A 50,434-nucleotide genomic window follows, 5' to 3' on the forward strand; every position below is an offset into this window, starting at 1 on the left:
CGCGGGCGCCGTCAGTTGGAGCTCACGGACGCGACCGATCCAGTCCGGCAGGTCCACATACTGGCCGCCCGCGACTGCCACCGCGATAAGCGCGGCCAGACCAGCCGCCCAGGCCGGAGACAGGCGCCCGTGTGGCGGCTGCGCGGCGATAGAGGCCTGAATTCGGGCGACCAGCGCGGGATCGGGCGCAATGGCTTCGGGCGTGACGCGCAATGCGCGTTCGAGGGCTTCGAGCGAACGCGCATGGGCCGCACAGGCGCGGCACGACAAAAGGTGCTGGCGCACGGAGACCGGCGGGGGCACGCCGCCGTCAAAGGCCGCGTCCAGCGCGTCTCGCGCCGTCTTACAATCCATCGTCCGCCTCCTGAAGCATCATTTCGCGCAACTGGCGCCGCGCCCGGCACAGCGCGACCTTGGCGGCGCCTTCGCCAATGCCCAGCACGGCGCCCGCCTCCGCCAGTGTGAAGCCTTCGTGGTAGTGGAGCGTCACAAGCTGCCGCGCGCGCGGCGCAAGCCCCGCCAGCGCCGCTTCCAGCCGTTCCTTCTCGGCGGACGGCGCCACCGGCCCGCGTTCCGGCAGCGCATCCAGCTCCAGATCGACCGCCACCCCCCGTCGCTGGCGGCTTCGCAGGGCGTTCAGCCCGGTGTTGGTGGCAATCGTGTAGAGCCAGCGGCGAAACGAACGGCCGGCGTCGAAGCGCCCCAGCGACCGGTAGGCCTTCAGGAACGTCTCCTGCGTCAGATCTTCCGCCTCCTGCCGGTGGCGCACCATGCGGTGAAGGTAGGCCCGGATCCGTGGCGCGTAATAGGCCACCAGGGGATTGAAGGCCTCGGGGCGACCGCGCCGCACTTCGCGCACGCAGGCGGTCTCCCACGCCGCGATCGCGGCCGGGTCATCATCGGGCGGGGGATCGAGGCGCACGGCCAGGACCGCCGGAAACCAGCAGCGCACCGCGAACCGCGAACGGCCTGGCCACCGCTGTTCAAGGACCCAGCTACTCACGCATGCAAACTCCCGGATTCATTGGGGCGATATCCCGGACACCGCCATCACATGATGTCCAGCGGGGCCAGTGTATACCCCGGAAAAACCCGGTTCAACGCGAGATCCGGCGCGTGCCGCTGGAAAATCGGCGCGATCACGTCCCGGAAATTGTAGGTTACGGGCAGGTCGCCCGGGCCTTCCAGGGCGTCGGCCTCCAGGCTGTTCCAGCCCTTCAGTACGCGTCCGCCCCGCACCCCGCCGCCCAGCACCATCATCAGGCCGCCGCGCCCGTGGTCGGTTCCCAGCGAGGCGTTTTCGCGCACGCGCCGCCCGAATTCGCTGATCACCACCACGGTTGCGCGCTCCCGATCGGTTCCGAGGTCGTCATAGAAGGCGATTAATCCCGCCGCGAGCCGGGCCATCAGCGGCGTAATCAGGGGCGAAGACGCCACGTGGCTGTCCCACCCGTCGAGATCCAGCGTCACCGCTTCGACCCCGGCCCCGGCCTTGATGAGTTGGGCGGCCTGACGCAGTTGCTGCGCGAACGGATCCTGGGGGTAGTCCGTGTCCGTGCCGCCCGCAAGCCGCGCCTGGATGGTTTCGATGCGGCGAATCGCGCGCACCACGGATTCGCCGGCACCGCCCCAGGGCAGGCGTGTTGCGGCGTAGGCCGCCCCCAGATCGTCTACAAACGTCCCGGCATCGGGCCCGAGCGCAATATCCGCGAGCGAACTGACGACAACCGCGGCGGGCGCGGCGCGCAACGATTCCGGATAGCGCGTGCCGAAGGCCACCGAGGCCAGTGGGTTTCCCGACGCGCGCGTGTTTTCGCGGAGATACCGTCCGATCCAGCCGCCCGCGCCGGTTCCGCCGTGTTCCAGGTAGTCCTGGGCGGCGAAATGGGAGCGGCTGTCCTCCTCCGAACCCGCGCCGTGCACGATTAGCAGGTCGCCGGCGTCGTAGGCGCGCCGGAGCGGGGCCAGCGCCGGATGCAGCCCGAAGTGGCCGTCCAGCGGCGCGGTGTCGCGCGCGGCAACCCCGATCAGGGGTCGCGCGCGGTAGTACGCATCGTCTTCCGCCGGGGGAACCATGCTCAGCCCGTCGGCCCCACCTCGGAGGAATACCACGACGAGGGTATGGGCGGACTCGGGCCGAATTTTCAACGCCATGTTCGATTGAGCCATTGTTAATATCCTTGAAAATCGGGTCCGGCCAGCAGCAGCGCCAAGCGTCCCACCTCGCCCGCGTTTTCCGCCGCGATCCCGATCCAGTCCCGCGTGATCGCCGCGCGCCCGCCGGCGTTTCGCGCGATGCCGTCCCAGTCGACGGAAACCCCTTCCACGGCCCCGCGATCCAGCGATTCAAGAAGGCGCCAGCGCCAGAAAAGCGTGCCGTGCCACGCTTCGCCGCTCTCGGGGTACCCATCGGGCGTCGGGTATTGGAATGGCGCGTGGCCCATACGCCCGAGGTACTCCAGCAACGGCTCCGTGTGCTGGACGTCCGCCAAGGTCGCGCGCATGACCGAGGCCACGTAGTGGAAGGGGCGCTTGAACTGCGGGCTCCCGGGCTTGCGAAAGGCCGGTGTCGCGAATATCACGCGCAGCATCGCCTTTATGTCGCCGCCGGTGTCCGCGTAGCGCGCGGCCACGGCCGACACCGCCTCTTCGGGGGCCTCCGGACCGATAAAGCGCGCGCAGAGTTTCCGGGCCAGAAAACGCCCGGTCGAAGGGTGTGCGCACGCGATGGCCAGGAGGCGATCCACATCGCCCGCGTCCAGCCCGGCGGGTATGGATTCCCCGAGCACCGTTTTCGGGCCGCCGTCGTGGCGGGCCGGATCGAATTCCACCCGCCCCTTGCCAAACCATGTGTCGCTCCGAACGGTCCACCCCGTCAGGCACCGCGCCGCCTCCATCACATCCGCCTGGGTGTAGCCGCCGTCGATTCCGAGGGTGTGTAATTCGAGCAATTCCCGTGCGTAGTTCTCGTTCGGCTGCTCGTTTGGCGTGCGGCGGTGGTTCATGCGCCCGTCGAGATACCAGAGCATCGCCGGACCCAGCGCGGAAGCCCGCAGCAGATCGGGAAAATGGCCGAGCGCGTGCGCGCGGATAACTTCGCGGTCGTCCGCAGTCTTCAACCACGCGCAGTCCCCTTTGGAGTGGTCGATGTTGAAGTGGTCGCTCCAGAAATCGACCATCACCTCGAAGAGCTGCCGCTCGCTGTAGCACGCGCGGAGCAGTTTGCCCGACGCCAATTCGCTCCAGAGCACCTCCGGCTTGTATTCGAACAGCTCGCCGGTCGGACAGGATAGCGTCTCGAGCCGCCGCGTCCGCTTGTCGCACGCGCGATCGTCGATCCGGGCAGGGTTAAGCTGCGACCCCAGCCACGCGTCCACCCCCATCGCCGCCACCCGCGCCACGTCACCCGGGCGCGGTCCGAAGCTGCACCGGTTCAGGACGTGGCGCGCGAGCGCCGGAGCCAGGTCCGGCGCGAAGTGCGTGGGGCGGGACGCGGCGGGCAACCCCAGCCCCAGCGCGAGGCCGCAGCCGCCGGCCTTTCCCAGAAATCCGCGGCGGGACAGCATCATGACGCCACCGGCGCGGGCGCGGCGGCGGAGCGAGACCACCACGCCATCAGCGCGGCGCCAAGCCCCACGATCAGTATGGCGGGCAGCAACACAAACCACCCGGCCACCGGCAGCACGCATGCGGTCGACACCACGGCGCCCCCGCGCAACACCACCGCCCCGCTGGCACGGGCCGGCCCGCCTTCCGACAGCCCCTGTCCGACCCGCCGGACGATGCCCGTGGCCCCGAACAGGGCGAGCAGGACCAGCCCGGAGAGAATGAGTACGCCGGCGAGTTTCAGCGGGCCCGCGCCCTGCGCCGCCAGCCCCAGCCCCAGCAGCAGCGCCGGTACGCCCGCCAGGGCGCCTGTCAGGAGGGCTCTTACCGGACGCGTGACAGCCATGCCCTGCACCCGGGCGACGGCGCCGGGAAACAGCGCCCCAAAGAGCAGCCAGTGACAGGTCGTGCAGAGCAACATGCCGAGAATCAGAAACAGGATTTTGAACACATCCGCCATGATCATGAGACGCTCCTTTTCGGCCCGCGCGCACCCGGCGCGGCGCCATCCTGCCCCCCTCTACCCCGGCGCGGCCGGAATGGTTACACCGCCGTGGAGAAAATGTGGCGCGGGGAGCGTCAGAACCCGCGCAGAGATTCAAAGATCACCCTCACCAGGAACGTGTCGTCGAAGGGCTCCGGCAACGTGTTTTTGCGCCTTCGGCGCCATGCCGGCGGGCCGCTGGCGCTCCATAGACACCGGCTCCACTCGTACGAACACCTGCTGTTCCGCACTTCAGACCGCTAAGGTGTTACGACCATTTCAAACACATAACAACGCAAACCGATCCAATTATCGTCTAGGCTTTCACCGGAAAGTGCCGTTATTTGTGTGAATTAGCGCTTATTCGTGGTTCGTTCTTTCCCGATTTCGGCCAAGAGCTGCCCTGTGCTCGCCGCGTACGGATCGCGCCTGAATATCGCGCCCGGATCGGCGTCTGGTGAACAGGCGTACAAACAACAGGAGGGTTCGCCATGAAGACAGAACGGATTCTGATCCCGATCGCGTGTATTGCCCTGGCTTTCAGTGGATGGGCCAGCGCCCAGAGCACGGCGCGCCCCGGGGCGCCGATCAAGACCCCGCGCATTGACATCGGGACGCGGGTCAGCCCGCAGGCCAACATTGGCCGCGCGACGCGTAACAGCAGCGCCATCCGCGGCATTACGCATGGACGGCGACCCACGGCGGGCGGGCGTGTTCCGAGTGGACGCCTGCCGGGCGGGGACGTGGGCCGCCTTCCCGGGCACGCCCCGCTGGACGGCCTTTCGGGCCTGGACGGCAACCCGTTGAATGGATTGCTCGGGCAGTTTCTGCTCAATGAATACGGTTACGGCCGCCATTTCGACCCCTATGAGGGGCAAAAGGCCCTGGCCAAAGCCCACCGCGACGCGGCGATCGCCAATGCCATCGTGAATGTAGTGGGCATACTGGCCACCGCCAACCAGCCGGTGGTTACACCGGCCTGCCCGCCGGCCCAGCCCGCGTTGCGCGGCCATATCGAGCGGCAGCGCATTCTCGTACAGGAGGCGCGCGTGGAGGAATACCGGGTCTGGATTCCGGAATACACCATCCCGGAGACCGGTGAGGTGGTGGTGGGGCACCACGAAACGCGCCGGCGTGAGATACCCGCCGTGTACAAAGATCGAGATGTCTGGGTACCCGCCCCGTAGAGAACAATTTGCGGCGTCCGCGGCGCGTTCGCGCCCGGGCGCCGCCACACCGCTCTGCGGCGGCCGATTCCGAGAAAGCCCCAAATCCGGGATCGTTTCCCTTCTTACGCGTGGGCCTGCCTGATAGCCGCAGGGCAATCGCATTTAAACTTCCAACCCGAGCCGAGCGCCACATGAACCACCTTCAATGTTAAAAAGGGCGCGTGTTGGAGCGCTGGCATTTCGCCTTCGGCGAATCCCCGACCTTGCCGGCACGGATGCCGGCGCTCCAAAACGCTCACTATCGTTGATTCAAGGTTCCAAATCGACTCAAGTTTACGCCCATATACCGAGATCGAGTCTAAATGCGATTGCCCTGCCTGATGGCCGTTTTCCCCCTTGTCGTACGGCAGATTTCGTACTATAATGGCGTCAGGTTTTTGCGGGCGGGTGGAGAGGCGGTAGATACAAGGGGTTATTGTGTGTGAAGAGCGGGGTTGTAATGTGATAGCGCGCGGGCGCGAATTCGCGATCCCGGCGCGGCGCTGTGCGCCGTTTCCCTCCGCGCGAGGCGAGCGACGCCGCGCCCGGCAAGCGGGAGGCGCGGCATGATCTGGCACCTCACCGCCAAGTCCGGCCCGCGCCGGGGCGAAAGCTGGGCGATTGGCGAACGCCCCGTCACGCTCGGTCGGGGTCTGAACTGCGATATCCACATTCAAGATCCCACGGTCTCCCGGCAACATTGCCAGGTGTATCTGGAGGGGAACGAGGTCGTGTTTCGCGATCTCGGAAGCCGCAATGTTTCGCTGGTGAACGGCACGGTCGTCACCGAGGGGCGGCTGGCCCTGGGCGACGAGCTTTCCGTCGGATCCTCGGCCTTTATCCTCACGCGCACCGTTTCTTCGGAAAACACCGCACAGAACGGCGACGAGCCGCCGCCCTCCACGGTATCCCTGCGCAAGACCATGCTACCGCCCGACGCCATGGACCAGACGCCGGCGTACCGCTCTTTTCCGAGCACCGCGCACGATGTCTTCCGCATGTTTCAGTTCGGGCGTCGCCTGAGCCGCGCCTCGTGCGAGGAGGCCTTTGCGTCCGCCTGCGTTCGGGAAATGGAGGGGCTCTTCCCCGAGGGCGTCACCGTGGCGCTCTGGTGCGGGAACGAAAGCGACTACCAGTGGTACCCCGCCACGTTCGAGGCCAGCGACGAACTCGTGGCGCAGGTGAACGCCGCCATGGCCACCGGTCGTCCCTCGCTCGAACGGCACCGCAGGAAAGGCCGCCTGTTTCAGGATCAGCTTTTAGCGTGCGCCGCCCCGCTGATGGTCTCGGGCCATTGCCGGGGGGCCGTCCTGGCCACCTCGGCCGCGCGCCGCTATGTACTCAAGGACAGCGATCTGGAGCGCCTGGACGGCATCGCGCAGGCGGCGGCGCCCTTCCAGGTCTGGCGGTATGCCCCGGCCCGCGACCTCGATCACGAAAAAGCCCTCGATCACCTCGAATTGATCGGGGAGGGCTCCTCGGGCAATCTGCGGCGCGAGATTCTTACGGTTTCCAACTCGGGCCATTACGCGCTGATCACGGGCGAAAACAACGCGGCGGTGGCGCTGGCCGCGCGGCTGATCCACGATCGTTCGCAGGCGCCCCGGAAAGCGTATGTATGGGCCGACTGCAACAGCCTGGCGGGGCCGGACTTCTTCGAGGAGCTTGCCGGATGCGACGCGACGCACCCGGGCCTGCTGGAACAGGCGGAAGGCGGCACGCTCGTCCTGGCGAATATCGAGGCGCTTACGGATCAAAACCAGGCCGATTTGCTGGATGTCGCGATGCGCGGCGCCTACCGGCGCGCGGGAGAGCAGAATAAGCGCGCCTTCAGCGGGCGAATTGTCGCCACCAGCAGCCACGACCCGGACGCCCTTCGGCGGGATGGGCGTCTCCGGGGGGATCTTCTCGCGCTCCTGGGCCGCCAGCATGTGCGGATTTCGCCGCTCGCCTACAATCAATACGCCATGGCTGCGGGAGAATCGGTGGACTCGCCCGATGGCGACACGCCGTCGCAGGACGGTTTCCCCTCCGCGGGCAATGATGGGCGTATAGGCGGCTCCACCCTGGAAACCCGAGAGAAGATCGCCCGGGCCCTGTACCGCAGGGGCGTGAAACCGCCCAGCACGGACAGCCCCGCTCCGCGGCCGCGCGAGTATCACGATTCTTCGTTCGACGCGCTGGCCCAGGCGGAGGAAACTCTCATTCGCGCGGTGCTGTCGCAATGCAACGGCGATCTGGAGCGCGCCGCCAAGGTCTTCGGCATCCCGCTTTCCGAGTTGCGACCCCTCGTCGAACAGTTGAATGAGGCCCCCGGTCCCAACAGCTAGACGGGGCCGATTGCGGGGAGGCTTCGATTACGGATCGAGCGGATACAGCGGGTGCGGTCGCTTTGTGTACACAAACGCTTCCGGGCCGGCGCGCGTCACACCGGGGGTGTCCACGCAGATCGTTCGCGCCGCGATCGGGTCGTAGGCCGCGCGGGGCGCGGTAACTCCCTTGACGATAATCGCGCGATGGATCCCGGGGTCAATCCCCAGGCTCAACAGCTGTTCCAGGCTCGTCGGCATGACGCGGAGGCTGTTCAGCACCACGGTATGTCCATCGTCGGTCGCGAGCACCGCCGTCTGTCCCTGGTCGTACTCCCGCGTGCCGCCGTGGCGCGGGCTTTCTTCAATGAAGCGTCCGGAATGCACCCGCGTCACGGTCCCGCGCACCGAAACGGGCGCGCCGTGGAGCGCGTCCGTCTTTGCGCCGACTTCCAGCGCTACGCCGGCACCCTCCCCCGCCGCGGTGCACGCGCGCGCGGCATCGGGATCGTAGAATACGGCGCAGATCCGCGGCACGCCCGCCGCGCGCAAGGCCGCGAAGAGTATCGTCGAATCCCCCGGTCCGCCGCCGCCGATGTTGTCGCCGCTGTCCATGAGGCAGACGGCGCCCTCGGTGGCCAGCGTCTGTTGGACCGCCTCGTCCACGTCCGGCAGCCCCGCGTTCAGCGCCGCACGCCGTTCGTACACGCGGTCGGCGAACTGTCGCGCTTTTTCCTCAGCGAGCGCGGCGTCGCCGTTTGCCGTCACCAGCACGGACACGCCCATGAACGGCACATCGGCGTAAATATAGCCCGGCAGGAGAGACACGGTGACGATGCCCGGCTCGGCCTCCAGCGCCTCAAGTTCGGCGTAGAGTTCGGCCATGGGGCCGTCGCCGGTAAACTGCTGCACAATGTGAATCAGCAAGGGCAGCTTCACGTGCGCCATCCGCGGCGCTATCTTCCCGCGAAGGATACCCGCCAGGATCCGCGCGCAATCCACGCCGCGCTGGCGCTGGTCGGTGTGCGGGTAGGCCCGGTAGGCCACCAGGGTATCGGGGATGGACGCGATCCGCGGCGAGACATTGCCGTGCATGTCGAGCGACAGCACGATAGGGATGTCCGATCCGGCCCGGGCGCGGATGCGTTCGAGGGTCTCGCCGTCGGCGTCGTCGAAATCGGGGCACACCATGGCCCCGTGCAGCGCCACCAGCAGCCCATCGAGCGGGCCCGCCGCATCCAGCGCCGCGAGGATCTCCGTGACGATGCTTTCGTAGGCCGCGCGCGTCACCGGGCCGCCGGGCGTTGCCCACGCGGCCACGAGGGGCACGGCGTCCAGACCGAAGTTGGCGCACCCTTCGAGAAAGCCGCCGAGTTCGTGGTGTGCGTCCTTCCAGACGGGGACGATGGCGGGGCCGGCATGCAGAAAGGCCTCCTCGAAGTGCCGCCGCTCCGTTACCGTGCTCGCGAAGGTGTTGGATTCGTGCATGAACCCGATGATGCCAACACGCGGCTTCATCCGGCGCGCCCGGCGATCTCCGCCATGGCTTTCCCGGCGGCGGTGGCGGTCTCGTCGATGTCCGCGTCGCTGAGGACCGTGGAAACGAACCAGATCCCGAAGGAGGTCACCAGAACGCCATGGTCTTGCAATGCGCGCACAAAGCGCCGCCCGAGTTCGGCATCGGCCTGGCGCGCGGAACGCAGATCGGTCACCGGCGGCGCGCCCGGGGGCACGAACGACGTGCTGAACACCGAATTCACCCCGCGCATTTCGAGCGGCAACCCGTAGCGCTCCGCCAGCGCTTCCAGCTCCTCGCAGAGCCGCCGCCCGCTCGCGTGGGCCCGCTGCAACACCGCGCCGTTGTCCGTATAGAGGTGCTCCAGGGCCGCGCGCGTGCCCGCCATGACGAGCGCCATCGCGTTGTAGGTCCCGGAGTGCACCGTGCCCGACGTGTACAGGGACATCAGGTCGGCGCGCCCGGCGACCGCGGCCACCGGGAGGCCGCCGCCCATGGCCTTGGCGAAGGTCGCCAGGTCGGGCGTGACGCCGTAATACGCCTGGGCGCCGCCTGGATCCACGCGGAACCCGGTAATCACCTCGTCGAAAATCAGCACGGCGCCGTGCCGCGTGCACAATTCCCGCAGGCGCTGGAGGAAGGACTTTTCGGCGGGTATCAGCCCCGCCGCACAGGCGAAGGGATCGCAGATGACCGCCGCCAGCGCGTCCCCGTGTTCGGCGAAGGTCGCTTCCAGGAGCGCCAGGTCGTTCCACGGCCGCACCACGAGCGAATCGCCGTAGGACGCCAGCTGGCCCTTCGACGACGGCCGCATCGTCGGGTTCTCGCGCGGGCCCAGGTCCGCGTCGGGCGAAGGCGGGTTCCACGCGATGGTGTCGAGCCAGCCGTGGTAATGGCCCTCGAAGCGCAGGATCTTCTCGCGCCCCGTCGCGCTGCGGGCCAGCCGCAGGGCGGCGTGCACCGCCTCGGAACCCGTGCAGTTGAAGCGGACCATCTCCGCGCACGGGATATGCTGCGCCATCAGTTCCGCCGCGACGACCTCGTCCTCGCACTGTCCGGCGTAGAGGATGCCCTTCTCCAGCTGCCGCCGCACCGCCTCCGCCACGCAGGCCGGCGTGTGACCGAACAGCATCGGGCCCTGGCCGAGGATATAGTCGATGAATTCGTTGCCATCCACATCCCAGATCCGCGCGTCGCGGGCGTGGGAGTAGTGGTGCGGGAAGGGCTGCGCCAGCGCGCGCACGGCGCTGTTCACGCCGCCGGGAATTACCTGGCGCGCGCGCTCGTGCCAGGACTTGGAAATGCTGAAATCCACCGAATGACTTTCTATGCGGTCGGGACAACCGGAACAAGAACCTATGGTCCTCGTATTTAACCGCAAAGGCCGCCAGCGGCGCAATCGGGGGAGCTACCCGGTGTTTTCTCGGAGCCTGTCGCACTCGGGTTCTGTAACCGCAAAGAACGCAGAGAACGCAAAGAATGGGCGTGGCGCAAGGCTGCTGGCGAGTAAACCAGGCGGCTCCGTCTGTTCAAACACCCCTCCTCCTATCGGGAACACCGCAGACGAACACAATGCCCTTTTTGCGCTCTTTGCGTTCTTTGCGGTTCCTCCCCATGAAGCCTTATCCAAGAAGCCATGCTATCACAACGCTGAATAGGGTGGAGGAAGCGGGGCACATACCTGAAGCGCCTCCGCGTTGCCTCGCCGGGTCCCAGGCAAACTTCCGGACTTGAAACCGATACGACCCGAAATTGATCAGTAGCCCGTGTTCGATCCGTGCCGATTTCAGGTATCCCAGAATTTGCGCCTCATGCTCCGGGGCGAGGGCCTTGACCGCCTTGAGCTCAACGATAAGCCGCCCATTGACCAACAGGTCGCACACATACTCCCCGATCACCGTGCCGTCTTCATCGAATATCGTGATTGGGAACTGTTGTTCAACCACGAAGCCCGCCTTTCGAAGCCGGTGCGCCAGGGCATTCTCGTACGGCTTCTCCAGGAGCCCATGGCCATGGTACGCATGAATGGCGTAGGCCGTCTGCCGAACTTGGTCACAAAGCAATTTGATTTCCATAGAGCGCCCTCCTTTGATCTACATATCGATATGGCCTCACTTAACTATCGTCGCAAAAAAGCGGAATGACAGGACGTGCCGGCATCCAAGTCCGCTGGCAGACCTTTTCTTAGCCGCAAAGAACACATAGAACGCAAAGCGTCTCAGCAGAATACGACCGCTGTAGGACCGACTAGACACCGCGTCTTGATCGAGCGACCCACACGCTTTTCTTGAGTGCGCCGACCTTTTACAAAGCCCTTTTGCGTTCTTTGCGTTCTTTGCGGTTCCTGATAAGGGGCCAGCCCGCGCTGTCGTCCAGCGAAGCGATCATCCCTCCACCAGCGCGTACTCCCAGGCAATCAGGACGACGATACAAATTGAATCAGGGGAGTCCGAAGCCACGACCGGCACGCTCTCTTCCGGGCCGATCATCGCGACGCGCTCCCTGTCTCCTGATCCGGCGATTTTGTAGTGACCCACGCTGAGCAGGTGTCCCGTGCGTACACCGGCCTCGGCCAGCTGCTCGCGCATAGAATCCCGCGCCGTGATCGCATCGTGGACCGCCAGTGCCCGCAACGCGCTGTAGTCGGCGAGTACGAATTCCACCGGCTTCTTCTTCGGTGGCCCGAAGGGATCGTCCGATGCCGCCGGACGGCTTCCCAAATTCACGCCGTTTCTTGCGGCCACGTCGAACACGGCTGAGATTTGCGTTGCGAGCGCGAGCTTATCCGCCGGCTGCGCCAGGGGAGCTTCCACCCGCATGACCTGGCATACCCGGGCGCCTGCGGGCGCGGCGGCCTGGTTCGAATAGGAATACGAATCGCCCGATGCCGGGCTGGAGAACTGGAACATCTCGCGGGTCACCGTGGCCCCCGCAATGCCGAGCCCGGCGATGCCGTCCACGGTAGTTGCGGCCTTTTCGTTACACTGGCGCAGCGCGTCGGTTGCGACGCCGGCCGTCGCTTCCGCCTGGAGGTATATTCGCATGGAGTCTGGCGCGCCGGTGGCCTCTCCCCGGGTCTTCAGCGAAATGGCAGGCATGACTCTCACGGTGCTTCCTCCTTGCCGCTTTGACGCCGGACACCCCTGGCGGGGCGCTTGCGCCTTCATTGTGATTATATAAACGCCAACGAGACCCGCTCGTTTTATCCTGAAAGAGAGCATACCGCATTACAGCAGGAGACGGAACGGGGGCGCGTAAAGGATCACACTGCCGTTTCGTTGCGCCCGCATACAAGTCCAGTTCAGTTATTGAAATACCTGCCGCCCCAGTATACGTGAATGCGCCCGGCAAATTTCCAGCGGCGCACCCAGACCCGCGGGAGCGAGCCTGGGTGGCGCGCTGGAGATATTCATGACTTCACGCCTCGAGCCGCTTGCGCAGCGACTCCTCCTGCTCCGCCAACTCCGGCGGCATCACCTCGCCGAAATCGGCAGCCTCGTAGATTGGGCGAATTTCGATTTCGCTGGGGCCGGGCATGGGATTGGGACAGCGCTTGACCCATTCCACCGCCTCGTCCATGTCCTTAACCTCCCAGATCCAATAGCCCGCCACGAGCTCCTTGGTCTCGATGAAGGGGCCGTCCGTCACCGCGCGGCGGGCTCCGTCGAAGGCCACGCGCTTGCCCTTCGAGGACGGCTTGAGCCCTTCGCCACTTCGCAATATACCCGCGCTGTGCAGCGCTTCGTTGAACTGCATCATGGCTTCCATCAACTCGGTCGAGGGCATTTTTCCCGCTTCGCTGTCCGCCGTTGCTTTCACAAACACCATAACACGCATTTTTCTCGCTCCTTTGCCTGATTGTGGCCGCGTTGGCCTGTTATGAGAAATCAACGAATGGGGGCGGCAAATATGGACATTCGCGTGAACGGGAAGCTGGTTAGTGGAGAATGGGGCGGCTGCGGACGCTGATGGCGCCGCGGTGGGACATCCGCCGAGCGGCACACCACCGATATCACTGTCGTATGGATGAATGCGCGATGTCGCTGTGCGGGGTATCGTCTTGTTCAGTCTTCCGACCCGACCGGAAACCAGGATTGCAGGGTGGTTTTAAACTTATTGAACGCCGGATCCTCGCATCGCGACAAGCTCACGCTGCACGCAATTTGATGATAGATCGATGCGGAACGTGGGATCTTGACCCGCTTAAGCGCAAATTCCAACGCGCGCTTCGGGTCAACGGGCTTCAAGTGATTGGGTTCAAGAAGTCCCTGCGCGATAAGCTGGTCGCGCAGTTGTGGCTGGACGCCTGCCCAGCCAAGCACACGCGGCACTTCGGACGAGTCGCTCCAAACCCAGGCCTCCAGTTCGGGAACAAGCGCTATCGCTGCGCAACGGCCATCCCAACCGGTATTTCGAAGCCGCTCCTCGATTCCAGACTCTATTGCTGATGCGCCCGAACTCTCTTTTCCGCACCCGTCGCGATCCAACATGATGATCGCTCTCCGATACCGGCCCGAGTGGTCCCGCAAAAACTCATGCGCCTCGAGCAGGCAACCCGGATCACGGTTGGGATGGACAAAGATATCCCACGTAAGCTCCCGGATCTGCAAAGACTTCCAGCGCCCCAGGATGCCTTTCACTGCGTGTTCCATGTCCTTGTCCGCGGCCAGCACCACCAGATCCTTCGAATCCTCGACGGCGCTCATCCAAGCACTCCGCCAGCGAACAGCACCCCTAAGTTGGTTTCTCCATGCCAGCTTCGCAATGCGGGGTGATCTCCTCCCAATACGATATCAGCCGCACCCTCAACGGTCTTCGCGAAGCAAAGGATCGTGTCCGCTTCGGCCATACTGATGATAACCGGTGAATGGGTGGCCATCAGGATTTGGGCGTCGTAGACCGACGACAAAGACTGAAACATTGTCTCCACGGCCCGGGGATGGATTCCGTTCTCCGGCTCTTCAATGAGATAGACTCCGCTGATGTCCGGCAGATAGGCCGGAAGAGTCAGCGCGAGAAGGCGCAGTGTGCCATCTGACGCCATCCATGAAGGCACACGTAAGCCGCCTTGATAACACAAGACGAGATAGCGGTGCTTATCGTCCTCACGCTCAATGGTATCGATGTCTTCCAAGTCTGGAAGCGCCGTTCTCAAATGTTCTATCCACCGTCTAAACGAATCCCCGGACTTCCTGCGCAGGGCATCTATGACCCAGGGAAGGTTGGAACCGTCGGGCTTGAAGCCGCGCGTCTGGCCCGGGGGGCAGGCCTTGCGAATTACGATGCTGTTCAACACGAATTGCTGAACCCCATCGGTCAAGAGGCGCTTCAGCCACGTCGTTACTGGAAACTTGGATTCATCCTCGGGCAGATTGCCGAGGGCGGACTTTCTTGGGCCAAGCTTAAAGGCTGGCGCCCACCCTTTGCCGGACTCTTTGTAGACTTCCGAGTAGAAATTGTCGTTTCCGCCTTCGACCTTGTTGACGACCGTCTTGGCGTTGCGAGCCCCCTTTATGGAGAGTATTGTCTCGGGCGCCGCGCGCAAATCGGGAAAGCGAAATACCTGCTGGGGGCTCTCTGTATGACGTTCCGCCTTCAGCAGCAGGACCTTCTCGCTACGTATGACATACTCCCCGGAATACTGCTCTTCGCCGAGTGAGACCTCATAGCGGACCGTGTCAAAACTCTGGTCGGAAAGTAGCGCTCGAAAGTGGTCAGGGATCAAGACCTCGATCGCAAGCTCAAACCCGTCAGACTCGCGTCCCCAGCAGAGGTCTTGAAAGTTCTGTGACCTGTCTCTCACTGCTTTTTCAAGACCGCCGGACACAAGGTCACCCAAGAAGGCCACGACGTCCAGAAAGGTTGTCTTACCGCTCGCGTTGGGCCCCACAAGCACGTGAAACGCCTGCATCGGCTGGCGAACATAATGGAGGCAGCGATAATTCCTCGCTTCAATCAGCGTTATCACTACGCTGGCCTTCTGGTTGCACCGCATTCATCCGTTCGTATCCTTCTTTTCTCGCTCCCGGGCTTCCGCCAACTCCTCCCGAAGTTCCCGCATCCGCTCCCTGACGGTATCGAGTCTCAATGGCCCCATGGAAACGCGATCAGGGCCATTCTCGATTTCCCGCCGGAGCTCCTTGAGGAGTTCCAGTTCCTGCTCGATCTCGGCGGCCAGCCAGGGCCCGCCCCAACGGCTATGTTTTTCGACCATTCCCACATCTCCAAGTTGCTTGTCGTATCCTTTATTGGGATGTAAACCCACTTCACCGCCGATTTCGCCGGTCCGGGTATGGCTCTCCGCGGAACGCCTGTCCCTCGTCGGGGAGGCAGGATGCCTGGCCTGGCCAAGATCAGTTTTGCCATTTCAGGGTACCGGATCGGCGGGAGGCGGCTCAATGCCTTCGCCGAGACGTTGCATGCCGAGTTTTCCGCGCCAGGCGGCGAGCGCGCCGCCGGCGCCGAGGAGAAGGCCGACGAGGAGGGTGAGCCAGGCGTCTGCGAGGGGGGCGGTGGCGAGCACGGCGGCCGCCATGAGCCCGCCGAGCAGGGCGCAGGTCATGCCGATGATGTAGAGGGCGTAGAGGCCGTCTCGCGGGCGGCCCTGCCCCGCGCCGGGCGTTTCGGCGGCGGTGAGGCCGTCGAGGAAGGCGTCGACCTCGGCGCGGCGGGCGGGAGAATCGGGCCAGATCCGGCTGCCGATCGCCAGGCCGGCGGCGGTGGGCAGAATGGTGATCCAGGTGAGCCACTGCACGCCGCGCAGCCAGGCGAGGGAGGCGTCTTCGCCGGGGGCGAGCCAGGCGAGGCCGGGCAGCGCCGCGAAGGCGGACTGGACGGCGGGATAGCTGATGGCGTAGGCGCCAATTCCGAGGAGGGCGCCGGCCGCGAAGCCGGCGATGGCGCCGCGCCCGGAGACGCGGTTGCTCAGGAGCCCGGCGGCCATCGGCAGCGCGACAGGCGGCAGGAGCACGGCGAAGAGCTGCGCCATGATGTTCACGAGCTCGTCCAGTTCCTGCGCGTAGACGAGCGCCACGGCGAGGATCATGGCCAGGCCGCCGACGAGCACGGTGGAGAGGCGCCCGATCAGCAGGAGCGCGCGGTCGGAGGCGTTCCGCGCGAAGAGCCGCTTGATGATGTCGTTGGTAATGACCGAGGCCACGGCGTTGTAATCACTCGACAGCATGGACATGGTGGCGGAGAACATGGCGGCGAGCACGACGCCCATGAGGCCGACGGGCAAGAGCATCCGGCAGATCATGGGGTAGATTTCGTTGGCGTCCGCGACATCCGGCAGGAACTGCGTCGCCGCAATGGCGGGCCAGAAAAGCAGGGGCGGCGCGATGACGGTGAGCACGGCCACGGTATAGCCCACCTTGCGGGCTTCCGCGTCGCTGCGCGCGGCGTAGTAGCGCTGGACGTAGGGCCATTTCGTGGCGAAGGTGAGCGCGAGGATCACCGAAAAGGACAGGAGCCACGGCCAGGTGTACGTGGCGTTGGTCACGTTGCCGTAGCCTTCGGGCAGGCGCTCCAGTACGCTGAGCACGCCGCCCGCCGCGGCCGCAGCCAGCGGCACGAGCACCAGCACCGCCACCGCCATGACAATGAACTGGATGAAGTCGGTGATCATGACCGCCCAGAGGCCGCCGAGGAGCGTGTACACCAGCATGATTGCGCCGCACCCGATAATCGCCCAGGTCTTCGCTTCGTTGCTGGTCATGCCGGCGCTCGCGGTGATCATGGTACCGATGACGAAGAGCTTCAGGGCGTCGTCGGCCACGATCAGGGGCACGCCGAACCAGCTGAAACCCTGGCGGATGGTGGCGTTGTAGCGCGTCTCCAGATATTCCACCGGGCTCGTGGTCGCCGCGCGCCGCCAGCGGGCCGCCAGGAACCACGCGCTGAGCAGGCAGCCGGGAATGGAGAACCACCAGATGGACACCGCGACAAAGCCGTACTGGTAGGCCAGGGCGGAGTAGGAAACGAAGGTGAAGGCGCTGAAGGTCGTCATGTAGAGCGAGATACCCGCGAGCCACCAGGGCACCTGTCCCCCGCCGCTGAAGAAATCGCTGAGATTCTTCATCCGCCGCGCGTAGGCGATGCCGATGCCCAGCATCACGGCGAAAAAACCGGCCAGAATGATGTAATCGGTCAGGGCGAGTCCGTTATTCATGCGGGATTGGAACTCCGGAAGTTCAAGCGGTAGTCGGTTCAATATGCCCGCCTACCTTAGATGATTCCGGGATCCGGTACAAGTCGCCGCCGCGCGCTACTTGATCTTTACGCCGCCAGCAACCCGAATCCGGCTCGTCGCGGTGCGGTCGCGCTTGTCGGCGACATCGCTCATGAGGCTGACCGCGCTGGAGACCGGTGGCGCCGGGGGCGCGGGCGGCGTTCGGAAGACCTCCTCGGCCGCTTCGCCGAGCGCCGCGATGAGCTCGAGGTGACAGCCGAGGCAAAACTCGGAATCGTCGATCGCCGCGTGGCGCCGGCAACGCACGCAGAGCAACTCCCGTTCTTCGGGCGGCGATTCGGCGGCAGGTTCGCTGGGCGGCGGCGGCGCGGCGGGTTGTTCCGCGGCCTGTTTCGCCAGGCGGCAGGCGCGGCAGAGCACTTCCCCCGTCCCGGAGGCGATGAGCTTTCCGCAAGCCTGGCAACTGGTCATACTTCCTGCTCCGCGCCGCCTTGCAACAGCGCCCGGGCCACCGCGTCCACCTGCGTGTGCAGGCCCTCGAGGGTCCCGCCGTTTTCAATCACCCAGCGCGCCAGGGGGCGCTTCTCTTCCGGGTCCATCTGCGCGGCGATGCGCTGGCGAGCGCGGGCCTCATCCAGGCCGCGCCCGGCGACCAGCCGCCGCACCCGAACCGCCTCCGGGCACGAAACGAGAATCAGACAATCCAGCCACGGCTCCAGCGCGGCGCCTTCGCCAAGAAGGGCGGCGTCCACGATGCACGCGGTGTGCCCGCCGCGCGCGTACTCCGCGCATTGCGACGCGATTGCGCTGGCCATTTTCGGATGCACGATCCGGTTGAGGCGTTCGCGCTCGCCGGGATTGGCGAACACCAGCGCGCCGAGCTTTTCTCTATCGATCCTACCACAAGTGAGAATGCCATCGCCGAACGCCGCGATCACCTCCGTCTCCGCCGGCCCGCCGGGCGCGATCATCGCGTGGCCCGTGGCGTCCGCGTCAATCACGGGTATTCCGTGCGTTTCGAAGCGGCGCGCCGCGGTGGATTTTCCGCTGCCCGTGCCGCCGGTGAGCCCTGCGATAGTCATTCGCCCGATCCGCGCCTCCATTTCGAATGGTTTCCCGATATCCGCACAGACATTACGAGCGAAACCATGGCAGGGTCCACTTGCGCGCGCCCATCTCGGAGCCGGAGGCCTCGGGGCCCTCACCGATCCGCAGCTGCAGCGCGCTGGTAGACAACTTCACGCGCGGCGTCACGATAAGGCGGTTCCCGGCGTCGCGCCGCGTGTCCGCCGGGATCGTCTCGTCGCCCGCGTAGAGACGGCAGCGGGCGGAGGCGACATCCGCCGGAAGTGAAATCGAAATCGAGGCCAGTTCCTGCGGGATGTCCATTTCATACGCCATCCGGCACGTGTAGGCCGCATCGGCGCCGCCCACCTCCACGGTGACCTTACCGAACCCGTTGGGTGTGTAGAGGGTGAGCGCCCGGCGCTCACCGCGCGCGAAACGCTCCAGGTTGAGCTGCAACTGCTTCTCGGAAAGCACGAGCGCCGCGCCATCGGGAACCACGGCGTACCAGAGCACGAGCGCGCCAAGCGCCCGCGCCGGTTCCATCGACTCTCGCTCGCCGGGTGGGCCCGGCATCAGGGCATGCGGGAGCTGCGCGCAAAGTGCCGAATCCGGCGCATGCTTGCGCGCCAAGGCGTGCGCGGCGACACCAGTGTAGATCTCGGCGAGCGCTGGGGCGCCGGTTCCCGCCGCGGATGTATCGGGCGTCTCTCCGGCGGCGTCCGGCAGGAAGAGCATCCGAATCCGTCCGTGATCGAGTCCCCGGCTGGCGGCGGCCTCCAGGATCCGCGCGATCCGCGCCGGTGAAAACACATCCGGCAGATCGAGAAAGTCCGCGATCCAGATGGGGAAGAGCTGACCGAGGTGGCAGGCGGGCGCCAGGGCGGTCTCGGAGATCAGGCCGAGCGCGGGCTTGGGATAAAGCTGGAAATAGCCGTGCTCCCGGTTCCAGAAATAGCGCTCAAACGCCCGCGACGCGCGCTCGGAGGCCTTCTGATAGAGCGCCGCTTCCGCGCGCTTCTCTCGGCGCGCCAACCGCGCCGCCGCGTGAAGCGCCACGAGCCAGAGTCCGGCGGTGATCACATTCAGGCCCCGCGCGGACGCGCCATCGAGGCCCGGTTCCTCGTCCAGGATATCCGGGAAGCCGTCCAGATCCTTGTCGGTCGCCAGCAACGCCGCCATGGCTTCCTGGATGGGCGTCAGCAGCCTGGCGCTGGCCGCCAGGTTGCCGCCGTAGCGAAAATTGCGGCATGCGAGCAACACAAACTGCGCGCACGCTTCGACGCGCGCCGCGCCCCCCGCCGCGAATTCCGGGGCGTTGAAGCCTTCGAGTCCATCGCTGATGCGCAGCGCCCGGGTTTCCGGCTGGAGCAGGCGCCCGCTCGCGCGCTCGAGCATTTCCGTTTCGAGGCGCGGGAAAAACAGCATCAGGCCGAAGGACCAGAACCAGCGATCGCGCAGGTAATTGACGCGCGGGTCGTGCGGGCCCGCCATCAGGCCGAAAGCCCCGTCGCGCGCGTGCAGCGAGTTGGTGCTCAGGACCTCGCACGCGGCGAGGAGCCGGCGGGCCAGGCCCGGCGGCAGATCCGCGCCGTGCAATCGCTGCTGCCAGGCCGAAACCGCGCTGTGGAGGTACGCGCTGTCGGCCAGGCCGGCCAGGGCCACCGCCCGCGCACCGGAATAGTTGTTGGTGTAGTAATTGCCCTCGTCCACACCGTTTACGACGTATCGCGGGCAATACCAGGCCGCCACGAAGGTCACCCGGCGCGATTCGCCCGGGCCGAGCGTGAAGCGATTGCACACCGCGCCCGCCCGCGCCACCGCTGGCGCACCCAGGCCGCTCACCTCGCCATCCGCCTCGAATTGCCGCCAGAATCGGCCCGCGGCCTCCGCATCCTCCGGGTCCCAGATCGCCAGCGAGGTACGGTATGCCCGGCTCCAGGGTGTGGCGATGCAGTACTGGCCGTCCTCGTTCGCCTGGATCGTGTCCAGCCCGCCGTAGACCAGCGCGTTCGGCGCCACGTCGCCCGGCCGGATATCGCGCGGGGCCGCGTCGTCGATGCGCCCCGACGAGACGCGTAACCGGCGCTCGTGGTCCTCCGCGCCCCCCTGCTTCATCTGGTCCCAGTCCGCCTGGGTCACAAGCGTATCGGGCGTGATCGGCGGGATGGCGTCGGGCTGCCGGATAGCGCTGGCGCCGCACGTGTTTTCCCAGTTGAACAGCACCGAAACCTCGCATGGGCTCGGCGAGCGGTTGGTCACCTGTACGGCCAGGACCAGCAGGGGAAGTGCGGACGCCTCGTAGTCGTAGGGCACCACGGGGGCGAACGCGCTCCAGACGGCGGTGACGGGCGCGGCGGGATCCTCAACCTGATAGTCGGCCTGGGGATACTGCCCGCGAAACTTCAGGGCGCCCGCCGGCAGCAGGTGCGGCGCATCTTCCCCGGCGCACGGCGTCTGAAGTCGGCGCATCCATGTGCGCCCGTCACCCGACGCGCGAATGGCGAGAAAACTGTGCCGCGCGAGGGGAATGCGCGCGGCCAGCGTCCGGTTGTTGTTGATCGTGAGATTCCGGAAGCGGCCGTCGGCGCAGAGCTCCACCGCGCCCGTCCCCAATCCCCCGAGCGGGACGGACTTCGGGGCCTCATGCGCTGGCTGGTTCAAGGCGGAGCTCCTGTGGTGGCGGCCGTCCCAGTTGAGGCGGCGTGCAGGCGGCCATTATAGGCGCAAAGACGCAAAACCGCAATTCAGGTAACACCTTAGCGGTCTGAAGTGCGGAACAGTATGTGTTTTTACTAATGGAGCCGGTGTGCATGGAGCGCCGGCGGCGCAATCTGCCAGCGGGCCGCCGGCGCTCCATAGTTGCACGTAGCCTTTATTCAGCAAGTCGCTCTGGTTTGGCCACTGTATTTCGTTCGGCTAAAGTGATACCAATTCAGCAAATGGACGGAAAGCGGCGACTGTCCATTCAGGTTGCGAGTTCCTTGACCATCACAATCGCGTCTTCGCCGGTGGCCGCGTAGTAGTTCCGGCGAACGCCGGCTTCCTGATAACCGGCGCCCCGGTACAGGGCGCGCGCGGCGGCATTGCTCTCGCGCACCTCCAGCCGGATGATGCGGCCGCCCGCCGCCGCCCCGCGCGCTTCGAGGTAGTCCATCAGATGCCGCCCGAGCCCTTGCATGCGGTATTCCGGGGCGACGGTCAGGCGTGTGATGTGCACTTCCTCCAGGATCATCCAGAATCCGCCGTAGGCCACGAGGGTATCGTCGAGAAAGGCGAGGTAGAAGTGGGACGCCGCGTTCTGGATTTCCTGATGAAACATGCCCTGGGTCCAGGGATCGGGGTAGGCTTCGTGCTCGATCGGGAGCACGGCGGGCAGGTGATGCTTCTGTATGCGCTCGAAGCGCAGCGCCGACGCGTCGATGCCGGGAGCGGACGGCGTAGCCATCTACCGGGCCCGTTTCAGCACGGCGCGGCGGAAAGCCGCTTGTCGCGGTTGACTTCCGCCTGGGACTTGCGGAGGTACACCGGGTTGACGAGGCCGGCATCGCCCGACGCCCCCCGGGCGTGCAGGTCCAGCGCTTCGAGGGCCACGGCGCTCGCGCGCGGGGCGCCCTGCGCGGGGGCGGCGAACACCGCCTCGGGCCAGCGGGCGGCCAGGGCCTCGCGGTAAAGCTGCGCGCCATCGCCCAGCAGCGAAACCTCCGCGGGATCGAAACCGGGCGCCGCTTCCAGCGCATCCAGGAAGGCCGGCACGCCGCAAACACGATCCGCCAGCACCTTGACGCGCTCCGGGCCGTCGAAGCGGTAGGCCGCGCAGAAAACCTCCTTCATGCGGGCATCGAGCAGGACGGCCTGGCAGCCTCGGGGCGGGGCGGGCGACAGGCGGGCCATCGCGTCGAGCGTGGGCACGCCGACGAGGGGGAGATCGTTGGCCAGCGCAAGACCCTTCCAGGTGGCGGCGCCGATGCGCAGGCCTGTGAAGGAGCCGGGGCCGATGGCGATGGCGAGCAATTCAACGTCGGCGAGGGTGAGCCCCGCTTCGCCCAGCAGCCACTGAAGCGACGGGAGCAGGCGCTCGGAGTGCAGGCGCCGCCCATCGATTACGGCCTCCGCCAGGAGGGCGTCATCACGGCAGAGCGCGATGGAATAAATGGCGGTGCTGGTATCTGCGGCGAGAATAAGCGGCATTAATCGGGCTAAAAGGGCTCCCGCGCGGGGGCCTCCTCTTCCTGGGGGAAATGCTCCGGCTGGATCGGCCGCCGCTCGACGCCGTCCCCCCCGATTTCCTCTTCAACGTCCCCGGCCACCAGCTCCTTCATGCGCTTTCCAGGGCGGAACGTCACCACACGCCGCTCCGGCACCGGAACCTGATCCCCTGTGCGGGGATTGCGGCCAATCCGGGATGCGCGCGTTTTCACTTCGAAGACGCCAAAATCGCGCAATTCCCACCGCTGTCCACTCGCCAGGGACTGGGAAATCGTGTCAAAGGCGCCTTCGATAATCTTTGACACATCGCTCTGGGTCATGCCCAGTTTATTGGCCACCCGAATGACAAGTTCACGCTTGGTCATCGTCACAGCGGTGAACCCTCCTTCCTGCGATTGGACTGCTCCGAAGAAGTGCTGAAGAAAAAGGTATAAACGTATGATACAACGTGCATTATACGGCCCGTCGAGGGGGTTGACAACTCTTCGGAGACCGGAACAGTGCGGTGCGGCGCCCAAGACCGGCTTCGCGCACCCACACCACGACACCCGCATGCGCGGCCGTCCTAACTGATTATACATCATATAATTATGTCCGTTAAACCCACCGCGTGCAACATTTTTGCGGCGCAACCACGCCGCAGGCTTGCAACGCCACGCGCGGGCGCCCGACAATAGCGCGCCGGGGCGAGCACGAACCCAGCACCTTGGAGATCTCACAATGAAATTGTATGGAAAAGAGTATTCAGTCAAGGATTTACGCCGCCGCGTCGGCAACATGGACCAGATCGCCGGCGTGCGCCTGGTGCAGCTGGACGATGGCAACGAGCGCCCCACGCGCGCGGCCATCCTGCAAACCGGCACGGGCCTTGAAGTTACCGTGCTGCTGGACCGCTGCCTCGACATCGCCGCCGCGTCGTATCAGGGCCAGGCCATGGGCTGGCGCTCGACGACGGGCGACGTGGCCCCGCAGTACTACGAGGCGGAGGGTATCCGCTGGCTCCGCAACTACTTCGGCGGCCTGGTGACCACCTGCGGGCTCAACAACGTCGGCGCGCCGGAAGACCGCAGCGAACTGACGGGGAACGGGCTCCACGGGCGCATCGGCAATACGCCCGCGCGCAACCTGAAGGTGGTGCAGGAGTGGCGCGGCGAGGACTACGTCATCTCGGTGACGGGGACCATGCGGCAGACCGCGCTCTTCCACGAGAACCTCACGCTCACGCGCACGGTGCACACGAAGCTGGGCGAGAACCGCTTCTGGATCGAGGACGTCATCGAAAACGAAGGCTTCAACGACGCGCCGTACATGCTGCTGTACCACTGCAACGTCGGCTGGCCCGCCGTGGATGAGGGCTCCGAGCTCATTGCGCCGAGCCGCCTGGTGGCCCCGCGCGACGCGGAAGCCGAGGACGGCAAGGAGGCCTGGGCCCAATTCCACGGTCCGGCGCACGGTTATGCGGAGAAGGTTTACTTCCACGACATGGCGCCCGCGGGCGACGGCACGGTCACGGCGGCCATCGTGAACAATGGTTTCGCGCGCGGCGAGGGCTTCGGCGTTTACGTGAAGTACAACCAGGACGCGCTCCCCCGCTTCACCGAATGGAAAATGCTGGGCGAGCAGGACTACGTGGTGGGGCTGGAGCCCTGCAACTGCGGCGTGCAGGGCAAGAAGCTCGACGAAGAACTCGGGCTGCTGAAATCGTTAAAGCCGGGCGAGCGGTGCAACGTGTCCCTCGAACTCGGCGCCATCACCACCCCCGAAGAAGTCGCCGCGCTGAAAAAGGACGCTGGCCGCGCAACCCCGAAGCTGACGGAACGCGACATCGATTTCCTGAAGTAGGCGGGAGGCGGGGAACAGGCGATAGACAGTGACAGGACGGGTCGGTCCTGTCCATTCTGTGCTATCCCTCGCTGGCGCATGACACTACACTCATGGCTCGCGGCCCAGGACGATCTCGCCGAGTCCCGCAATGGTATCCGCCTCCAACGCGACCTGCTCGGCCGACCAGGCCCAATCGCCCGCCGAAATGCTGATGTCTACCACATCCGCGGGGGCGCTGCCGGCTACGGTGAAGTGGCCGCGCGCGTTGGTGATGGCCTCAAGCATCCAGGTATGGCCGTCGCGGTTGGTGGCCGTAATGGCCAAGGCCGTCTCGGCCACAGGCCGTCCTTCCCCGTCCACGAGGTCGCCTTCGATTCCCGCGCCCTGCCAGAGCACGATGGTTTCTTCGGGATGGACCGTGCCGGGGCTCTGCTCCTCGAAGTCCGGTCCGAAGGCCATCGCGTAGCCTGGCTTTTCGACAAGGAGTTGCGCGCCGCTCATGGGCGCGAGGAGTATGGGGGCGTCCAGGCGTCCCCCGGCGTTGGTCTGGCCGTACGCGACGGGGCCGCCCCCCCAGGTCTCGGTTGAAAACTTTATTGCGGCGCCTTCCACGGGGCTCCCGCCTGGATCTAGAATCCGCACCGAGAAAACCTGGGGCTCGGGCAGGGTTAGCTCGATGTCGATCTCGTCTCCGCCCCTTAGTTTTTGAGGCGCGGACACATTGCCAGTGATATCGTCGTCATACAGGTAGCGTGCCTGAAAGGTATATTTTCCCCGCTCTCCTGGCAGCGTGAACCGGAGCGCGAGGCGCCCATCCTGCTGGCCGCGTGCGATGGGCTCATCGTCTTTAAACGCAACGCCCTCGACGGGCACATGGCCTGAAAAAGGCTGGCCCGACTGCTGGCCCACAACCGTCGCTCGGACGGTAATGCAATTGGTATCAAACACGGCATGGTACTCGCGGGTCTCGCCAGCGGCCAATGCTGCAATCGGGTCCATTCTTTCGCGGCCGTCGTCGAATCCATTCATATCCACTTTTGCTTGAAAGTCCATTCCGGCGTCGACCTCCGTGGCGTAGCGGCCCGAGGCATCACTGATACCGGCGAAGTTGCCCGCGTAGGAAGGGCTTGACCAAGCCTCGCCGTCGGCGCGCTGGACGCCAATGGTTTTTTGTGCGTAGAACGTGACGCGCGCGCCCGACAACGCCTTGCCCTTACGGTCCTTCACGGTTCCGCGGATGACCGCCGGGGCAGCCAGCTTCAAGTCGACGGGGCGCTCTGTCTGCACGAGGACGTCCGGAAACGTGGCGCTGCCGTGCTCCGCCGACCGCACGCGCAGCGCCGCCACGAATCCGCGCTCTTCTTCCTCGAAACCCAGCGTGAAGTGGCCTTCCCCATCGGTATTGGCGGCGCGCTGCAAGTCGGACACCAACTTGCGCGCCCCCGTCAGGCCGATACAATAAACATACGCGTCGGGCACGGGTGCGCCGGAAGCCGAGAGGACGCGCCCGTGCATCGCCGCGCCGCGTTGAAGCATGAAATCGAGCACCGTTTCCTTTCCCGCTTCGACCGCCGCGTATTTCGCCTCCGACGCGAAGCCGTCCCTGGACGCGGCCACCCGGAAGCCTCCTTCGTGCCGGATGCCGCCGATCAGGTAGACGCCATCCGCGCCACTGGTCCCGGTACGGGCAATGCCGCCCGCACCCGGCAATTTGCCCCAGGCGTGGCTGGGCACAAGTGCAATCGCCGCACCGCGCACGGGATAGGCGTCCTTATCCAGCACCATGCCGGAGACCGAGGCGTACTGCGCCGGGTCCGCGATCGGCGGATAGTGCTCCAGTGCCTTTTCCAGTTCCCCGCGCGAAAGCGCAAGCAGATCGTCGAGCGATGGCGTCTCCCCTACGGCCGCGACGACGGCGGCCGGCGCCGGCGCGGGCGGCCCGGCCGGGGCGCCGGCGGTCTCTACCATGCCGGATGAGTCCGCGGGTTCGGGGCCCGCGCCGCCGCCCGGCGCCTCGGCCGCGGTACGCGCCAGTGCGAAATAGGCCCCCGCCGCGAGGAGGGTCAATATTCCAGACACCGTAAGGATTTTCGTTTTCATAAGTAAAAGGCTCCCCAGCGTAACGCCGGTTGCGGTGGCCCCACCCCCGCCGGAGACCGTCCCGGCGGCGATGGCGAGTTTTACAAGTGAAGCCTTTAAGGAAAGGGGCGCGGCGGACGTATCCAAGGCCAGCGACATCCCGAGACTGGCCACAGACAACGTCACGCCCCGCTTTCGGAGGTCCTTGCGAATACCCTCCAGCCCGCGCTGAATACGGTAGGACACCGCACGACGGGTCACGCCGAATTCCGCGGCGATTTCAACGTGGGATTTTCGCCCGAGGTAGTGCGCCACGACGGCGTCTCTCAGTACTTCCGGAAGCGCCTCGATGGCCTCGTCCACATGCCCGCGGACATCGTCCCACGCAGGCTGGACCGGATCCGGCGCCAGGACGCCGTAGGCCCGTTCCCGCGCGCGGCGGTTCGCATCCAGCCGGATACGTTCCCGGCTCTTGTTCGTCGCCACGGCATGGAGCCAGCCCCCGAGGGACGTCCGCACGTCTCCGCCCGCCGTCACAAGCTGCAGAAAACACTCCTGCGACACCTCTTCCGCGTCCGCCTCGTTGCGCAAAACGCGGTGGCACGTCCGGTAGACCTGGTCCGCGAAGCGCTCGACGATTTCATTGAAGGCTTCCGCCTCCCGCCGCGCGGTCCAGCGCCTCAGGAGGGCTGCATCATCCAGGGACATGGCTGTGGTCTACTCCGATTCCATTCCTTAAAGGTACACCACAGTTGCAGCGGAGACGGAATCGGGAAATCGGAGGCTTCCGGCATGTATCCGGGTAGCGTCAACGGTGGCGCCAGATCTATTCGTTGTTTCGGCCTGTCCCCCGCGCTGAATTACCGCAACGGCTTGCCCTCGAAATCCGCCGGGACCTTCGCACCCAACGTATCCAGCGCGGTCACGCCGAGGTCGAGCAAGGTGGCGCCCGGCTTCAGCTTCGCGTTGGAGAAGAGTATGCCCGAGGTGAATTCGTGGTCCGAGCTGGCGTGCTCGCCGCTCCACTTGGAGTCGTTGACGCTGAACAGGTCCACCGGCGCCGCGCCCGCCGCCGAGGCCTTGTCGGTCTGGTAGCCCTCGGCATAGCCGAGCTGGATGTCGGGCGCGTCCGTGATCGCAACGCCTTGCGGGTCGGCGTGGGTGTATACCGCGCGAAAGACTTGCTCGCCGGTGTCGGGGTCCACTACCGCGAGCAGTTTCTCCTGAAGCTCTTTCAGCAGCGGGCCCGCCTGCGCATCGGTCACGATGCCGTTGCGCTCGCGGCCCTGCCGGTTCAGGAAGATCATGCCGAGCCCGAGCCCGTAGGCCCGGCTGCGCGACCAGTCGTAGGTGTAGCCCCGCGTGTCGCGGTCGAAAAAGTACTTCGTGTCCGTGAAGGCGGTCGAGGCGTCGGGCTGGCCGGTTACCGTCAGGTATCCGTTGCGCACGAGCCAGGTGTTCACGCTGAAGCCTTTGCGAAAACTGTGGAATCCGTGATCGGACATCACCATGAGCAGGTCGTCGTCGTTCAGGCGCGCCATGACGTTGCCCACAATGGAATCCATCTTGAGGTAGGTGTCCTCGACCGCGCGGCCGTATTTCCTGTTGCCTTCCTCGGTATAGAGGGGGTGCTTGGGGTCGCGGTGCGCCCAGAACATGTGCGCGACGCGGTCGGTCGCGGTCCAGGCGCCCACGAGCAAGTCGAAGTTGCCCGCGTCGATCTCATCGAGGACGAGCTGCTCGCGCCACGCCATGGTTCGCCGGGCGTCCTCCAGGAACATCGCCTCGGTCATGTCGTCGCGTTCGAGCGCCTTGGTGTCGTAGGCCCAGCCGATGGTCTTGTAGAGCCCGACGCGTTCCACGAGATCCGCCGCGTAGGATCCGGGCGTGCTGATCGGCGCGTAGGGCGCTTCCGGATGAAATTGCAGGCAGGTCATGTAGATCCGCACGGTTTCGCCCACTTCCGTCGCGAAATAGCGGCTGATCGCGCGGACCGAGTACGACGGTGACAGTGCGAACTCCCACTCCACCCAGCCGCTCCACTCCCCTTCCTTCAAGGTGACCGATTCGCCCTGCACGGCCAGCGACACCGACTTCGCGGCGGCATCGACGGCGACTTCCAGCGGGACTTCGACGTAGTCATTGGTCCGCGGATTGCGAATGCCCGGAATCTGCACCGTCGCGCGGTCGCCTTCCAGCTTCAGCGGCAGGCGCAACCCGCCCGGGACGGACTCCTCGGCGGGAAAGGCCGTGGAGAGGGCGAAATACGTGCTCTGGGTGCCGCGGATATCGGGGGTGTCGAGCCCGCAGAGCATCCGGCACTCGTCGGAGAGGTCATCCGCCGGATAGGCGAAGGGCACAAGCAGCGCCTTCACCTTGAGCCCCTGATCGCTCGCGACCTTCCAGAAGCTGTCGCCCTGCCGGTTGCTTTCGTAGCGCGCGGGCCGGGCCAGGTTGCCGCTGGCGTCCAGCTCGGCGTGGTGGAGGCGGCCAAAACCCGGCGCGGGCAGATACGTTTTTGGATCGCGCCGGAGAAAGTCGTAGATTCCGTGGTTGTGCGGGGTTTTGCAGGTCGAAAACGAGGACCACGCCGTGGGCGATTGCGGCGGGCTGCTGGAGCCAAGCTCCTGGAAGCTGCCACCGGCCTGAAGTTTCGCGAGGTTGGGCAGCTCGCCCGCCTCCATCATGGTGCGGACGATGCCCGGGTCGGCGCCGTCGAATCCGAGAATCACCACGCGGCCCGCGCTCGCGGAAAAGGCCAGAATGAGCGCGGTCGCAACCGCGGCGAATAGCATGCCGTGCCGGGTATTCATAACTGGGGGTACTCCTGGGGTTGGGCAGGTCGCCACCGCCTGCCGCGGGGAGCCATGGTACCCGAGAGCCGTTTCGCGGGGCAACGCGGCGCCCTCATACCGCCGCCACCGCCCGCGCCGACACCACCACGGCCTCCGGCGCCAGCGCGAGCACGAAACCGCACTTGCTCCGCGTCTCGATGAGCCCGCGCTCGCGGCCGGGGCAGGCTTCGCGGATCCGCTGGAGCAGGGTCCGCTTCTGGTAGTGGATCTGGTTCTGCTCCACCACGGTTTTGCCCCAGAGCGCGTCGTAGATCGCGTCGTAGGGCACGCACTCGCCCGGACAGCCCGCCAGCAGCCGGATCAGCGCGTACTGCTTCCGCTGCAGCCGCACCGCCTGGCCGAAAAGCCGGATTTCGTTGGGGCGACGGTCATCCACCACGAGCGCGGGCGCTTCCGGCGCGGAGTCCGATTCCGCAGGGGGCGGCGCCGCCTCCTGGATCGACTTCCGCGCCCAGGCGCGCAGCGCACCGACTTTATCCCGCGCCACGCACCGCTCCAGGGACGCCGCGCCGGCGTCCACGAGCGCGGCGGGCGACGACAGTCCTTCCCCGTGCAGCGCGAGGCATTCGGCCCGCGTGAGGTCCGCCGCACGCGCGATGGGGATAAGATCCACGGCCAGCCCGGAGGCCAGCCCTTCGGCCAGGGCCTGCAGGCGCGCGGCGAACCCCTCCCCCGCGCCCCGCGCCCGCGCCAGGGCCGAGGCCGCGTCGGCTAGCCACGCGATCTGCGCGGAGGCCACCAGCACCTGCCCGCACATCGTGTGGTAGCGCTCCTCGATGGCCTGCACCGGCTCGCCTTCCAGCCAGTCCAGCAGGATCAGCGTCACCTTGACCGCGCGAAGCTCTTCGAAGAAGGGCTGAACGCGCGATCGCCGCAGCCGGTTCAGCGGCACATCCGCCTCGTCCTCCCAATCGCGCGTGTGCGCCCGGAGCATGTCGACGTATCCCGCCTCGTCGTACTCGCGCGCCGTCAGCAGCACCTGGGCCGCGCGCCCGTCCGATGTGCTCGCGAAGGCCAGAATCGCGTCCGCGTCGCACCAGTCCCGATTCGCCGACGCCTCCAGCCACGCGACGAGGTCACGCGCCGACGCGATGGCGACGCCCTTCTTCGCCACCGCCGCGCCCGCCGCCGTCGCGGCGAGCGGCGAGTCGTCCTCCAGCGGCCCCTCGGCCAGCATACCCGCCTCGGCGCAGCGGTGGACGGCGGCGCGGATGCGGGCGCCGATCTCGTCGAGGGTATAGCGTTCGGCCCAGACCCAGCGGCCGGAAAGCGTGGCCTCCAGGAGATTGCGCAGTTCGCGGAGGGTCGCGCAGTGCCGCGACGCGACCAGCCGCAGGATGTGGTCCTCCAGCGGGCCGCGATCGAGTTGCGGCTCGATTCGCTCGCGCTCCCCCTCGACGTACTTGCGCCAGCACGCCTCCTCTTCGAAGGGCGACGTCGCCACGAGAATGGAGCGTCCGAAGGCGTGGCCCGCGCCGTAGCGCCCCGCGCGCCCGCCCATGTTCTCGTATTCCATGTGGAGCACCGGCGTCTTCCAGGGCATCCCCAGGCGCGCGTCGTAGCGCCATTTTTCCGTGCAGACAAACACATTGCGCGCGGGCAGGTTCAGGCCCACGGCCAGCGTGCTCGTGGAGACCAGCACCCGCGCCTCGCCGCTCCGGAAGGCCGCCTCCACAATGTTGCGCTCTTCCGGCGACAGATCGGCGTTGTGAAAGGCCACGCCGTGCGCCAGCACCGCCAGAAGCCCGTCGCGCGACCGGGTCGGCTCGATCGCCTCCAGCGCCGCGATTGCCTCCGACGCCGGCGGCAGATCCACGGCCGCCGCGAGCCGGTCCGCGCCGCGCCGCGAGTCGTGCTTCGCGCGCACGAACACGATGCTCCGCTCGCCCGCCGCCGCAAACGCCGCCACGTTCTGCGCCAGCTGATCCTCCGCGGACTCGCTGCACGCGTCAACGAGATCCTCCACGCCCTCGCCCGGCTGGTTGTAGGTCCGGTAGCGGAAGCGCCCGTCATACAGCACACCGTAGCGCAGCTCCACGGGGCGCTGGTCCGACTGGATCAGATCCGCATTCATCCAACCCGCCAGGCGCTCCGCCCCGCCGATCACCGCCGACAGCCCGATCAGCCGCACGCCGTCGCCCAGCAGCCGCGCCAGCAACAGCTCCGCCCCCGCGCCCCGCTCGGGGTCCGAGAGAATCTCCAGCTCGTCCGCAATGACCAGGTCGATCTCGGCGCCCCGCTCCGGACGGCGCACCAGCAATTGCGACAACTTCTCGTAGACCACCACGGCGATCGAAAAATCGCCCCGCTCCAGGTCCCCGTCGAAATCCCGGTGATCCCGCGTCGAAATGATCACGCGTAGCCCGTATTCCGCGTACTTCTCCTCGAAATCCCGGTACTTCTCCTCCGCCAGCGCCTTCAGCGGCACGAGGTACACCACCTGCTTCCGCCGCAGGGCGGTGTGCACCGCCGCCATCTCCCCCACAAACGTCTTCCCGGAGCTCGTCGGCGCCTGGATCAGCAGGTTCCCCCCGCCAAACAGGTCATGCCGCTTCACCGCCCGCTCCTGCAACGGCAGCAGGTCCCCGCTCTCCCGCCGCCGCCACAGATCCACCACGGCTTCCGGAATGTCGAACTGCAACAGCTTTTCGATCCGCATGGGTCTGCCTCCCTTCTTGCGCCTGGGGAAAGAATACTATATATTTTTTCAGGTGTCAAGGGGATTATTTCTCTGAATCATGATGACCTTGGCGCCGCTCTTGTCCGCAATCAATTAATGGAAGAATCTACCACGGATCGCACGGATACTCTAATACAGTAGGGACATCTATGACACGCCTATAGAGACGACTAGCTTTGTATCATTTTTGTTTCCGCTTTTCGAGGGAACGGGAAGGAGAACGCCTGGGCAATGGACACGCCCATTGCTATTGGGGAGGTGGCGTGGCGCAGCGTGTCGATAAATAGGTGGACGCCTGGTGGACGCCTCGACTTTACTACGAGTAGGTGGCTTTTGTCAGGGCAGGTCCACCGTGACCTCTGTGAGCGTTTCCGGTCTTACCTCTACTTCCACCGATGTCGCAATTGTCTCGCTTTGGCCACTCTCCGCAACGTCCAGTATCGCTGGGCCCGCGGCAACCGTGGGCCACGTCATTGTGCCGTCTGCCGGGAGGGTTCTTCCTGTCAGTCCATGTGGCGCGAGCCACAGCCTGGCGCCAACGACCGGCTCGCCGTGCTTCACGACGGCGACCCGTAAACTGCCCGCTGGCTGAAGCTGAATCACAAGCGGCGGGTCTGACGCGGCGCCGGGCCTTCCACTCGCGCTGCCAGGGGCGTAGCCGTCCAAAGAGGCAAAGACCGTCCGTATAGCGTCGCCCGAGAGCTCGAATTCGAATTTGCCATCGGCGCCGGCAACGGCGTCGGGAGGTGGCCCCTCCCCCGGCGTGGTTGTATTGTCTACGCTCCTGGTCATGGGCGCGGGCTCCGGCATGGCGTCTAGAAATAGGGCGGCGCCCGGCATCGGCTGGCCGGTTGAGTCCTGCACCACTCCGCGAAGGACGCGATACGCCTTGGCCAGCGCAACATGAAACTCCCGAGAGCCGCTTTCTAATTCCAGATGCACTTCGGCGTGATATCGTTCGTAGCCCGCGCTCTGCACTTCAATGGCCCAAATGTCCTTCGTGCGCCCCGGCTCTATTTCAATCTCCAGTATGCCGTCGGGACTTGCGCCATTCACGGGGCCTATCACGCTCTGTAACTGCCGCGACACGAATACAACACTGAACTGCGGTAACGGTTTCCCGGTTAGCCGGTCTGTGGCATTGACAAGCACCATTGGTTTATTTTCGAGCACGAGTCGCAGGTCCTTCGCGTCCGGCGTCACGTCATACCGTACCGCCGACGCAAATCTGGAATGTGTGGCCGCTACGGTGAAGGGAATCTTTTCCAGCCCAGCTATTACAAATCGCCCGTCCATTCCAGTAGTCGCGGCTCCGGAGGACCCGACTCCCATGGCGTCTACTCTTGCCATGTTAATTGGCCGGCCTGACTGATCGGTCACGGCCCCTTCGATCTGCCCCCTGGGGTAATCGCATTCTACGACCAGTCCCGCCATCCGTTCGCCGCTGCCTAGAGCGAGCGCCCAACTGCAGGCGCTGGCCACTATCGTGCCGACGCCGGCAATCTGCGGGTACACCCTTAGTTCGTACGAAGCCGGCGTAGCCGCGACCAACGAAAAATGTCCGGCGGCGTCTGTGTCAACACTTGCAAACAGTGGGTCCATTTGCTCGCCATCTGGAATTAAAGCAACCTTGGCAAAGGCCAGCCCGCGTCCGCCGGCATCCACCACACGGCCCGCCACAAACCCGTCCCAGGCGTAGTCCAGGACGAGCTCGATGCCTTCCGTCGCCGTATCCGCCACATAGTAAGGGCCAAGCTCTCCGCTCTCCCGTCCATTCGCACTCACTTCGAAGAAAATCTCTTGTCCCTGAACGCATGGAAATTCAAAGGCGCCATCGACGTCTGTAGATACTGATAGATGGGAGTCGGAGTTTCTGGCCCATACTTTCGCATTGGCTTGCGGCTCGCCGCTGGGAGACACCACTCGACCGTGAATGCTGGAACAGTCAATTACAAAATCCTGCCGCAGTATCTCGGGCTTGGCGCCGACCGAGAGTGTCAGCGGCCGGGCCAGCCTGCCCGCGTCAAGCCGCGCCTCGAGGCGATACTCTCCCGCGCCAAGCCCCTCTAGACGATAGAAGCCATCGCTGGTAGTGGGCGCGCTTTTTGTTAGCGCCTGCACCGAGGCGCGAACTTCGGCGCCCGCGAAGGGTGTTCCCGCCACATTCATAACGTTCCCCTCGACAACACTCCCCGCGCTGCAGAACAACATTACCTCGGTGTCCACGCTTCCCCGTAAGTCCACCTCGGTATCCCCCATCAGAACTAGTGCCTTGTCCACGGCCGCAATCGAATAGTTTACCTGCGGTACAGTCAAGGTGAAGGAACCATCGTGCCCCGTTCTTACTTCCTTGGCATCCACGTAGAAAGGCCGCGACTCAATGGCCAGTACAAGACCCGGCACTGGCTCGCCCGCCACCAGATCCCATACGGTTCCGTGCAAGGTCGTTTCACCTGGCAGGCGGAGAATCACGTTGTCGGTTCCGGGAACCACGGGAGCGGAAATTGTCGCCACTGCGCCCTGGACTACCGCGGCAAGTCGCCACAGGTGTGGCGCCGCCGTGGCAATGCGAATTCGAAACGCGCCAGCTTCCTCGGAGACAGCGGCGGCATCGCCGGTCAATTGTAGCCTTTGATACGTAATACCCGAGTGCTCGGCGGTGGGAACGATATGGACTCCAGCCACTCCCTGTCCTTCCGGGCCGAACACCCGTCCAAAAATCCACCCAGCGGCCCCCACCGCCTCCGTCCAGTACGCCGCCGGATGACGCGGCGACAATTCAAAGCGGTGCTCCGCGAAAAGCTCGCCTGACTCCAGGATGGCTTTGTATTTTCCGAAATTGAGCCGGGCGGCGAATCGGCCTTCTCCGTCCAGAATCTGCTCCGCTTGTATTGCCGGCGCCCGTCCCGTGGACAGTGCGACCACCCGCAAAGCTTCTCCGGCGAGCGGTTCGCCGGAGGGGGAGTAGAGACGGCCAGCAAGCAGGCCAGGCAATTCAGAAACGACCGGATCCTCCACCGTTGCTATCGCTGGCAAACCGGTCAGAGCCGCCGGCGCCTCTACGGGAATATTTCCCGCGATTGGCTCCGAGGCGGGTAGAGGCGCCGAAGGGCCCTCCCGGCCCGAAAGGAAGATCATGGCGCACACGGTGCAAACAAAAATTACTACCAGTACGGGAACCCATAACTTAATGCGCATAAGCCCTCCTACAATACCATAAAAAGAATCGCCAATTCCGCCTCACCCTGTTGGACGCCGACACGCCAGGAAAAAGTGGCGATTTCACGCTGTACCGTCCCCCTTTGACGTTTGGCAAAAATGGCAGGCGTTGTAGATACGCTGAGTGAAGACATATCGGCCCCGCCCAGGGAAATGTGCAAGCCGCGTTCCTCGAGAGTGGAGAAATTGGAATCTACAAGTTCGAAGCCTTCGCTTGCGAGCACCTCCACAGTTTCGACTCTGGGATAATCTTCCTTCGCACATCCCAGATAGATTTCCCTCTTCGACAACTCAACGTAGTCGACTACTCTACCCGTCAAGAGTACTGATTTCACCGGTTGAATCTGATCGTTTGTGTTTAAAGTTATTGACTCGCGGATATCCCGTGGAGCATCCGCGGAAAAACTGAACGAAACTCGAACCACATCTTCATTTGAAGCGATGCTTGAGACTGTGAGCGCGCTGGTCGAAGTCTCGGTTGAAACGACTTGTATTGATTCTTCCCCTGGAAAGGTCCTTAAGTAAAACTCGCCCTCATATAATGCAGGCGGTGGACCAATGAAGCCAATCGCCACTTCCCTCGGACAAGTCTCCGGCACCTCTGCAATTAGCTCATAATGCCGTGGATTCTCATTTTGGTCATCGAATGTCACAACTATGTTGGACTTCTTGGCGCCATCGCCAGTTGGAAGCGTCCATGACATCGGTATTGACACCACTGATTGGGGCTCGATTGCTCTAACGTAAGTCCCACCTGCAGTAGTACACCCACAGCTGGTAGTAATTTCGGAGATTCTAAGTGGTTCGAAATTCGCGTTGGCCACAACAAGCGCAAAATCTATCTTCACTCCATCGTGTCGAATGCCAAAATCTAGTCGCGGCGGTGAAGGGGCTATGCGAGACTCGGACTCGGGTGCTTCATTTTGAGCAAACTCGCAAGCCTGAAGGAGGCCCGAAGCGCAAACGACAAGAAGTATAACGGCGGCTGAAGACTTCATCATGTTCTTAATTCTCCGATTCCAACTGGAACAAGATATATTGCGCATCCCAGCTCAGCAGCCAGATCCCGAAATATAGCAGCCATCTGCGAAGGTACTCCCATCCACTCCCGACCAAATATCTTGCTGGCAACGCTTTCCTGTCCCCCCTCCAGGTAACGTGCAGTTATCATTAGTAGAGTCGCAAATCCAATATCCGAAGCAAAAGTACCGGCGCTGATTCGGAGTGGACCCTCCTTCCCCTGGGCCCGCAGATGAGCATTGAGGAATGTTATACAAGTAACTTCCTGTATTCGGGTCGTGGCACTGCAAGTAACTCGCCTTACACTGCACTTCACAAGACGACAGGACTTGGCCCGTACATACACTCGAAGTTTGGTACCAGCAGTCGCCGGAAACACTTTCACTTGCCACAATTGAGACCACCATAACAGCAAGACTCAAACGGCAAATTTGTATTGCATTCATAGTTCAAGGCTCCTTTTTGTTTAGTTCGTTCGTTTCAGTGGAACCAAAATCTGATGGGGCCTTCAGCCGCCAGGTTGAAGAGCCGCCTTATCCCTCCACAACAGATGTGCATTGGTACTATCCATCAAGACACCGTCGACACTGTACATGTACTTTCTGGATTCCGTTCCAGTAAATAGCAAGATCAACGTATCCTCCGAAGGCAGAATTTTCTCATAGGTGAACTCCTTTGCCTCCCATTTATTGAATTCCAAACTGGTCAGGGTGGACGTGAATATCCTTGTGGGTTTATCTGCTTTCACGTCATAGAATGTCTGTTTCCAGGATCCGGGAAACCAAATCCCGTCAAACTCATTTGGAACCACTTCCATTTCAAATATTATATCTCCGTGTTGAGCTGAAGAACTCACTATTAAACCCCCTCTTGACAAATCCACCAAGATTCTCTGACGAAGACCCGTCTCTTCCTCAATCTCAATCTGATATACGTTTTCTCCCTCATTGACTGGACCACAATGAAAGGATTTGTAGTTTTCGGAGCCACCAGCAATGATATCGGAGAAAGGTGTGCGACCGTCCCCGAATCCGCACGTACTAGGCCCACGTCCCACGACCCTTTTCACAACGGCGGGCCCGGCGTGAATATCGTGGTAGTCGTTGCAAAATAGCTCCATACTGACGTATGGATATGTAAAGTGGGCTATGTATTCATTATTTCGAATTAAGTCTGTCCTTTGGGTATAGCCAGATCTATCGTTAGGGCCACCTTTTAGGACTTTTGAAGTTTCATCCCGTTTCACAAACAGGTTCAGCCCTGCCCTGACCTCCTCCACATGCGCCTCAACTTCGGTTTCTCGCTGAATGCCATCAATGCGGAATGTTACCCAACGGATTTCCTTGTAAGTCGCTGCGTAGCTCGACGCTTTTCTCGCATTATGTTCGTGCTCGGCCACGAGGATGCGGGCAAGCTCCCAATCAGTAGACACATCAGCAGAGAGTACTGCGGCAGTGGCAATAAGCAGCAGATTCATCGCATGCTCCCTTCTATCAGGACCATCGAAAAGCCTGAACAGGCTGAAAGAAATGACACATCGGTATCCATTATAAAACTATCAATTAGACATTCCCTCGCCCTTAGAAATTTGATTCCAGCGACGAGACCAAGCAAGAAGTCAAACAAGCCTATAATGACAAGCGCAATCCCATCGGCAACACCCACAAAGCACCAGATACGTCCATCTGCCGATGAGTTCCTTTATTCATATCCCGACTCCGGAGAATACCTTGTTCAAAGCTACTCCTGATTCAGGCGTTCTGAGGAATTTCAATGGCAGGTCAAGCCCACGCTGATGGCCGCGGGACCGACGGAAATCTGCCATTCTGCGCGCGGGCACTCCCAAATGCCGCCGTCCTTCCCATGGCCCCGACGAGGGCAGCCCAGGTCGACCGCCGCCAACTATTTGACATCATCTGAGTTCTCCCTCATCGCCCGCGTCCACGGGACCTCCGACTTTGGCGGGACACGCCATGTAGCCCGAATAAATCCCTGGACCATGCCGCAATACGGGACCGCAAACCCGCTGCCGTTTTGCTTCCTGCAAAAGTGACGAAACCCGCCACGCTTAAGCAGCGTAGCAGAGTGGAGGATTTTTGTCAAGCGCTTATTTCCCCTTGTAGTGTCCCCCCCCCGACACCGCAAACTGGGCTCCGAGAGGAGATTTCGGATGTTGTGAACTGAAAACGACATGACAGCCGCACTGGCCTCGGTTTGCTGTGGCGTGGGTGCGTTGTTGTGTCTTTATGCGCCACTGACCGTTGGGGTACTGGGGTGACTCCGGAGGCGACGGGTCGGTCGCGCGAGTTGAGGGTTTCCATGGAGGGCCGGGCGTCTGTACCGTCGGGGGCGCATTGTGTATGAGGCGGCGGGGTTCGAGCTTCGCTGGGAGGGGGAAATGAAGCCGGTTCACTTCCAAGGCGTCGCGGCCGGAAGCGAAAACGTGGACTTCGTGCTGGTACGGCGCGGCCGCCTCATCGGGCAGGTCATCGACGCGGCGACCGGCGCCCCGTTGACGTCCTACCAGATTACGAGTGAAGGCGGATCGTCGGTCCCGCGTTTCCAATCGATCGCCGACCCTTCGGGCCAGTTTGCCGTCGAGGTCGAAACGGGCAACGTTTACCTCCGGGTGCGTGCGCCCGGATACGCGGACCAGGAGCACCTTGTCAAGCCGCCCACGGCGCCCGGTGAAGACCGCGACGGCATTGTCATCGCGCTCCAGCGCGCGGGCCAATAACGCGCTGGAACCCGGAACGCGGCGCCGCCGCAACCCGGTCCGGCTCACCCACCGATGAGCAATGGGAAAGTCGCCTGATCCGACTCTCCCCAAGTCGCGCCCCGCCGCCGAGACCGATCCACCACGGCCTCCGGAGTGTCGAACTGCAACAGCTTTTCAATCCGCATGGGAGTGCCGACCTTCTTGCGCCTGGGGAAAGCATGCTATTTATCTTTTCTGGTGTCACGCTGCTCTAATATTGATGAACGAATAGAGCGGTGGCCCCGTCCACCCGCCTGGAGCGCGGGAGACCGCTGGAAGAGCCATGAAGAGACGAACGGGTGCGGTTTTGACATTGCCGATGCCTTACCGACGCTTTGGGGCGGGCTTTACGCCCTGGTAACACATTAGCGGGCTGAAGTGCGGAACGGTATGTGTTTTTTCGTGATTCTTCAGGCGTCTGATGTAGTCACCCTCGTCGCACCCGACGTTGGCGGCTCTCCGTGATCGAAAACCGTCATCCCCGCTTTCGGGGCTGTCGATTTACTTAACGCACCTTACACTATGGAAGCAATGAGCAGATCCGTCATCCCCGCGAACGCGGGGATCCAGCGACGCGAACGCACAAACCTCCGAACTCCACTGGATTCCCGCTTTCGCGGGAATGACGCCATAGGGCGTTTGTACAAAATTGCAGGAAATGCGCTCACCGCACACGTTAAATCGACATCCCCGAACGCGGGGATCCAGCAACGCGATCGCACAAACCTCCGAATTCCACTGGATTCCCGCTTTCGCGGGAATGACGAATACATCCAGTGTAAGTAAGGCTTCTTGTATCGGCGAATGCCCTTCTTTAGAGGACTGAAGAATTACGTTTTTTTCTGATGGCGCCGGTGTGCATGGAGCGCCAGTGGCGCAATCTGCCGGCGGGCCGTCCACCACGGCGCATCTTCGACCGGCGCTCCAGAGCTGTATTGCGCCAGGCGCGGCGCCGCCAAGCGTTGCAATTCTGACGGGGGGTGTGCGACTATCCGGATGCGGGCGGTTGCAATTCGCGGCCCCCGATCAGGTTACCATCATGCTTACGCACCGCGCGCACACAACGGGCGTTCGTCGCCGCCTCGCTCAGCCGCTCCGGCTTGCGGCGTGGCTGCTGGTGGTCTTCTATTTCGTGGCGTCGGGCCGGGCCTTCCTGCCCGGGGTCTGCGCGACCCAGCGCGCGCTGGACGCGCAAAACGCCCGTGATTCGGGCGCGCCGAGCATGTACGCCCCCCGCGCATGCTGCTATCTCCCCCTTCCGGAAGGGAGTGAATCCGAGGCCCCGCTCGCGCCGGAGAATTCCGGATGCGCCCTCTGCAAGCTGGTCAGCAGCGCGGCCCCGTTGGTGGTCGCGGTCCACGCGCCGGCGCCGCAAGCGCATGCTTTCTCGGCCCTCCCGCCACAAAACGACCAGTGCGCCGCCCTCTTCCTCGATCGCACGCTGCAATCCCGCGCCCCGCCCCGTTTCATGCGCCTCTCCTGACCCCATTCCATCTTTCTGCGTCAGGCGTGTGTCGGAACGCTGCTGTCGCGCGCCCGCTCCCGTCATTTCAGGGATGATCGGCCGTGTCGGTCGCGTTCCGCGGACACCCTTGCCCCGGCCATTCCAGGCCCCGCGCCGCGCGCCATCTCCGTCTTAGAAGGGCCCAATCCATGTCCAGACGAGGCTTTACCCTTATCGAACTGCTCGTCGTTATCGCCATTATCGGCATTCTCGCGGCGATTCTCCTGCCCGCGCTGGCCCGGGCGCGGGAAGCGGCCCGCCGCGCGAGTTGTCAGAACAACCTCAAGCAATTCGGCATCATCTTCAAGATGTATTCGAGCGAGTCGCCCGGCGAACGCTATCCGAAGAAGCTCTACAACACCGGCATGGGGGCGCCCGCCCTTTCCTGGCACGGGCCGGATCTCATCCCCGACTACATGAATGACTACCGGATCAGCATTTGTCCGAGTGACGCGGGGGTCTCTTCGGCGGCCATCGAAGATCAACTCGCCGCTATTCTCAACGGGACATTGACGGCCGAGCCCTCCTATCGCGGCGGCGACCTCAACAACGACGGGTTTCGCGACGGGACGGATCAGGCCCTGTGGCTGTCCGCCCCGCGCTCGTATGTCTATCTTCCCTGGGCCGCGACGAGCCAGCCGGAGATGGCGGGCATCATCGAAAACCTCAAGGCCTGGTTCGGCCCGGGCCGGCCCGGCGCGGGGCCGCCGCCCCTGGCCTTCCCCGATTCAGACAGCGACCTCGCCGTGAGCGGAACAATCCAAACCTACAACGGCGAAGCCATCGCGGCCACCGGCAACGGCGGGGGCAATCTGCTCTACCGGCTGCGCGAGGGGATTGAGCGCTTCCTGATTACCGACATCAACAATCCGGGCGCCAGTGCGCGGGCGCAGAGTTCCGTGGCGATCATGTACGACTTCGTAGCATCAACGGAGAACACGGGACAGTTTCCGGGCGCCTCGGCGATGGGACAGGGAGTCAAGAAGTTCAACCATCTTCCGGGCGGCTCGAATGTGCTCTACCTGGATGGCCATGTGGCGTTCATTCGTTACCCCGGCGACTTCCCGATCACGCCATGGGTGGCGGGCTATTACGCATCCGTTCCCTTCGGTGGCGGTCTCTAGACCGGCCGCCGGAATAGTAACCTCAGGTCAGTAAAGGAGTTTAATTATGAAGAACCGGTATCTGTTTCCCGTACTTCTCGCGGTCACCGCCGCGGCCCTGGGCGCGGCGCTCGGGGGCAACGTCGCCCGCTCGGCGAACCACGGCGACGGCCAGCATGTCGTGGTCCACCTATCCAAGTTCACGAGCGACCTTCACGCGTCGTTCATGGCCTTCAAACTCGCAGACGCCATGCAGGCGGAGGGCGCCAGGGTCACCGTGCTGCTCGATCTCGAAGGCGTTCGCCTGGTTGACCGGGGGAATCCCCTCAACCTCACGTGGGGCACGAACCATGGGACGCTCGAAGACGTGTACACGAAATTCGTCGGCGGCGGCGGCCGTGTGATTGTATGTCCGCATTGCGCCGATGTGGCCGGCGTCAACCGGGACGCCCTCCGCGATGGCGCGATGATCGGCGTGCCCGACGAACAGACGATCCCGAGACTGCTGCTCGAAGCCGACAAAATTCTGGATTACTGATGTCGTTCCCCGGGGCGGGCGCACAGCACGCCGCGATGCGCCCGCCCCGCTCGTTCGGATTAATCAGGAGTATGACGATGAACAAGTTCCATAGTGGGTTGCTATCGGCGATTGCGTTGAGCCTTGCCAGCGCAAGCATCCAAGTGCTTCCCGAAGCGGTCGCGGAGTCCGCGCGGGAAGAGGCGACGGGTTTCGAGCTTCGCTGGGAGGGGGAAATGAAGCGGGTCCACCGCGATGGCGACGCCTCGCCACGCGTGAAACTCGGGAAGCTCGCGGAGCGCGCCGGCGCCTTCGCCATCGGCCCCCTGGCGGGGCTGCGCGGTGAAATCACCGCGATCGACGGCGTCGTGCATGTTGCGCGCGTCGAGAACGAGAAGCCCGCGGTGTCGAACGACTGGGAATGGAGGGCGCCCTTCCTGGTGTATGGGCATGTGGGCGCGTGGAAAGAGGTCCCTCTACCCGCCGCCGTGCAGACGCCCAATGACCTCGAAGCGTATCTGCCGGACACCGCGCGGGCGGCCGGGATCGATCCTTCCGCGCCGTTCCCCTTCAAGTTGCAAGTCCCCGGGGGCCAACTCGACTACCACATCATGAACAATACCGAGGCGGGCGACCAGATCAACCGTCCGCACAAGGAAGTCATGGCGCACTTCCAGATCCGAAATCGCCCGGCAACCCTGATTGGCGTGTACTCCACCGAGCATGCCGGTATATTCACGCACCACGGCGACGCGACCCACATACACGCGGTCAGCGACGATGGCCTCGACTCCGGACACCTGGACGCCGCCACCTTCGGCGAGAACGTGACATTATTTCTTCCGGTCCCGTAATCCCGGCGCCCGCGCACGGATTGCCCGCGGACAACGTCGGCTAGTAAACTCGATTCGCGCCCCTCCTGACTTTCGGCGCATCGCAAGTGCAATCGGAGAAAGCGCATGGATGAATTGCAGCTTCTGGTGGACCTTCATAAGGACGGTGCGCGGCAGGGACCGGGCGGTGACCCGGAGACCCGCCTGGCCCTCGGCCTCTCGATGCTGGACGGCGCCCGCCCGCTGAAGATAGCCGATATCGGTTGCGGAACGGGCGCCGCCACGCTCGTGCTCGCGCGGGAATTGAATGCGCAGATCACCGCCGTGGATTTCCTCCAGGATTTTCTTGATGTGCTGGAAAACCGGGCGAAGGCGGAAGGACTCTCCGGGAAGATATCGACCCTGTGCCGTTCCATGGATGATCTCCCGTTCAGCGATGGGGAGTTCGACGCGATCTGGTCGGAAGGCGCGATTTACAACATCGGCTTTGAAAAAGGCCTGCGGGACTGGCGCCGATACCTGAAAACGGGCGGCATCCTGGCGGTTTCGGAGATCACCTGGACGACCGCCGCCCGCCCGTCGGAACTCCAGGCGTACTGGGAACGCGAATACCCCGAGATCGGCGTGGCGTCCACGAAAATGGCCCAGCTGGAAAAATGCGGCTATGCGCCCCTGGGCTATTTCGTCCTGCCGGAACATTGCTGGCTCGACAACTACTATCGGCCGATGCAACAGCGCTTCGAGAGCTTCCTTGAGCAACACGGCGGCAGCGAGGACGCCCGCGCGATCGTTGAATCGGATGCGCGGGAAATCGCGCTGTACGAGATGTACAAGGCGCACTACAGCTACGGGGTGTATATCGCGAGAAAGTTGGGCTAGCGCATGCCGGCGCGGGCCTGGTGCGCGGAGCGGCGCGTTCCATTTCAAGGAAAAAGACTACTACGGTGTCGAAGCGCTGAAATGCGGGTTGGGCCTGGCGGGAACCGGCGCTTCGGTATCATGGACCCAGGCCCGCATTGCCGCAAGCATTTCCTCCGCCCGAGCGGCCTCCACGAGAGCGAGATCGCGGGATTCGGAAATATCCTCGGCGAGGTTAAACAGTTCATAACGGTCATATTCATAATAGTATATTAGCTTGTAATCTCCCTTTATCATGGTCGTCGAAGGTACTGCCCGCCAGTAATTCGCCTCTCCCCGATAAACCGGCAGCACCTGATCCTGATCGCCGCCGCCCAGATAAAGCGGGAAATGGAAATACATCGCCCGGTCCGAATCAAACCGGTCTTCCTCGCCGCGCAAAAGGGGCATAATGGAATGGCCGTCAACGGGCTGTGATGACGGCGGCGCGACCGAAGCCATTTCGGCAAAGGTGGGCATCAGATCGATGCCGTTAATCGGTATGTCGCTTTTTGAACCCGGCTTGATGACTTTCGGCCAGCGAACGGCGAAAGGCGTGCGTATCCCGCCCTCGTAGAAGGTTCCCTTTCCCGCTCGAAGGGGGGCGTTGGAGGTATTCCGAGACGTGCCGCCGTTGTCCGAAGTGAATATGACCATCGTGTTTTCCACCAGGCCCGCCTTTTCCAGAGCCGCCATTACCCTGCCGGTGCTGATGTCCAGCTGCTCGATCATGGCGGCGTAAATGGCGCGGTCGTACTCCGTTGACAGCCGCCTGAGCTGGTCATATTCATCGGGATTGTATTCTCTGCTTATGGAAAACTCGTGATCCTCCTGATAAACCCCGAGCTTCTTCGCGAAGTAGCGGATGCGTTCCTCTCGGGCGACATTCGGGGAATGGGGTTCCCAGTGCGCCAGATACAGGAAGAATGGTGATTCACGGTTTTCAGCGATGAAATCCACCGCGGAATCGGTCAGGCGCTCGGCCACGGTCGCATCGTCATAAAAACGCTTTTCGCTTCCATCCTTGTTCGTGGTGAAGCCCGGCCTGCCATCCGCGGAACTTACATCAAAGCCCTGGTTATCGTCCCCGATATGCCACTTGCCGAATCGTGCGGAAACATACCCGGCGCGTTTGAGCATTTCCGCCAACGACTCAAAGCCGGGGTCCACGTTGTTAACGCTGACTTCAAAATCACTGAAAAACTCCGGGGGCGCATCGGCGGTGGGCGTCAGCCAGCGCATGTTGGAAATGCTCCCCCCTCTGGAATAGCCTTGCGGAAGATAAAGCCGGTGCCGGGGGCTGTACATCCCCGTCATCATGCTGGCGCGACTGGGAGCGCAATTGGCCGCAGCGGGATAGAAACGGTTGAAGATCATGCCTTCAGCGGCCAGACGATCAAGATTGGGGGTTTCGTAAAAACCCGCGTTGGTAAGCCCCTGGTAGCCAGCATCGGCCCATCCCATATCATCGGCATACAGGATGATAATATTGGGGCGACCGTCCCGGTTCTCACGGGCTGGCGTTGCGGGACTGGAAATCTCCAAACCGCCCGTGTCCATCGCCGTCAACACGGAACCCAACGCCAGGGAACCCAGAAACGCGCGGCGGTTCAGCGTTGTCGCTGACGGCAGCGGCTCGCGCTTTGAGTGCAGCATATGTTCGGACATACGAATTCCTCTCGCCCAACCCAGGTCATTCTAAGAAATGCCGCTACGCGAAGTCGAGGTATTTCCGCCGGCCCGCCAGTCGTAAGGGGTTCAGACGGCACACAACAAAACCCGGGCCACCCACCTGCTTCAGGCCGTCCCGACGAAAACCAGTTGCGGGTACGCGCCGTCGCCGAGGAGGTATGGGTCGTAGGCCCCGTCCAGCGTCGTGGCCTGCATGTGAAAGCCCGCTTCCGCGAAGGCCTGATCCCAGACCGCCCGCGGGAACAGCCCGAGCACGTGGCGGTCCGTGTGGACGGTCAGTTCCCCGCGCCGCCGGATCAGGTAGACCAGGGTGGCCTCGTAGGTCTCGGGGCGGTGCGGGTTGATGTAGTTGTTCTCCAGCAGGGTGACCCGCACGTCGTCCCGGGCGCCGGTGTAGGCGAAGTTGTTGTCCTGGAAGATTTCCCGTGGCTTGCACACGACGAGCAGGACGCCGCCGGGCTTGAGGTGCGCCGCGGCGGTCTCCAGGGCCGCCCGCAGGTCCTCGCGCGTCGTCATGTAGTCGATGCTGTCCGGGATGATGGCGGCATCGAAAACCCGGCCCAGGCGCACGGCGCGCATGTCCCCTTCGACATACGCGATTTCCGGATTCCGCCGCCGCGCGCGGTCGAGCATGCCCGGGCTAATATCGACCCCCGTCACGTCGAAATGCCGCTTGAACGTGGCGTCGTGCGCGCCCGCGCCGCAGCCCAGGTGCAGGAGGGTCCGCGGCGGCCCGGATGCGTGCTGCCGGAGCTGCGCGACGAAGCCCGACGCCTCCTCCGCGCAATCCGCCGGATCCGCAAGCAGGTCCTCGGTCCACGCGAGTTCGTTGTAGGCTTTCCAGGGCGAGGGCATGTGAGAGCTACCTTTGGGCGGGACGAAGCACCCGTACACCTCAGTGAAGGTTACGGCGGTGTGAACGCTCGCACATGTTATTTTTGGGTTCATCCGGTTTGAGCGTACGGGATTATTCGCAGGCGTTTCTCCGTGCCCGAATTCTCCGGAGCCGCCAATGTCTGCTGGTTGGGGCCTCTGTCGGAGTAATAGTATCGACTGGTCTTTCGGCCCGAAGGGCCAACGCAGCTCCCAGCCCTGGGCAACGCCCAGGGAACACGGGGACACCATCTTCCCCGCCCTGAAAGGGCAGCGCAGTGGTGAGCCAGTCCAGCGGTTCTGAAGTTCAACTGCGCTGCCCTTTCAGGGCGTATAAGAAACACACCGCTCAAACCCCGGGCGTTGCCCGGGGCTAAAAACTGCGTTGGCCCTTCGGGCCGAAAGAGTGCGCTGGCATCCAGTTCTGGTGCCGAATATACCGTCTTACAGACAAGGTCCAGGGAATCTTGTATTCGCATATAGCATCGCCACCCGGAAATGAGAACCAAGCAACCTACTCCTATTTGCCGTTCTCGTTGCCGATGTACCTTCCAACCGGGAGAACCGATTTGTCCACGTTCGCTTTTCAGGTGAATGATGCCAACAATGCCAGGACCACGCCAAGTACGACCGATATTGCGGCACACGGAACAGCAACGGCTGTAAATTCGGCATTTCCGATGGCGGCCACGGGGCCGCTGACGGCAAGCGATGCGGCAAGACTGGCGCCAACGTTACCCTTCAGTGTAAGGGGAAGGGCCGCTGATCCCCGTTTGACAACAACTGTGTTTCCACTGGAAGCGGGGAACAGAATTCGGCCGACAAGCGCCCCCATGCACCATCCGATTGCAGCACCGCCAACGACGCCAGCAAGAAGCGCCAGGGCCGTATTTGCGGTCAACCACGCCGAGATTGCTCCGCTGATTCCACCCGCGAGGAGCGCTGATGTGATTGCCGCGCCGGCGAGTGCGATGACCGTGTCTCCACGTTTCAATTCCTCTTGCATCACATACTCCTGTCTGGAGAGAAATCAGCCCGTGCCCGCCGGCGCGATCGGTGTCACGTGCCCCGAGGGACGCCTTGAGGAAAGTTCATAGGCATTCTGCAAATTCAGCCAGAACTCGGGTGATGTCTGGAATGCTTCCGAAAGAAGCCACGCCGTTTCGGGCGATATGCCGCGCTTTCCCGCAACGATCTCGTTTATGCGCTGAACCGGTACCCCGAGATGCGCGGCAACGGCCCGCTGGGTGAGCCCCATCGGCGCGATATACTCCTCCAGCAGGATGGCGCCGGGGTGTGTCGCGGTTCTGTGAGATGGAATCATGGCTCTAACTCCTCGGGTGCTACCCGTGATAGTCGACAATACGGACTTCGTACGCGTTCGAGGTTTCCCAACGGAACACGATTCGCCACTGTGCGTTGACTCGAATGCTGTGGCAACCGCGAAGGTCGCCGCGCAACGCCTCCAATCGATTGCCGGGAGGCGAACGGAGGTCGTCCAAAGCGGCTGCTGCATTGAGCATATCGAGTTTTCGCAGCGCCGACTACCGGGTCTCAGCAGGCATACGCCGCACTCGGCTGGATGGCGTTCCATGAAACAGATCCGCCGTCGCCGCGTCTCCAAATGACGCAATCACGCCTGCGAGTGTACTACGTTTCCGGGATGAAGGCAAACGCATACGGGTTCCCCAGGTTGGCTTCATCGCCCCAGAGGCCGATGGTGTCGCGGGAGATGAAGCGGCCGAGGTCCGGGTCCATGTAGCGGGTGCGGTAGTAGTATAGGCCGGTGGCGGCGTCGTAGCGGCGGCCGTTGAAGAGGTAGGCGTTCTGGAAGGCCGAGGCGGCGAGGGGGTTGTTGGCCGCGTCGTAGACGGCGGGCATGCCGTAGTCGGCGTATTCGTAGCGCTCGCGGAGCGCGCCCGAGGCGTCGGCCAGGCCGACGACGTTGAAGAGGTCGTCGTAGAGGTAGTAGTGGTCCTCCATCCCCGCCGCGCCGGGGTCCAGCGTGCGCCCTACGACCCTACCGTTGGCGTCGTAGTGGTAGCGCAGGGCCGTAGAGGCCGTCAGCGTGACATCGTCGCGCGGGCCTACATCGTCGATGCGGAAATCCGCCTCCGAACCCGACGCCCTCCGCCGGGGATGGACGTGTCTTTAAATCAGACTTTCAAAGGGCGGTATGTGTATTACATTCATTCGATTTCGAATTGGATCTGACAGCCATCAGGTATTTCGTGTATCTGGTTGGCCAAACTTGCTCGACTTCGCATGCCTTCTAGGGCATCCATTGCAACAAGATTTCTGATGGCGAATTCACCGCCACAAACAAAAGGTAGACGCGGCACCAATCGAGTGCCGAGATCAAGCGGGCCGTTATTGATCTGCCATTCGTGCCCTAATGAATAGCCGGTGTACAGGTTGCAGTCCTCTAGAATCATTTCTGCCCATGCTTCGATGGAAGGAGCAAGTTGCTCCATTTCTCCGGTTTCCGGGTCGAATCGGCACACGTGATCTTCGTACGTGCAGAACTGCTCCCCAAATATATTCTCTCCGAAGCAATAGAAATCGGGAAGGCCAAGAGAATAGTGCTGTTTCCACAAACGCCGATCATTCCACGCCAATATGTTCATCGAGTAATCGGTATCAATTGGAAACAAGTGAAGTGATGACTCGAACGCGAAAAAACCATTTCGTAGGCAGAGCAAACCGATGAGCTGATCCCCCAGACTCCACTGTGATATCTGATCCAGAGCCTCGTACTCAGGCTGCTGGTTTTCGCCTAGACTTGTGGAAGCGTACTTTGTAATTAGTCGATCGATGTGTCGCATGCCTAACCTCCATTACCACGAATTATTTCTATGACAACTTTTGTTCCATCTTCAACATTTCGAAGTTGCCCGCCTATACTGGCCCCAGAACCTCGGTTGTCACCCATTGGAATAGACCTTACGCTCTTACTTCCTTCAGCGAACATGGCCGGTGGAACCTCGTCTCTATCCAAACCGGGTCTTGTTGGGGTTCCCTTGAGTGCCTCTCGCCGCCGGGCCGCAGCACCAGCTCGATCTATCGTCAACGGTTGGCCAACGACGCCAGCATCTTCCAGGTGCAGGGCTGACGCCGGGTACTTATTTCCGTCGACCGTCACTCTCGTCGGATAAGCGTTCGAATCTCCGAGTTGTTTGGCTTTTGACGTCGAGCGTACGCCACCTGCCACATTATCAACCACCTCCACCTTATCACCGGCTGCAACAACTCTTCCAAGCGCCTCCGCGCCTTCTCCGGCGCTGCTGACCGACATCGTGGTCGTTCTCGCGCCGCGCACCCCGGCGACGGCGTTCTTGGCGCTCTTGATAACCTTGAAGATCTTGGTCGGCGATACGATCAGTATCGCTTGCGTCGTGGTATAGGCCGCATTGTTCCCGTTCTCGACAAGATCGATATCCCCACTTCGATCTACTATCAGGAGTTCGCTCTGCAGCGCCGCCGCAACCGGCCCCGGGTTCGGACTCAGCCGCCGAATGGGGTCCGCGACTAGAACTTTGTGCGCCTCGGCGATGGCCTCAAACGTCTCTCCGATCGTTGGCTGCTGAATTCCTTTCCCTTCGGCATCGAACCCAAGAAAGCCGCTCATCTCCCCAAACGGATCCAGCCGCGACCACGGGTTATTCCCCACATAGGAATAGGGGTTCCCCAGGTTGGCGGCGTCGCCCCAGAGGCCAATCGTGTCGCGGGAGATGAAGCGGCCGAGGTCGGGGTCCATGTAGCGGGTGCGGTAGTAGTAGAGGCCGGTGGCGGCGTCGTAGCGGCGGCCGTTGAAGAGGTAGGCGTTCTGGAAGGCCGAGGCGGCGAGGGGGTTGTTGGCGGCGTCGTAGACGGCGGGCATGCCGTAGTCGGCGTATTCGTAGCGCTCGCGGAGCACGCCCGAGGCGTCGGCCAGGCCGACGACGTTGAAGAGGTCGTCGTGGAGGTAGTAGTGGTCCTCCATCCCCGCCGCG

At 63.5% G+C, this 50,434-nt stretch carries 43 protein-coding genes (1 of these 43 cut by a window edge); 9 read left to right on the forward strand and 34 right to left on the reverse strand.

The window, feature by feature from the left end; translation table 11 throughout:
• The 5 genes in view from KF886_03410 to KF886_03430 are tightly spaced (at most 47 nt apart) and all read right to left on the reverse strand, a layout consistent with a single transcriptional unit that may run on beyond the window.
• Window positions 1–354: the 5' portion of a hypothetical protein gene (locus KF886_03410; protein ID MBX3176384.1), read on the reverse strand. 210 nt of this gene lie to the left of the window's left edge; the window shows 354 of its 564 coding nt (coding positions 1–354); the start codon lies at window positions 352–354; its stop codon lies beyond the left edge, outside the window.
• Window positions 344–1,003 carry an RNA polymerase sigma factor gene (locus tag KF886_03415; GenBank protein MBX3176385.1) on the reverse strand — a complete coding sequence of 220 codons (660 nt, stop codon included), beginning with the start codon at window positions 1,001–1,003 and terminating at the stop codon, window positions 344–346. The genes KF886_03410 and KF886_03415 overlap by 11 nt, the downstream gene beginning before the upstream one ends.
• A 47-nt stretch (window positions 1,004–1,050) precedes the next feature.
• Complete coding sequence (locus tag KF886_03420; protein ID MBX3176386.1) at window positions 1,051–2,169, reverse strand: DUF1501 domain-containing protein; 1,119 nt, start codon at window positions 2,167–2,169, stop codon at window positions 1,051–1,053.
• A 2-nt stretch (window positions 2,170–2,171) separates the two neighbouring features.
• On the reverse strand, window positions 2,172–3,569 hold the full coding sequence (locus KF886_03425; protein ID MBX3176387.1) for a DUF1800 domain-containing protein: 1,398 nt from the start codon (window positions 3,567–3,569) through the stop codon (window positions 2,172–2,174).
• Window positions 3,566–4,072, reverse strand: a complete 507-nt coding sequence (locus KF886_03430) for a hypothetical protein (GenBank protein MBX3176388.1) — start codon at window positions 4,070–4,072, stop codon at window positions 3,566–3,568. Before KF886_03430 ends, KF886_03425 begins: the two co-directional genes overlap by 4 nt.
• Before the next feature lie 509 nt (window positions 4,073–4,581).
• Between KF886_03430 and KF886_03435 the strand changes: the two genes are divergently transcribed.
• A complete protein-coding gene (locus KF886_03435) occupies window positions 4,582–5,277 on the forward strand; it encodes a hypothetical protein (GenBank protein MBX3176389.1) in 696 nt (231 codons plus the stop codon).
• Between the two features lie 587 nt (window positions 5,278–5,864).
• Window positions 5,865–7,628: a sigma 54-interacting transcriptional regulator gene (locus tag KF886_03440; GenBank protein MBX3176390.1), complete on the forward strand. Its 1,764-nt coding sequence runs from the start codon at window positions 5,865–5,867 to the stop codon at window positions 7,626–7,628.
• Window positions 7,629–7,655: 27 nt separating this feature from the next.
• On the opposite strand, the gene KF886_03445 is transcribed toward KF886_03440, so the two are convergent.
• The 15 genes from KF886_03445 to KF886_03515 all read right to left on the reverse strand — a co-directional run bounded on the left by KF886_03445 (window position 7,656) and on the right by KF886_03515 (window position 22,953).
• Window positions 7,656–9,125, reverse strand: a complete 1,470-nt coding sequence (locus KF886_03445; GenBank protein MBX3176391.1) for a M81 family metallopeptidase — start codon at window positions 9,123–9,125, stop codon at window positions 7,656–7,658.
• Window positions 9,122–10,438 (reverse strand): aspartate aminotransferase family protein, encoded by a 1,317-nt coding sequence (locus KF886_03450; protein MBX3176392.1) that lies wholly within the window; start codon window positions 10,436–10,438, stop codon window positions 9,122–9,124. Before KF886_03450 ends, KF886_03445 begins: the two co-directional genes overlap by 4 nt.
• A 307-nt stretch (window positions 10,439–10,745) precedes the next feature.
• On the reverse strand, window positions 10,746–11,198 hold the full coding sequence (locus tag KF886_03455) for a GxxExxY protein (protein MBX3176393.1): 453 nt from the start codon (window positions 11,196–11,198) through the stop codon (window positions 10,746–10,748).
• Window positions 11,199–11,507: 309 nt separating this feature from the next.
• On the reverse strand, window positions 11,508–12,230 hold the full coding sequence (locus tag KF886_03460; GenBank protein ID MBX3176394.1) for an SIMPL domain-containing protein: 723 nt from the start codon (window positions 12,228–12,230) through the stop codon (window positions 11,508–11,510).
• A 310-nt stretch (window positions 12,231–12,540) separates the two neighbouring features.
• Window positions 12,541–12,960: a YciI family protein gene (locus KF886_03465; protein ID MBX3176395.1), complete on the reverse strand. Its 420-nt coding sequence runs from the start codon at window positions 12,958–12,960 to the stop codon at window positions 12,541–12,543.
• A 227-nt stretch (window positions 12,961–13,187) separates the two neighbouring features.
• Window positions 13,188–13,829 carry a hypothetical protein gene (locus KF886_03470; GenBank protein MBX3176396.1) on the reverse strand — a complete coding sequence of 214 codons (642 nt, stop codon included), beginning with the start codon at window positions 13,827–13,829 and terminating at the stop codon, window positions 13,188–13,190.
• On the reverse strand, window positions 13,826–15,091 hold the full coding sequence (locus KF886_03475; GenBank protein MBX3176397.1) for an ATP-binding protein: 1,266 nt from the start codon (window positions 15,089–15,091) through the stop codon (window positions 13,826–13,828). The genes KF886_03470 and KF886_03475 overlap by 4 nt, the downstream gene beginning before the upstream one ends.
• 27 nt (window positions 15,092–15,118) lie before the next feature.
• On the reverse strand, window positions 15,119–15,337 hold the full coding sequence (locus tag KF886_03480) for a hypothetical protein (protein MBX3176398.1): 219 nt from the start codon (window positions 15,335–15,337) through the stop codon (window positions 15,119–15,121).
• 153 nt (window positions 15,338–15,490) lie between these two features.
• Window positions 15,491–17,293, reverse strand: a complete 1,803-nt coding sequence (locus KF886_03485) for a sodium transporter (protein ID MBX3176399.1) — start codon at window positions 17,291–17,293, stop codon at window positions 15,491–15,493.
• 96 nt (window positions 17,294–17,389) lie between these two features.
• Complete coding sequence (locus tag KF886_03490) at window positions 17,390–17,785, reverse strand: hypothetical protein (protein MBX3176400.1); 396 nt, start codon at window positions 17,783–17,785, stop codon at window positions 17,390–17,392.
• Complete coding sequence (gene coaE, locus KF886_03495; GenBank protein MBX3176401.1) at window positions 17,782–18,396, reverse strand: dephospho-CoA kinase; 615 nt, start codon at window positions 18,394–18,396, stop codon at window positions 17,782–17,784. Before coaE ends, KF886_03490 begins: the two co-directional genes overlap by 4 nt.
• 52 nt (window positions 18,397–18,448) lie before the next feature.
• Complete coding sequence (locus KF886_03500) at window positions 18,449–21,043, reverse strand: hypothetical protein (GenBank protein MBX3176402.1); 2,595 nt, start codon at window positions 21,041–21,043, stop codon at window positions 18,449–18,451.
• A gap of 304 nt (window positions 21,044–21,347) precedes the next feature.
• Window positions 21,348–21,827, reverse strand: coding sequence for a ribosomal protein S18-alanine N-acetyltransferase (rimI, locus tag KF886_03505; protein MBX3176403.1), 480 nt, complete (start codon window positions 21,825–21,827; stop codon window positions 21,348–21,350).
• 14 nt (window positions 21,828–21,841) lie between these two features.
• Window positions 21,842–22,570: a tRNA (adenosine(37)-N6)-threonylcarbamoyltransferase complex dimerization subunit type 1 TsaB gene (gene tsaB, locus KF886_03510; GenBank protein MBX3176404.1), complete on the reverse strand. Its 729-nt coding sequence runs from the start codon at window positions 22,568–22,570 to the stop codon at window positions 21,842–21,844.
• Window positions 22,571–22,578: 8 nt separating this feature from the next.
• Window positions 22,579–22,953 carry an integration host factor subunit beta gene (locus KF886_03515; GenBank protein ID MBX3176405.1) on the reverse strand — a complete coding sequence of 125 codons (375 nt, stop codon included), beginning with the start codon at window positions 22,951–22,953 and terminating at the stop codon, window positions 22,579–22,581.
• Window positions 22,954–23,308: 355 nt separating this feature from the next.
• Here KF886_03515 and KF886_03520 point away from each other — a divergent pair, with 355 nt between their 5' ends.
• Window positions 23,309–24,430, forward strand: coding sequence for an aldose 1-epimerase family protein (locus KF886_03520; GenBank protein MBX3176406.1), 1,122 nt, complete (start codon window positions 23,309–23,311; stop codon window positions 24,428–24,430).
• 90 nt (window positions 24,431–24,520) lie between these two features.
• On the opposite strand, the gene KF886_03525 is transcribed toward KF886_03520, so the two are convergent.
• From KF886_03525 to KF886_03550, 6 genes are all read right to left on the reverse strand, one after another.
• Window positions 24,521–27,199 carry a sigma-70 family RNA polymerase sigma factor gene (locus KF886_03525; GenBank protein ID MBX3176407.1) on the reverse strand — a complete coding sequence of 893 codons (2,679 nt, stop codon included), beginning with the start codon at window positions 27,197–27,199 and terminating at the stop codon, window positions 24,521–24,523.
• 152 nt (window positions 27,200–27,351) lie between these two features.
• Window positions 27,352–29,304 carry an alkaline phosphatase family protein gene (locus KF886_03530; GenBank protein ID MBX3176408.1) on the reverse strand — a complete coding sequence of 651 codons (1,953 nt, stop codon included), beginning with the start codon at window positions 29,302–29,304 and terminating at the stop codon, window positions 27,352–27,354.
• Between the two features lie 94 nt (window positions 29,305–29,398).
• Window positions 29,399–32,005, reverse strand: coding sequence for a DEAD/DEAH box helicase (locus KF886_03535; GenBank protein MBX3176409.1), 2,607 nt, complete (start codon window positions 32,003–32,005; stop codon window positions 29,399–29,401).
• 357 nt (window positions 32,006–32,362) lie between these two features.
• Window positions 32,363–35,224 carry a carboxypeptidase regulatory-like domain-containing protein gene (locus KF886_03540; protein MBX3176410.1) on the reverse strand — a complete coding sequence of 954 codons (2,862 nt, stop codon included), beginning with the start codon at window positions 35,222–35,224 and terminating at the stop codon, window positions 32,363–32,365.
• 8 nt (window positions 35,225–35,232) lie between these two features.
• On the reverse strand, window positions 35,233–36,246 hold the full coding sequence (locus KF886_03545; protein ID MBX3176411.1) for a DUF1573 domain-containing protein: 1,014 nt from the start codon (window positions 36,244–36,246) through the stop codon (window positions 35,233–35,235).
• Window positions 36,247–36,773: 527 nt separating this feature from the next.
• The gene (locus KF886_03550) at window positions 36,774–37,742 is read right to left on the reverse strand and encodes a hypothetical protein (GenBank protein ID MBX3176412.1); all 969 of its coding nucleotides are present in this window, start codon (window positions 37,740–37,742) and stop codon (window positions 36,774–36,776) included.
• Between the two features lie 921 nt (window positions 37,743–38,663).
• Here KF886_03550 and KF886_03555 point away from each other — a divergent pair.
• From KF886_03555 to KF886_03580, 6 genes are all read left to right on the forward strand, one after another.
• Window positions 38,664–39,002: a carboxypeptidase regulatory-like domain-containing protein gene (locus KF886_03555; protein MBX3176413.1), complete on the forward strand. Its 339-nt coding sequence runs from the start codon at window positions 38,664–38,666 to the stop codon at window positions 39,000–39,002.
• A gap of 1,060 nt (window positions 39,003–40,062) precedes the next feature.
• Window positions 40,063–40,506, forward strand: coding sequence for a hypothetical protein (locus tag KF886_03560; protein ID MBX3176414.1), 444 nt, complete (start codon window positions 40,063–40,065; stop codon window positions 40,504–40,506).
• Between the two features lie 170 nt (window positions 40,507–40,676).
• Window positions 40,677–41,651 carry a DUF1559 domain-containing protein gene (locus tag KF886_03565; GenBank protein ID MBX3176415.1) on the forward strand — a complete coding sequence of 325 codons (975 nt, stop codon included), beginning with the start codon at window positions 40,677–40,679 and terminating at the stop codon, window positions 41,649–41,651.
• A 46-nt stretch (window positions 41,652–41,697) separates the two neighbouring features.
• Window positions 41,698–42,168 carry a DsrE family protein gene (locus KF886_03570; protein MBX3176416.1) on the forward strand — a complete coding sequence of 157 codons (471 nt, stop codon included), beginning with the start codon at window positions 41,698–41,700 and terminating at the stop codon, window positions 42,166–42,168.
• 77 nt (window positions 42,169–42,245) lie between these two features.
• Window positions 42,246–43,001, forward strand: a complete 756-nt coding sequence (locus KF886_03575) for an acetolactate decarboxylase (protein MBX3176417.1) — start codon at window positions 42,246–42,248, stop codon at window positions 42,999–43,001.
• A 105-nt stretch (window positions 43,002–43,106) separates the two neighbouring features.
• Window positions 43,107–43,859 carry a class I SAM-dependent methyltransferase gene (locus KF886_03580; protein ID MBX3176418.1) on the forward strand — a complete coding sequence of 251 codons (753 nt, stop codon included), beginning with the start codon at window positions 43,107–43,109 and terminating at the stop codon, window positions 43,857–43,859.
• A 60-nt stretch (window positions 43,860–43,919) separates the two neighbouring features.
• Here the strand turns inward: KF886_03580 and KF886_03585 are convergent, their stop codons facing one another.
• From KF886_03585 to KF886_03620, 8 genes are all read right to left on the reverse strand, one after another.
• Window positions 43,920–45,545 (reverse strand): sulfatase, encoded by a 1,626-nt coding sequence (locus tag KF886_03585; GenBank protein ID MBX3176419.1) that lies wholly within the window; start codon window positions 45,543–45,545, stop codon window positions 43,920–43,922.
• 129 nt (window positions 45,546–45,674) lie between these two features.
• Window positions 45,675–46,424 carry a class I SAM-dependent methyltransferase gene (locus KF886_03590; protein ID MBX3176420.1) on the reverse strand — a complete coding sequence of 250 codons (750 nt, stop codon included), beginning with the start codon at window positions 46,422–46,424 and terminating at the stop codon, window positions 45,675–45,677.
• Between the two features lie 604 nt (window positions 46,425–47,028).
• A complete protein-coding gene (locus tag KF886_03595; GenBank protein ID MBX3176421.1) occupies window positions 47,029–47,448 on the reverse strand; it encodes a hypothetical protein in 420 nt (139 codons plus the stop codon).
• 24 nt (window positions 47,449–47,472) lie between these two features.
• On the reverse strand, window positions 47,473–47,766 hold the full coding sequence (locus KF886_03600; GenBank protein MBX3176422.1) for a HigA family addiction module antidote protein: 294 nt from the start codon (window positions 47,764–47,766) through the stop codon (window positions 47,473–47,475).
• Between the two features lie 19 nt (window positions 47,767–47,785).
• Window positions 47,786–47,965 carry a type II toxin-antitoxin system RelE/ParE family toxin gene (locus KF886_03605; protein MBX3176423.1) on the reverse strand — a complete coding sequence of 60 codons (180 nt, stop codon included), beginning with the start codon at window positions 47,963–47,965 and terminating at the stop codon, window positions 47,786–47,788.
• A gap of 127 nt (window positions 47,966–48,092) precedes the next feature.
• A complete protein-coding gene (locus KF886_03610) occupies window positions 48,093–48,425 on the reverse strand; it encodes a hypothetical protein (protein MBX3176424.1) in 333 nt (110 codons plus the stop codon).
• 206 nt (window positions 48,426–48,631) lie between these two features.
• Window positions 48,632–49,267: an SMI1/KNR4 family protein gene (locus KF886_03615; protein ID MBX3176425.1), complete on the reverse strand. Its 636-nt coding sequence runs from the start codon at window positions 49,265–49,267 to the stop codon at window positions 48,632–48,634.
• 2 nt (window positions 49,268–49,269) lie between these two features.
• On the reverse strand, window positions 49,270–50,434 hold a 1,165-nt coding region (locus tag KF886_03620; protein ID MBX3176426.1), incomplete at its 5' end, for a hypothetical protein.

It is taken from the genome of Candidatus Hydrogenedentota bacterium (genome assembly GCA_019637335.1).
In the GTDB taxonomy this organism is placed as follows: Bacteria; Hydrogenedentota; Hydrogenedentia; order Hydrogenedentales; family JAEUWI01; genus JAEUWI01.

What these genes read in the sequence shown, in the direction of transcription:
- KF886_03420 (MBX3176386.1), bottom strand. Translation starts at nt 2,169, where the DNA reads ATGGCTCAATCGAACATGGCGTTGAAAATTCGGCCCGAGTCCGCCCAT.
- KF886_03425 (MBX3176387.1), bottom strand. Translation starts at nt 3,569, where the DNA reads ATGATGCTGTCCCGCCGCGGATTTCTGGGAAAGGCCGGCGGCTGCGGC.
- KF886_03430 (MBX3176388.1), bottom strand. Translation starts at nt 4,072, where the DNA reads ATGATCATGGCGGATGTGTTCAAAATCCTGTTTCTGATTCTCGGCATG.
- KF886_03435 (MBX3176389.1), top strand. Translation starts at nt 4,582, where the DNA reads ATGAAGACAGAACGGATTCTGATCCCGATCGCGTGTATTGCCCTGGCT.
- KF886_03440 (MBX3176390.1), top strand. Translation starts at nt 5,865, where the DNA reads ATGATCTGGCACCTCACCGCCAAGTCCGGCCCGCGCCGGGGCGAAAGC.
- KF886_03445 (MBX3176391.1), bottom strand. Translation starts at nt 9,125, where the DNA reads ATGAAGCCGCGTGTTGGCATCATCGGGTTCATGCACGAATCCAACACC.
- KF886_03455 (MBX3176393.1), bottom strand. Translation starts at nt 11,198, where the DNA reads ATGGAAATCAAATTGCTTTGTGACCAAGTTCGGCAGACGGCCTACGCC.
- KF886_03465 (MBX3176395.1), bottom strand. Translation starts at nt 12,960, where the DNA reads ATGCGTGTTATGGTGTTTGTGAAAGCAACGGCGGACAGCGAAGCGGGA.
- KF886_03470 (MBX3176396.1), bottom strand. Translation starts at nt 13,829, where the DNA reads ATGAGCGCCGTCGAGGATTCGAAGGATCTGGTGGTGCTGGCCGCGGAC.
- KF886_03480 (MBX3176398.1), bottom strand. Translation starts at nt 15,337, where the DNA reads ATGGTCGAAAAACATAGCCGTTGGGGCGGGCCCTGGCTGGCCGCCGAG.
- KF886_03485 (MBX3176399.1), bottom strand. Translation starts at nt 17,293, where the DNA reads ATGAATAACGGACTCGCCCTGACCGATTACATCATTCTGGCCGGTTTT.
- KF886_03490 (MBX3176400.1), bottom strand. Translation starts at nt 17,785, where the DNA reads ATGACCAGTTGCCAGGCTTGCGGAAAGCTCATCGCCTCCGGGACGGGG.
- coaE (MBX3176401.1), bottom strand. Translation starts at nt 18,396, where the DNA reads ATGACTATCGCAGGGCTCACCGGCGGCACGGGCAGCGGAAAATCCACC.
- rimI (MBX3176403.1), bottom strand. Translation starts at nt 21,827, where the DNA reads ATGGCTACGCCGTCCGCTCCCGGCATCGACGCGTCGGCGCTGCGCTTC.
- tsaB (MBX3176404.1), bottom strand. Translation starts at nt 22,570, where the DNA reads ATGCCGCTTATTCTCGCCGCAGATACCAGCACCGCCATTTATTCCATC.
- KF886_03515 (MBX3176405.1), bottom strand. Translation starts at nt 22,953, where the DNA reads ATGACCAAGCGTGAACTTGTCATTCGGGTGGCCAATAAACTGGGCATG.
- KF886_03520 (MBX3176406.1), top strand. Translation starts at nt 23,309, where the DNA reads ATGAAATTGTATGGAAAAGAGTATTCAGTCAAGGATTTACGCCGCCGC.
- KF886_03525 (MBX3176407.1), bottom strand. Translation starts at nt 27,199, where the DNA reads ATGTCCCTGGATGATGCAGCCCTCCTGAGGCGCTGGACCGCGCGGCGG.
- KF886_03530 (MBX3176408.1), bottom strand. Translation starts at nt 29,304, where the DNA reads ATGAATACCCGGCACGGCATGCTATTCGCCGCGGTTGCGACCGCGCTC.
- KF886_03535 (MBX3176409.1), bottom strand. Translation starts at nt 32,005, where the DNA reads ATGCGGATCGAAAAGCTGTTGCAGTTCGACATTCCGGAAGCCGTGGTG.
- KF886_03540 (MBX3176410.1), bottom strand. Translation starts at nt 35,224, where the DNA reads ATGCGCATTAAGTTATGGGTTCCCGTACTGGTAGTAATTTTTGTTTGC.
- KF886_03545 (MBX3176411.1), bottom strand. Translation starts at nt 36,246, where the DNA reads ATGATGAAGTCTTCAGCCGCCGTTATACTTCTTGTCGTTTGCGCTTCG.
- KF886_03550 (MBX3176412.1), bottom strand. Translation starts at nt 37,742, where the DNA reads ATGAATCTGCTGCTTATTGCCACTGCCGCAGTACTCTCTGCTGATGTG.
- KF886_03555 (MBX3176413.1), top strand. Translation starts at nt 38,664, where the DNA reads ATGAAGCCGGTTCACTTCCAAGGCGTCGCGGCCGGAAGCGAAAACGTG.
- KF886_03560 (MBX3176414.1), top strand. Translation starts at nt 40,063, where the DNA reads ATGCTTACGCACCGCGCGCACACAACGGGCGTTCGTCGCCGCCTCGCT.
- KF886_03565 (MBX3176415.1), top strand. Translation starts at nt 40,677, where the DNA reads ATGTCCAGACGAGGCTTTACCCTTATCGAACTGCTCGTCGTTATCGCC.
- KF886_03570 (MBX3176416.1), top strand. Translation starts at nt 41,698, where the DNA reads ATGAAGAACCGGTATCTGTTTCCCGTACTTCTCGCGGTCACCGCCGCG.
- KF886_03575 (MBX3176417.1), top strand. Translation starts at nt 42,246, where the DNA reads ATGAACAAGTTCCATAGTGGGTTGCTATCGGCGATTGCGTTGAGCCTT.
- KF886_03580 (MBX3176418.1), top strand. Translation starts at nt 43,107, where the DNA reads ATGGATGAATTGCAGCTTCTGGTGGACCTTCATAAGGACGGTGCGCGG.
- KF886_03585 (MBX3176419.1), bottom strand. Translation starts at nt 45,545, where the DNA reads ATGTCCGAACATATGCTGCACTCAAAGCGCGAGCCGCTGCCGTCAGCG.
- KF886_03590 (MBX3176420.1), bottom strand. Translation starts at nt 46,424, where the DNA reads ATGCCCTCGCCCTGGAAAGCCTACAACGAACTCGCGTGGACCGAGGAC.
- KF886_03595 (MBX3176421.1), bottom strand. Translation starts at nt 47,448, where the DNA reads ATGCAAGAGGAATTGAAACGTGGAGACACGGTCATCGCACTCGCCGGC.
- KF886_03600 (MBX3176422.1), bottom strand. Translation starts at nt 47,766, where the DNA reads ATGATTCCATCTCACAGAACCGCGACACACCCCGGCGCCATCCTGCTG.
- KF886_03605 (MBX3176423.1), bottom strand. Translation starts at nt 47,965, where the DNA reads ATGCTCAATGCAGCAGCCGCTTTGGACGACCTCCGTTCGCCTCCCGGC.
- KF886_03610 (MBX3176424.1), bottom strand. Translation starts at nt 48,425, where the DNA reads ATGGAGGACCACTACTACCTCTACGACGACCTCTTCAACGTCGTCGGC.
- KF886_03615 (MBX3176425.1), bottom strand. Translation starts at nt 49,267, where the DNA reads ATGCGACACATCGATCGACTAATTACAAAGTACGCTTCCACAAGTCTA.